Below are 56,897 nucleotides of genomic sequence, written 5' to 3'. Positions count from 1 at the left end.
GAGCGCGGAGAGGTATTCCCGCATCCGCTCCATCTGGTCGTGATCTGCGCCCCCGGCAAGGAACACGAACTGTGCGTACGCAGTGCGCAGTACAGCGCGGCGGTTGATCAGTCCGCCTTGGTAGAAGGACTTGCTGAAGGTCAGCGTCGAAGACTTCGCAATGACCGTCTTGTCCAGGTCAAAGAAGGCTGCTGTGCGCGGCAAGAAGCGGTTTTCCACAAGGCAGAGCATAGGGGGCCACCATTCGGCGTAAACTCTGGCGCGTGGGTTTGCCTGAGAAGGCTCTCGGGTACACCATGGAAGTCACGGATCGTTCGCGACCGTGCTAACCCGGTCCGGCTCCTCCCCCCCCGAGTCGGCCGTGGGGACGACCCCCGCTCTCCCCCCCGGCGGGGGTCGTCGCATGTCCGGACACGTTTCTGCTGTTCGGAATCAAGCATTCTGCCTCCATTTCGGCCGTGACGGCCCGCTTCTCGGTCCGCTCTCGCCATCGTGGACCGTCACGGTGCGTAGCGGAAGGGGTGCTCTCCGGAAGTCGCCGGTATGGGTGACGGAGATATTCACAACGACGGAGTTGTCCACAGTTTCCGAGCAAGATCCACACGATTTCCCGAAGCGCTGCACGGTGATTCCAGCCGCGAAGTCCGCGGGTCGTGGAATCGCTGATCTCGGAACGCTCCGAGATCAGCGCGAACCGCGATGAAGGTGCAGTGAGAAGGGGGCGGAGATCGTGGCTGATTCCATCGCACGGGACCGTCTGTCGATCGCCGAAGTGCGACGGGGCGGACCGCTGATCGTGACCGAGGACGTGGAACTCCTCGACGATCTGCTGAGGCTGTGTGCGGCCGCCGGAGCTGAACCGGAAGTTCATCACTCGCTGCCCGAACGCAGGGGCGGCTGGGAGCAGGCGCCGATCGTTCTCGTGGGGGACGATGCCGCCCAACGGTGCCGCGGAGCGGTACGCAGGCGCGGCGTGATGCTCGTCGGCCGGGACCAGGACGTCCCGGATGTCTGGCGTCGCGCCGTGGAGATCGGGGCCGAGTATGTGCTGAGGCTGCCCGATTCGGAAGGCTGGCTCGTCGACCAGATCGCCAACGCGGCGGAAGGCGTAGGTCGGCCGGCGCTCACCGTCGGGGTGATCGGCGGCCGGGGCGGCTCCGGCGCGTCCACACTGGCCTGCGCCCTCGCGGTGACCGCAGCCAGGGCGGGGCGGCGGACCATGCTGATCGACGGTGACCCGCTCGGCGGGGGCATCGATGTGCTGCTGGGCGGGGAACGGGCCGAGGGGATGAGGTGGCCGGATTTCGCCCATTCCAAAGGGCGAGTCGGCGGACGCGCGCTGGAGGAGTCGCTGCCCTCACTGCACGGGTTGCGGGTGCTCAGCTGGGGCCGCGACGACTGGGTGGTCATCCCGCCCCGGGCCATGCAGGCCGTGCTGGCCGCCGCGCGCAGGCTCGGCGGAGTGGTGGTCGTCGACCTGCCGCGCCGGGTGGACGAGTCAGTGGCCGAGGCTCTCTCGCAGCTGGACCTCGGGCTGTTGGTGGTCCCCGGGGAGCTTCGTGCGGTCGCGGCGGCGAAACGGGTGGCGTCGATGGCCGGGATGGTCCTGAACGACCTTCGGGTGGTTGTCCGCGGTCCGTACGCGGCGGGCCTCGACGAGCGATGGGTGGCGCAGGCGCTCGGCTTGCCGCTCGCCGGTGAACTCCCGGTCGACGGCGGGCTGCTGGCGGCCCAGGACGGCGGCGCGCCGCCCGGCGGCCGTGGGCGCGACCCGCTGGCCAGATTCTGTACCGCGTTCTGGGAGCAGGCCCTCGTCCCGGAGGGTGCGGGGGGACGTGCCGGAGGCGGTGCGTCATGACCGAGACGCTGCTCGACGCCGTACGGCAGCGGCTGGCGCAGAGCGGCGCCGCCGCGACCCCGGCCGGGGTCGCGGCCGCTTTGCGGGCCCAGGGGCGACTGCTCGGCGATGCCGAAGTGCTCGGTGCGGCTGATGAGTTGCGCGGCGAACTGGTCGGCACCGGGGCGTTGGAGCCGCTGCTCGCCGATCCGGCGGTGACGGATGTGCTGGTTTCCGCACCGGACCGGGTATGGGTGGACCGGGGCGGCGGGCTCGAACTCACCGGGGTGACCTTCCCGGACGCCGCAGCGGTGCGCAGATTGGCGCAACGGCTGGCGGCCGTGGCGGGCCGGCGGTTGGACGACGCCCGGCCCTGGGTGGACGCACGGCTGCCGGACGGCACCCGTATGCATGCCGTGCTGCCACCGGTGTCCGTCGGCGCGACGTGCCTGTCGCTGCGGGTGGTGCGGCCCAGGGCCTTCTCGCTGACGGAGCTGGTCGCGGCGGGGACCGTGCCGCCGGGTGGTGACCGCGTGCTCAGGGCGCTGGTGGAGGCCCGGGTCTCGTATCTGATCAGTGGGGGAACGGGGGCCGGGAAGACGACCCTCCTGTCGAGTCTGCTGGGTGCCGTCGGGGAGCGCGAGCGAATCGTGCTCGCCGAGGACTCCGCGGAGCTGCGGCCGGATCATCCGCACGTGGTACGCCTGGAGTCGCGCCCCGCCAACCAGGAGGGGGCGGGGCGGGTGACCCTTCGCGACCTGGTGCGGCAGGCGTTGCGCATGCGGCCCGACCGGCTGGTGGTCGGAGAGGTCAGGGGCGCGGAGGTCACCGAGCTGCTGGCCGCCCTGAACACGGGCCATGAGGGCGGCTGCGGGACGGTTCACGCGAATGCCGCCGAGCACGTCCCGGCCCGCCTTGAGGCATTGGGCACCGCGGCGGGGCTGGACCGGACGGCGCTTCACAGCCAGCTGGCGGCGGCCCTGTCGGTGGTGGTCCACCTCGCAAGGGACCGGACCGGACAGCGGCGGATCGCCGAGGTGCAGGTCCTGGAGCGTGATGCGGCCGGGCTGGTGGTGACCGTACCCGCGCTGCGCTGGGGAGCCGACGGATTCGTGCCGGAGCGGGGTTGGGACCGGCTGCGGTCGCTGATCGGGGGTGCGCTGTGAGCGGTGGTACGACGACGGTGCTGTCGCAGAGCGCGAGTTGCGCGGCGGCGGTGTCCCTCGTGGTGGCGGGCTGGCTGGTGGTGGCCCAGGGCCAGGGGCGACGGAGGGCCCGGGTGCTGTTCGTCGACGGGGTGGTCGAGTCTCCGTTGCGTGCGCGCTGGGAGCGGATTCGGGCAGAGCTCCGGCGACGGTTGCGCCGACGACGGGAGTGGTTCTGCCTGCCGGTGGCGCTGGCCATCGCCGTACTGGGGAAGTCCGTGCTGCCGGTGCTGGCGGGGGTGGTGGCCGTGCCATTGATGGGGCGGTGGCTGCGGAGACGGGCCCTGACACAGGAGCGGGAACGCAGGGCCGCTGGGCTGGTGTCGCTGTGCGGGGCGGTCGTGGGTGAGCTGCGGGCCGGGCACGAGCCGGGGCAGGCGTTGCTCGTAGCAGTCCGCGGGACCGGGGTGATGGGGGCGGCGGAGGCCGGTGTGACGGCTGCGGCGCGGTTCGGCGGCGATGTGCCTGCGGCGCTCGGACAGGCAGCGCGGGAGCCGGGCCTGGACGGGCTCGCCGGGGTGGCGGCCTGCTGGCGGGTGGCGGTCGACGGCGGGGCCGGGCTCGCTGCGGGCTTGGACCGACTGGAGGGCGCACTGCGCGCCGAGCGGCGCAGACGGGAGGAGTTGCGGGCCCAACTGGCGGGCGCCTGGTCGACGGTGGCCGTGCTGGCGCTGCTGCCGGTGCTGGGCCTGGGGCTGGGAGCGGCACTCGGGGCCGATCCGTTGATGGTGCTGCTGCACACACCGGCCGGGCTCGTCTGTCTGGTGGTGGGCGGGGCGCTGGAGACGGCTGGACTCTGCTGGGCCGGCCGGATCGTACGGGCGGGGGAGACGGCGTGAACGCGGCCACCGGAGATGTCACCCACCGGGCGGCGGCGCTGTGGGCGGCCCTGGGCGGGGTCGCGTACGTGGCCCTTGCCCTCGCAGGACGGCGGCGGGGGCGAATGGTACGGCGTCGGGGCGGGGCGCTGCTGTCGACCGGTCCGGAGCAGCGCCGACGTGTGTGGACGGTGCCCGGGGCACGGGTGAAGGAATGGATCACGTCCCTGGGCGCCGCGGCGGTGGGCGTGGTCCTGATCGGCGGCCTGCCGGGGTGCGTGATCGGGTTGGCAGGGGCGTTCGGTGCCTGGCGGTGGCAGCGGACCAGGCGTAGGCGTGAACCGGAGGCCGGGGCAGCGGAGGCGGCGGAGTTCGTACGCCAACTTCCGCTGGCCGCTGATCTTTTGGCGGCCTGTATCTCGGCCGGGGCCGGACCCCGGGAGGCGGCGGAGGCGGTGGGGGAGTCGCTGGGCGGGCCGGTCGGCGTGCGCCTGGCGCGCACGGCGGCGGAGATCCGACTCGGTGGTGAACCTGCGGTGGCCTGGGGGAGGTTCGGGAACATACCGGGCGCCGACGCGCTGTCCCGTTGCCTGGACCGGGCGGGATCGACCGGGGCCCCGGCGGCGGAACCGGTTGCGCGTCTGGCCGAGGCGATGCGGGCCGAGCGGGCGAGTGCGGCCGTGGCGCGTGCCCAGCGGGCCGGCGTGCTGATCACCGCACCGGTCGGACTCTGCTTTCTGCCCGCGTTCCTGGCGGTCGGGGTGGCGCCGGTGGTGATCGGTCTGGCGACCGGTCTGCTTCGCGCCGGCTGAAAGAAAAATATCAGTAAATATCCATTCCATACGAATTATGGATTTTCGCGGGGGTCGAAATGGTGCAGCGAATCAGGGGCTGGGTGCGGAGCCTGGTCGGCCGATTCCGGTCGGACAGCGGAATGACGACATCTGAATATGCGGTGGGGACGATCGCGGCCTGTGCGTTCGCGGCGGTGCTCTACAAGGTGGTCACCAGCCAGCCGGTCATGTCCGCGCTGCAGTCGTTGCTCAAGGACGCGCTCGATGCGAAGTTCTAGGAAGGGTTCCGGGGTGTGCGACGGGGGCCGCAGCTGTGTCGCCGGCGAGGCCGGCGACCGGGGTGCGGTGACGGCGGAGGCGGCCATCGCGGTTCCGGTGCTGGCGGTGTTCGCTCTTGCGCTGGTCTGGGCTCTGATGGCCGCCTCCGCCCAGATCCGGTGCGTGGACGCGGCCAGAGCCGGGGCGAGGGCGGCGGCCCGCTCGGAACCGGAGGCGCAGGCGCTGGCAGTCACCCGTTCGGCGGCACCCGACGGGGCTGAAGTCGCGATGGAACGAGCCGGGGAACTGTGGCGGGTACGGGTATCGGCGCCGATGCCCGGACTCGGCCCACTGGCGCTGACACTGCATGCGGACGCGGCTGCGCTCGCTGAGGACACGGTGGGGGCGACGACACCGTGACGCGGAAGGGGGAGGGCATTCGGAAGACCGTCAGCGGGTGGCCGTACAGGCAAGGGGGGCGCTGTCGCGACCGGGGGCGGGCCCCGGACCGGGACAGAGGTCTGGCGACGGTGTGGGTGGCGATGACCACGGCGACGTTGTGCGCGGTGTTCGCCGTCGTGCTGGCGCTCGGGCAGGTGGTGGTCGCCCGGCACCGGGCCGGTGGTGCGGCGGACCTGGCAGCCCTGGCAGCGGCCGACCGGGCCCTGCAAGGGCCTGAGGCGGCATGCGGGGCGGCGAAGGAGGTGGCCGAGGCGCAGGGTGCGGCGGTGGTGCTGTGCACGGTGCGCGGTGAGATCGCCGATGTGACGGCCGGCGTTCGCCTCGGGCCGTACGAGCCGACGGTCAGATCCCGGGCCGGCCCTCCGGTGGCCACTCACGACTCTCCGGAGCCGCCGCCTCCGGTGGTTCCGGAGGGCGCGGTTCCCCAGAGACGGGCCGAGCTGACTCCTTAAGACGGTTCCGGAGGGTTCGGCGGCTCCCCGGGGTCCGGCGGAGCGGATCGGAGGAGTTCGCCGAGCAGGCGCACGGCGCCGCGTTTGTGCAGTGGATCGTTGCCGTTGCCGCACTTGGGGGACTGGATGCAGGACGGGCAGCCCGCCTCGCATTCGCAGGACGCGATGGCCTGGCGGGTGGCGGTCAGCCACGTACGGGCGGTATGGAAGGCCCGCTCGGCGAAGCCGGCGCCGCCCGGATGGCCGTCGTACACGAAGACCGTGGGCAGCAGGGTGTCCGGGTGCAGTGGTACGGAGACACCACCGATGTCCCATCGGTCGCAGGTGGCGAAGAGCGGCAGCATCCCGATCGACGCGTGCTCCGCGGCATGCAGGGCGCCGCCCAGGATCTCCGGGTTGACACGGGCGGCGTCGAGCTGGTCCTGGGTGACCGTCCACCACACGGCGCGCGTGCGCAGAGTGCGAGGCGGCAGATGCAGTTTGGTCTCGCCGAGAACCTCGCCGGTGATCAGTTTACGACGTAGGAAGGAGACGACCTGGTTGGTGACCTCCACGGAGCCGTAACAGAGCCGCCCGTCGCCCCACGGGATCTCGGTGTCGGTCTCCAGCACGGCGATGGCGGTGGTGTCGCGGGCGGTCGTCGAGTACGGCGGGTCGGCTGCCTCGACCAGGGCCACGGAGTCCTCCAGATCCAGCTTCCGGACCAGATAGGTGCGGCCCTGGTGGAGATGGACGGCGCCTTCGTGAACGGCGGTGTGCGCGGCCGATTCGTCCACGGTGCCCAGCAGCCGACCGGTGCCCTCCTCGACGATCTGGACAGGGCGGCCGCCCTCGCCCCGGATGTCGGTGAGATCGGCGGCGCGCTCGCGGCGGGTCCAGTGCCAGCCCGATGCCCGTTTGCGCAGCAGCTTCGCGGCCTCCAGCTGTGGCAGCAGTTCGGCCGTGGCCGGGCCGAAGAGTTCCAGATCGGGGTCGGTGAGCGGGAGCTCCGCAGCGGCGGCGCAAAGGTGCGGGGCGAGGACGTACGGGTTGTCCGGGTCGAGCACCGTCGACTCCACGGGCTGCTGGAACAGAGCCTCGGGGTGGTGGACGAGGAAGGTGTCCAGCGGGTCGTCGCGAGCCACCAGGACAGCCAGGGCGCCCTGGCCGGAGCGACCGGCTCGGCCCGCCTGCTGCCACAGCGACGCCCTGGTGCCGGGATAACCCGCGATGACGACGGCGTCCAGGCCGGAGACGTCGACGCCGAGTTCGAGGGCGGTGGTGGCGGCCAGACCGAGCAGTCGGCCGGAGTGCAGGGCGCGCTCCAGGGCGCGGCGTTCCTCGGGGAGATAGCCCCCGCGGTAGGCCGCGACCCGGGCGGGGAGGGAGCGGTCCACCTCCGCGAGGCGCTCCTTGGCGATGACGGAGATCAGCTCGGCGCCACGCCGGGAGCGTACGAAGGCGACCGAGCGGACGCCTTGGACGGTCAGGTCGGTGAGGAGGTCGGCGGTCTCGGCGGTGGCGGTACGGCGGACAGGCGCGCCCTTTTCGCCGTGCAGTTCGGTCAGAGGCGGCTCCCACAGGGCGAAGACCATCTCGCCGCGGGGCGAGGCGTCGTCGGCGACCTCCTGGACCGGGAGACCGGTGAGGCGGCCCGCCGCGACGGAGGGCTCCGCCGCGGTGGCCGAGGCGAGGAGGAAGACCGGATTCGATCCGTAGCGAGCGCACAGGCGGCGAAGGCGGCGCACCACCTGGGCGACGTGGGAGCCGAAGACACCCCGGTAGGTGTGGCACTCGTCGATGACGACGAAGCGCAGGGCGCGCAGGAAGGAGGACCAGCGCGGGTGGGACGGGAGTATTCCGCGGTGCAGCATGTCGGGGTTGGTCAGGACGTAATTGGCGTACTGGCGCACCCACTCGCGTTCCTCGACGGGGGTGTCGCCGTCGTAGACCGCGGGCCTGACGGCGTTGCCGAGGGGGACGGCGAGCTCCTTCACCGCCCGCCTCTGATCGGCGGCCAGGGCCTTGGTGGGGGCGAGGTACAGGGCGGTCGAGCCCCGGCCGTTCGGGGCCTCGGAGCCGTCGAGCAGGGTGGTGAGGACCGGGGCGAGGTAGGCGAGCGACTTGCCGGACGCCGTGCCAGTGGCGATGATCACGGATTCGCCGTCCAGGGCGTGCTCGGCAGCGGCGGCCTGATGCGCCCAGGGGTGGTCGATTCCCGCCTTTCGGATCGCGGCGATCACTTCTGGCCGGATGCGATCGGGCCAGATGGCATGGGTTCCCGTGCGCGGGGGCAAGTGCTCCGTATGAGTGATGCGCGCGGACCGGCCCGCCGCTGCGGCGAGCCGGTCGAGGACCATGGCGGGAGAGGGGCGGGAGTCCCTGTTCTCGGCTGGTCGACTGGGGCGGTGATTCTTGGCCATCGGCACCGAGTGTGTCACTGGCGTGACGGACAATGGTCCCAAGGCGTCGTGCATGGCTGCTGGTAAGTGATTGAATGCCATCGCGGCTGGCGATCCGTCCCCCGGCTCCGCCGGGGAGACCGAGGGGCGACCGCTCGATAGCAAGGTGCTGGAGGATCCGTGGACCTGTCCTTGTCGACTCGCAATGTGTCCGGCCCTGGTGGCGACCGTACGGTCGTCGAGGTCGGTGGCGAGATTGATGTGTATACCGCGCCCAAGCTGCGCGAGCAGTTGGTCGAGTTGGTGAATGACGGCAGCTACCACTTGGTTGTCGACATGGAAGGCGTCGACTTCCTCGACTCCACCGGCCTCGGCGTGCTCGTGGGCGGCCTGAAGCGTGTCCGGGCCCATGAGGGCTCGCTGCGCCTGGTCTGCAACCAGGAGCGCATTCTCAAGATCTTCCGGATCACCGGTCTGACCAAGGTGTTCCCGATTCACACCACGGTCGACGAGGCGGTCGCGGCCACCGACTGACGTCCGGTTCGTGGCCGGTCCGCTCGTCGGATCGGCTGAATGCCGGTCCGACGGCCGGCCGGAGTTCCGGCAGCTGTCGCAGGCGATCGGTGCAACGTGGGCGGGCCTGGCAGCCGATCGGATCGCCAGGCAGCCGGGCAGCCAGGCGGTCGGGCAGTCGGCCAGATGGCGGGCCAGAGGGTCAGCCGGACGGTCAGTGGCCGGGGAGCCGAAGAGTCGGCACCCCGGGCCGGTCGAACGATCGTCCGGACAGCCGTAACCGGTCGGCGTTCGGTCGTTCGGCGGTCTGTGCGCCGTTGGGCAGCCGAGGTCCGTCGGGAAGGTCGTCGGTCGCTGGTGGTGCGAGGCCGCTGGGAGTGGGCTGACCGCCGGACGGGATTCTCCCGGCCGGGTCGGCAGCTGTACGTGGGCGGGCAGTCTGCGCAGTGGTCGACGGCCGGCTCGGTCGGCCGACGGGCTCGTCGGTTCCGAAGGCGACCGGAGCGAGACCGGAAGAAGGCCGGAAGACCGAATGAAGAGCGGGAAAAGACCGGAAGAAGAGCCGGGGGGCCGGGCAGCGTGCCCGGGTCCCTGAGGTGCACGCCCGTACGTCTGAAGGGGATCGCATGGCCACCGTTGAACTCCGCTTCAGTGCCCAGCCCGAGCATGTCAGGACGGCCCGCCTCGTGGCAGCCGCCGTGGCGCGCCGGGCGGGTGTCGATGAAGCCGTGCTCGACGAGGTCAGACTCGCCGTCGGTGAAGCCTGCAGCCGCGCAGTCGGGCTGCACCGCAGTCATGGCATCACCGCTCCCGTCTCCGTCGTTCTGACCGAGGAGGAGAAGTCCTTCTCCATCGAGGTCGGCGACGAGGTGCCCGGACCAGGCGCCGAGCCTGCGTCCGGTGGGCCTGCCGGAGCCTCCGCGGCACGCGGCGCCACGCCCGGCGTGGGGCTCGATGAGCCAGAACCTGAGGCCGACGCCCATGGCGAGGACGAGATGGGTCTCGCGGTCATCAGCGGCCTCGTCGATGATGTGGAAGTCAGATCGGGAGTCAAGGGCGGAGTGATCCGCATGAGCTGGCCGAAGACACCCGTGACCGTGCTTCCCTGAGGCGCGGTGGGTAGGCGCCACAGGCAGGCACGTCTGTGGCGATCCCGCCGAATGCCTTCTCGGATCAATTCCTTGATCCGCCTTTCGAGGCCCTGCTGAGCAGGGCCTCTTTTCATTTCCGTCCGATCAATGATCTACGGAAAATGTGCCTGCCCCATTACTGTATTCGGGTCGATCCGCAGCCGCGATCATTTGTCGATCCACCCGCGAAGGTCAATTACATTTACCGCACACTGTTTTGATCAGCTTCCGCTCCCTACAATCCGTCCACGTCTTGAGCGCTGAGCGTCAAGGAGGACGTATGGCGGAGTTCTTCAACACCCCACTGGCAGGACTGACGCAAGATTCCGCATTTTCCGCACCTTCCGGTTCCGTACCTTCCGGTGTCACACCCTTCGACCGACCCGTGTCGCTCGCGGACGCGGTGCTCACCGATCACAACCGCGTCATCGTGATCGTCATCGCGGTCGTCGCCGTGGTCGCGCTGGTCGTAGCCCGGCTGCTGGTGCGGCAGGTGCTGGCGGCCGGTGAGGGAACCGACCGCATGAAGGAGATCGCGGCCGCCGTCCAGGAAGGCGCGAATGCCTATCTGGCCCGGCAGTTGCGCACCGTCGGCATCTTCGCGGTCGTGGTCTTCTGTCTGCTTCTGCTGCTTCCGGCCGACAACTGGTCGCAGCGCGCCGGCCGTTCGTTGTTCTTCCTGGTGGGTGCGCTTTTCTCGGCGGCCACCGGATACATCGGCATGCGACTCGCCGTACGGAGTAATGTCCGTGTGGCCGCTGCTGCGCGTGAGGCGACTCCGGCGGAAGGTGAACCCGAAAAGGATCTCACCGCTGTTTCGCACAAAGCGATGAAGATCGCCTTTCGTACCGGTGGCGTGGTCGGCATGATCACCGTGGGCCTCGGCCTGTTCGGTGCCTCCTGTGTCGTCCTCGTCTATGCCGCCGACGCGCCCAAGGTGCTGGAGGGCTTCGGTCTCGGTGCCGCGCTGATCGCCATGTTCATGAGGGTCGGCGGCGGCATCTTCACCAAGGCCGCGGACGTCGGTGCCGACCTGGTCGGCAAGGTGGAGCAGGGCATCCCGGAGGACGACCCGCGCAACGCCGCCACCATCGCCGACAATGTGGGCGACAACGTCGGTGACTGCGCGGGCATGGCGGCCGACCTCTTCGAGTCGTACGCCGTGACGCTCGTCGCCGCGCTCATCCTCGGCAAGGCCGCCTTCGGCGACTCCGGACTGGCCTTCCCGTTGATCGTCCCGGCGATCGGCGTGCTCACCGCGATGATCGGGATCTTCGCCGTCGCCCCGCGGCGCGCCGACCGCAGCGGAATGACCGCCATCAACCGAGGATTCTTCATTTCCGCGGTGATCTCGCTCGTTCTGGTGGCCGTGGCGGTCTTCGTCTATCTGCCGTCCTCGTACGCGGATCTGGACGGTGTCACCGACAGCGCCATCACCTCGCACGGCGGCGATCCGCGGGTCTTCGCCCTGGTCGCCGTCGCCATCGGCATCGTGCTGGCCGCGCTGATCCAGCAGCTGACGGGCTATTTCACCGAGACCAACCGCCGTCCTGTCAGGGACATCGGCAAGTCCTCGCTGACCGGCCCGGCCACCGTCGTACTCGCCGGCATCTCCCTCGGTCTGGAGTCCGCCGTCTACACGGCGCTGCTGATCGGCCTGGGCGTCTACGGGGCGTTCCTGCTCGGCGGTACGTCGATCATGCTGGCGCTCTTCGCGGTGGCCCTGGCGGGGACCGGGCTGCTCACCACCGTGGGTGTCATCGTGGCGATGGACACCTTCGGCCCGGTTTCCGACAACGCCCAGGGCATCGCGGAGATGTCCGGTGACGTCACTGGTGCCGGCGCTCAGGTCCTCACCGACCTGGACGCCGTCGGCAACACCACCAAGGCCATCACCAAGGGCATTGCCATCGCCACCGCCGTCCTGGCGGCCTCGGCGCTGTTCGGCTCGTACCGCGACGCGATCGCCACCGCGGTCGGCGACGTGGGGGCCAAGGCCGGGGAGATGACACTCAGCCTCGACATCTCGCAGCCGAACAATCTGGTGGGCCTGATCCTCGGCGCCGCGGTCGTCTTCCTCTTCTCCGGGCTGGCGATCAACGCGGTGTCCCGGTCCGCCGGGGCCGTGGTCTACGAGGTGCGGCGGCAGTTCCGCGAGCATCCCGGGATCATGGACCACAGCGAGAAGCCGGAGTACGGGCGGGTCGTCGACATCTGCACCAAGGACGCCCTGCGCGAGCTCGCCACGCCGGGCCTGCTCGCGGTCATGGCGCCGATCGCCGTCGGGTTCACTCTCGGTGTCGGGGCGCTCGGCTCGTATCTCGCGGGCGCCATCGGTACCGGCACGCTGATGGCGGTCTTCCTCGCCAACTCCGGCGGCGCGTGGGACAACGCCAAGAAACTCGTCGAGGACGGCCATCACGGCGGCAAGGGCAGCGAGGCCCACGCCGCGACCGTCATCGGTGACACGATCGGCGACCCGTTCAAGGACACGGCGGGGCCGGCGATCAACCCCTTGCTCAAGGTGATGAACCTGGTCGCGCTGCTCATCGCCCCGGCGGTGGTGCAGTTCAGCTACGGGCAGGACGCGAGCGCCGGGGTACGGGCGCTGGTGGCGGTACTCGCCGTCGTCGTCATCGTCGGAGCGGTCTATGTCTCCAAACGGCGCGGGATCGCTGTGGGGGACGAAGAGGGCCCGAGCGGTGGGGACGGGGGAGGAGGCAGGCCCGCCGAGTCGCCCGATCAGGCAACCGTTTCGTGAAGCGGCGACGCGGGGACGGCCGCGGTACGTGATCTTCCGCGATCCAACGTCCGGGCGGGCGACCCATCCTGACGCGTCGTCCGCCCGGCGGTCTGTCCAGCAGCCCTGTCCGGCGGCCCGACCTGTGATCCCGACCTGTGATCCCGACCTGTGTTCTGTCCGGCGGCCGGCCCGGCGGTCGGCCCTGTGGTCCGTTCGGTCGTCCGTCCGGTGGCTCACCCGGTGGCCCACCCGGTCAGTCCACCCGTCCGCGCGCTTGCTCGTGCGCGTGTTCCCATGCGCCGAGGGCTGTGCGGGTGAGTTGTATCTCCCTCACTTCCCTTGGTGCAAATGGCTGCAAAAGCCTACTGATCGGACGTCCGGCACCCGGACGGAGTGCGCCCGACGTGTAAGTTCCGGGGCCGAGAGTCTTGGAAGGGACCGATCCGGTGAACAAGAAGCTTGCGGCCGCGCTGTCCGGCGGTGCGGTACTGGTACTTACGCTGTCGGGCTGCAGCAGCGACGACAAGAGCGAAAAGGTGAACGACTGGGCCAAGACGGTCTGCGACCAGGTCCAGCCCCAACTGCAGAAGATCGCGAACGCCAACGCCGCCATCCAGCAGCAGACCGCCGACAACAGCAAGCCCGCCGACGTCCAGAGGACCGACTCGGCAGCCTTCCAGCAGATCTCGCAGGCGTACAAGGCACTCGGCTCGGCTGTCGACTCGGCGGGTGCGCCGCCGGTCGACGGCGGCGAGACCACGCAGAAGGAGGCCGTGAAGGAGCTCAACGCCTCCTCCGCGGCGTATGCGAACCTGCAGAAGAAGGTCGATGCCCTCGACACGAAGGACCAGGCGAAGTTCGCCGACGGCCTCAAGGGCATCGCGGACGAGCTGAACAAGATCAGCACCAGTGGTGACGAGGCGCTGAAGAAGCTTCAGTCCGGCGAGGTCGGCGCCGCGATGGCGAAGCAGAAGGGCTGCCAGAAGCCGAAGGCCTCGGTGCCGCCGAACGCCGCCTCCCAGGAGTCGGAGTCCCCGTCGCCGTCCGCCTCGTCCGGCAAGAAGTCGTGATCGACCGGTTGCGGCGGTTGTAGTCGACGCAGCCGTTGTGCGCACGGCCCGGCGCCCTTGGCGGGCGCCGGGCCGCTGCCGTTGTCAGTGGGAACGGCCACAATGGGTGGGTGAGTACGACCAGTCTCCCCGCGCCCGACCGTTCGCCCCGGCTCCGCGAAGCCCTGCTCGCCGCCGCCTTCACCGCCGACGGGCTCCTCGACCTGCTCGGTGCACCCGCCTACGCCGCGCTCGCCCGCAGCGAGACGGTTCCGGCGCTGCGTGCGACCCGGGGCGACTCCCCGGTCGACACCCTGGTGCGGCTCTTCCTGCTCCAGCACCCCGTCCCGTACGAGCGGGCCCGTGCCGCGCTCCCACTGGCCGAGTGCCTCGAGGACGGCTGGGTGACCCACACCGACGGCGAGGTGCGGGCCACGGTCGACGTACGGCCGTACGGCGGGCCCGAGGGGCAGGACTGGTACATCGTCTCCGACCTGGGCTGCGCGGTCGGTGGCGCGGGCGGCATCGGTTCGCGGGAGGAGGGCGTGGTGCTCGGCGTCGGCGGGGCGTCCACCACACTCGCCGGGATCACCGTCCGTACGCCTGTCGCCTCCGCGCTCGATGTCGGTACGGGCTCCGGCATCCAGGCGCTGCACGCCTCACAGCACGCCACTCGGGTCACGGCCACCGACCTCAACCCGCGCGCGCTGGATTTCACCCGACTGACGCTCGCCCTGTCCGGCGCCCCCGCGGCCGAGTTGCGCCTGGGATCCCTGTACGAGCCGGTCGGCACGGAGACGTACGACCTGATCGTCTCCAACCCGCCGTTCGTCATCTCGCCCGGAGCCCGTCTCACCTACCGCGACGGCGGCATGGGCGGCGACGATCTGTGCCGGATCCTGGTGCAGCAGTCGGGCGACCGGCTGAACGAGGGCGGCTACGCCCACTTCCTCGCCAACTGGCAGCACGTCGAGGGCGAGGAGTGGCAGAGCCGGCTGAGTTCCTGGGTGCCGCACGGCTGCGACGCCTGGATCGTTCAGCGCGAGGTCCAGGACATCACGCAGTACGCGGAGTTGTGGCTGCGCGACAGCGGTGACCACCGCACGGATCCCGCCGAGTACGCCGCGCGGTACGACGCCTGGCTGGACGAGTTCGAGGCCCGCAAGACCAAGGGCGTCGGCTTCGGCTGGATCACCCTGCGGAAGTCCGCCGCGGCAGCGGCCGGGAATCCCTCGATCGTGATCGAGGAATGGCCGCACGCCGTGGAGCAGCCGCTGGGACCGGCGGTCCAGGCCCACTTCGCCCGTCAGGACTACCTCCGCGAACAGGACGACGCGGCGCTCCTGGCCGGGCATTTCACTCTCGCCGCCGAGGTCGTGCAGGAACAGGTCGGGCTGCCGGGCGCGGAGGATCCCGAGCACGTGGTGCTCCGTCAGAACCGCGGCATGCGGCGTGCGACGAAGGTCGATGCCGTTGGCGCGGGCTTCGCGGGAGTGTGCGACGGGACGCTGCCCGCGGGCCGGATCCTGGACGCGATCGCCCAGTTGATGAACGAGGATCCGGTGCTGCTGCGCGACCGTACTCCGCAGGCGATCCGGCTGCTGGTCGAGGAGGGCTTCCTGGAGCCGGTGGCACCGGTGCCACCGGTGAGCTGACGACATCGGTGAGCGGCAGCAGCCGGTGAGCTGACGGCGAGGCCGTGCGCTTGGTACCCCTGTGCTCCCGGGAGCACAGGGGGGCGAGCGGCTGTTGCGTTCGCCTTCGTTCCGGGACCCGGACACCGGGCACGGTCTCCGGGCTCGGGCCTCCGGGCTCGGGCCTTCGGGACCATTGCCGGGGCCGATCAGGAAGGTTCTTTCTCCGGTTCCGGTTCCGGTTCCGGTTCCGGCTCCGGCTTCGGTCTCCGGGTCCCGCCGGCCGTTCCGTCGGCCGTCCCCGGCGCCGGGCTCCGGCATCGGGCTCCGTTCCGGTTCGGGTGTGTGCCGCCGTACGTACGGAACGGCCTCGCCATCAGTGCCTTTGTGCTCGCTGCCGCGGTCCGCCGCGAGGGGCCGCTGATTCCGGTTGGTTCACGGCCCGGAGCTGCCCTCGGGCGTCGGTTCCGCGCTTCCTCGCGGCCGGGCCGGTGGTTCCGGGATACGCGAATCCGGCCATTCACCCGGGGTTCGCGTCCACGACGCCCCGGGGTGGCAGCCTCCCCCCTGACCGGACGGCACAGGCCCCGGCCGGACAGGAACAGGAAGGCGTACGGGCATGGAGAGCGGACCTGCGGTCTTCGCCGGAACGGCGTTCGCGCTGTTCGGCGCCGCGCTGCTGCTGTGGACGGGGTCGCGCGTGCTGCACCGCGCGCCGGTGGCCCAGGGTGTGAGCCCCATCGCTTCCGCCACCCTCGCCACTGTGTTCGGCGTACTTTTTCTCGTCCTCGGTGTGTGGTGCTTCACCCGCATCTGATCCACTTCCTCACCGGACCCGGCCGGGAGCCGGGGGCTCGGTGGGCCGCGCCGGGGAACACGCCCGGACCGACCGCACTTCACCACCTGCGTCCGCGCCGCCGCCACAGCGACCAGAAACCCGCAGGCAGCGGCCGTGCGCGCGGTGGGCCGGGCAGTCCGGGCGGCAGGAATGGCGGAAGTCGGGTTACCGTTCGAGTGGCCGTTGCGGGCTTTTGCCGTTTGACACGGGGGCGGGTTGTACCGTCACACTCCGCAGCGACAGCACCGTCGGCAGCGTCATCGCGCTGCCCGGATGCCCACAGAGTGTCGACCGGAGAGAAGAGCGAAGTTGTCCCCGACCAGCGAGACCGCACAGGGCGGCCGCCGACTCGTCATCGTCGAGTCGCCTGCCAAGGCGAAGACGATCAAGGGCTACCTCGGCCCCGGATACGTCGTCGAGGCGAGCGTCGGGCACATCCGCGACCTGCCGAACGGCGCCGCCGAGGTCCCCGACGAGTACACCGGCGAGGTCCGTAGGCTCGGCGTCGACGTCGAGCATGACTTCCAGCCCGTCTACGTCGTCAACGCGGACAAGAAGGCGCAGGTCAGGAAGCTCAAGCAGCTGCTTGCCGAGTCCGATGAACTCTTCCTCGCCACCGATGAGGACCGCGAGGGCGAAGCCATCGCGTGGCACCTGCAGGAAGTTCTGAAGCCCAAGGTCCCGGTCCACCGGATGGTCTTCCACGAGATCACCAAGGACGCGATCCGGGAGGCCGTCGCCAATCCGCGCGAGCTCAACCAGCGCATGGTCGACGCCCAGGAGACCCGTCGTATCCTCGACCGCCTCTACGGCTACGAGGTCTCGCCGGTCCTGTGGAAGAAGGTCATGCCGCGTCTGTCGGCCGGCCGTGTCCAGTCCGTGGCGACCCGTCTCGTCGTCGAGCGGGAGCGCGAGCGCATCGCCTTCCGTTCCGCCGAGTACTGGGACCTGACCGGCACGTTCGGCACCGGACGCGCCGGTGACGCCTCCGATCCGTCGGCACTGGCCGCCCGCCTCAGCGCGGTCGACGGCCGCCGCGTCGCCCAGGGCCGTGACTTCGGTCCGGACGGGCAGCTGAAGTCCGGCGCCGGCCAGGTGCTGCACCTGGACGAGACGAACGCCCGCGCCCTGGCCGCCGCGCTCGCCGACGCCACGTTCGCCGTACGGTCCGTCGAGTCGAAGCCGTACCGCCGCTCCCCGTACGCCCCGTTCCGTACGACGACCCTCCAGCAGGAGGCGAGCCGGAAGCTGGGCTTCGGTGCCAAGGCCACCATGCAGGTCGCGCAGAAGCTGTACGAGAACGGCTTCATCACCTATATGCGTACCGACTCCACGACCCTCTCGGACACCGCGGTCTCCGCGGCGCGGGCACAGGTCACGCAGCTGTACGGCGCCGACTACCTGCCGGACAAGCCGCGCACGTACGCCGGGAAGGTCAAGAACGCGCAGGAGGCGCACGAGGCGATCCGCCCCTCCGGCGACCGCTTCCGTACCCCTGCCGAGACCGGCCTCACCGGCGACCAGTTCCGGCTCTACGAGCTGATCTGGAAGCGGACCGTCGCCTCCCAGATGAAGGACGCGGTCGGTAACTCCGTCACCGTCAAGATCGGCGGCCGGGCGAGTGACGGCCGCGACGCCGAGTTCTCCGCGTCCGGCAAGACGATCACCTTCCACGGCTTCATGAAGGCGTACGTGGAAGGCGCCGACGACCCGAACGCCGAGCTCGACGACCGCGAACGGCGCCTTCCGCAGGTCGCCGAGGGCGACGCGCTGTCCGCCGAGGAGATCTCCGTCGACGGGCACGCCACCAAGCCGCCGGCCCGTTACACCGAGGCCTCGCTGGTCAAGGAGCTCGAAGAGCGCGAGATCGGCCGCCCGTCGACGTACGCCTCGATCATCGGCACGATCCTGGACCGCGGCTACGTCTTCAAGAAGGGCACGGCGCTCGTCCCGTCCTTCCTCTCCTTCGCCGTCGTCAACCTGCTGGAGAAGCACTTCGGTCGGCTCGTCGACTACGACTTCACCGCGAAGATGGAGGACGACCTCGACCGCATCGCGCGCGGCGAGGCCCAGGCCGTGCCGTGGCTGAAGCGCTTCTACTTCGGCGCGGGCGACGACGACACGGCGGGAGCGGGCGCGGCCTCCGACGCGGGCAACGGCGACGGCGACCACCTCGGCGGACTGAAGGAGCTCGTCACCGACCTCGGCGCGATCGACGCGCGTGAGATCTCCTCCTTCCCCGTCGGCAACGAGATCAAGCTCCGGGTCGGCCGTTACGGTCCGTACATCGAGCGCGGCGAGAAGGACTCCGAGGGACACCAGCGCGCGGACGTGCCGGAGGACCTGGCACCCGACGAGCTGTCCGTCGAGTACGCGGAGGAGCTGCTGGCCAGGCCGAGCGGCGATTTCGAACTCGGCGCGGACCCGGTCACCGGACATCAGATCATCGCGAAGGACGGGCGTTATGGCCCGTACGTCACCGAGGTGCTCCCCGAGGGCACTCCGAAGACCGGCAAGAACGCGGTGAAGCCGCGGACCGCCTCGCTCTTCAAGTCCATGTCGCTGGACACGGTGACACTGGCCGACGCGCTCAAGCTGATGTCGCTGCCGCGTGTCGTCGGCGAGGACGCCGACGGCGTGGAGATCACCGCGCAGAACGGCCGCTACGGTCCGTATCTGAAGAAGGGCACGGACTCGCGTTCGCTGACCGCCGAGGAGCAGCTCTTCGACATCACCCTCGACGAGGCCCTCGCGATCTACGCCCAGCCCAAGCAGCGCGGCCGCGCCGCGGCCAAGCCGCCGCTGAAGGAGCTGGGCACCGACCCGGTGAGCGGGGCTCCGGTCGTGGTCAAGGACGGGCGCTTCGGCGCGTACGTCACCGACGGGGAGACCAACGCGACGCTCCGGACCGCCGACAGCGTCGAGACCATCACGCCGGAGCGCGGCTACGAGCTGCTCGCCGAGAAGCGCGCCAAGGGGCCCGCCAAGAAGACGGCGAAGAAGGCTCCGGCCAAGAAGACGGCCGCGAAGAAGACGGTGGCCAAGAAGACCACGACGGCGGCCAAGAAGACGGCGGCGAAGAAGACCGCGGCGAAGAAGACGACCACCGCGAAGAAGACGACGACCGCCAAGAAGGCGACCGCGACGAAGAAGGCAGCCACGGCTTCCGCGGAGGACTGACCGCACGATCGGTCCGATCGCCGGAGGGGCTGGGTCTTCCAGCCCCTCCGGCGTTCGCGTACCGGGGGTGTGCGCGAGGGGCTGGGTCTGTGCGGCGGGGCCCGTTCCGGCCCGGGAGAGGGAGGGGGCCGAGCCCGGCACTCCGTCCTTCAGGAGCCGAAGGGGCCCAGAGCGGCGCGGTAGGCCCCCCGGTCGTCGGAGGGTCGGAACGCCCTCGGGCGCCCATATGTTCGGGCGGGGCCTCCGGGGACCCCGTCGCTCCGGATAGGCTGGGCGGATGACGCGAGCCGAGCAGCCAACGGTCGTGAGCCCCACCTCCGACACACTTGCCGCAGACTCACGCGAGCGCGCCGTACGAGCCCTGTTGCGCGTTCCCCCGCTGAAGCGGTTGTGGAGCGCCCAGCTCGTCGGTGGAATCGGCGATGCACTCGCCCTTCTCGTGCTGGTGCTGATGTCGCTGCAAGCGGCGGTCCTGGAGGGCTCATTCGGAGCTGGATACCGAGGGGTGGCGTTCGCCGTCGCCGCGGTGTTCGGTGCCCGGATCCTTGCCACCCTGCTCTTCGGAGCCGTACTCCTGGGGCCGCTGACGACGCTCACCGCGCCAGGAGGACCGCTGGACCGGCGGTGGCTGATGATCGGCACCGACGGGCTGCGGCTCGCGCTGCTGGTCGTCGCGCCGCTGTGGATCGACTGGATGCCCGACAAGGCACTCATGATGATCCTGATCACCGTCTTCGTCGTCGGTGCGAGCGAACGCCTGTGGACGGTCGCCAAGGACGGCGCAGCCCCCGCGCTGCTGCCCGCACCGCCCCCCGAGGGTGCCGCGGTACGTCCCCTGCCCGACCGCCTCGACGCACTGCGCCGGCTCTCCCTCCGTACCGACTTCGCCGCCGTCCCGGCCGCCGCGGCCGTCCTGCTGATCGCCACGCTCATCGGCAACCTGCTGGGCTCGGGCCTGGAGTGGTTCTCGTTCCATCAGGCGGCCCTCGGCTCGTACGTCGCGGCCGGGCTCTTCTCGGCCTCCATCTCGACCCTGTACTTCCTGGAGCTGCCCGGTTCGCAGACGCCCCGCCCGCGCTCGCCGCTGGAGGGCCTGCGCCGGCCGTCGACCGGCAGTGGTCCCGACAAGGGCCGCACCGGAGCCGTACCGCTGATCGTCGGCGCGTCGGCCGCGGTCGCCGGAGCGATCGCCGCCGCCGCTGCCGTCGCCGTGCTGCACGCCGCCGAGCTGGGCGGCGGGCCCGCCGCCTTCGCCCTGCTGGTCCTCGGACTGACCGGCGCCACCGGGGTCGGCATCCGTACCGCCGGGAAGGTGCTGCCCGCGCTGTCGCGACGCAGGCTGCTCGCTCTGGCCATCGCCGTCACCGGTGTCGCGCTCCTCGCCATGGGCCTCGTGCCGGACACGGCGACCGTGCTCATGATCGCGGTGCTCGCCGGTTACGCGGCGGGGGTCGCCGCCCACACCGGTCATGTCCTGGTCGACCAGGAGACCGAGGAGTTCCGCCGGGCCAGGACCACGGAACACCTCCAGGCCGTCGTACGGGTCCTCATCGCACTCGGCGCGCTCGCGGGGCCGCTGCTGGCCGCGGCGATCGGTGCCCATCGGCTGACCTCCGGGGGCTTCGTCTTCGCCCACGGTGGAGCGGCCTTCGCCCTGATGCTGATCGGTGCCCTGCTGCTGCCCGTCGCCGTGATCGTCCTTGCCAGGACGGACGACCGTTCCGGGGTGCCGCTGCGCCGCGACCTGCGTGAGGCGCTGCGCGGCGGCGACCCGGCCGTCGCCCCCGCCGCGACCGGTTTCTTCCTCGCCCTGGAGGGTGGCGACGGCGCCGGCAAGTCCACCCAGGTCGAGGCGCTCGCCGATTGGATCCGTGCCAAGGGCCACGAAGTCGTCGTCACCCGTGAGCCGGGTGCGACCCCGGTCGGCAAGCGGCTGCGCTCGATCCTGCTCGACGTGTCGTCGGCCGGGCTCTCCAACCGGGCCGAGGCACTGCTGTACGCCGCCGACCGCGCCGAGCACGTCGACTCGCTCGTCCGTCCGGCGCTGGAGCGCGGCGCGATCGTCATCTCCGACCGCTACATCGACTCGTCCGTCGCCTACCAGGGCGCGGGCCGTGATCTCTCCCCGACCGAGATCGCCCGGATCTCGCGCTGGGCGACGAGCGGACTCGTACCGCATCTGACGGTGCTGCTGGACGTCGACCCGGAGACCGCGCGGGAACGGTTCACCGAGGCCCCCGATCGGCTGGAGTCCGAGCCGCCCGAGTTCCACGCCCGGGTGCGGGCCGGTTTCCTGACGCTGGCCGCGGCCGACCCGACCCGCTACCTGGTGGTGGACGCGGGCCAGGATCCGGAAGCGATCACCACGGTCGTACGTCACCGGCTCGACCAGCTCCTTCCGCTCTCCGAGGCCGAGATCAAGGCCCAGGAGGAGGCGCGCAGGGCGGCCGAGGAGGAGGCCCGGCGCAAGGCCGAGGAGGAAGCGGCCCGCAAGGCCGAGGAGGAGCGGCTGGAGCGCGAGCGGCAGGAACAGCTCGCCAAGCTTCGCGCCGAGGAGGAGGAGCGCAAGCGCCGCGAGCTGGAGGAGGCGCGTCGGCGCGAGGAGGAACGCCAGGCCGAGGAAGCCAGGCAGCGGGCCGAGGAGGCCCGGCGCCTGGCCGAGGAGGAGCGGGTCAGGCTGGAGGCCGAGGAAGCGGCCCGCGAGGCCGAGCAGGCCCGGCTGCGCAGGCAGGCCGAGGAGGAAGCCCGGCTGCGCAAGGAGGCCGAGGCACGACGGCTGGAGAAGCAGCGCAAGGCCGAGGAGGCACTGCTGCGGGCCGAGGCGGCCCGTCGGCAGGCCGAGGCCGACGCGGCTGCCGCTGCGGAGGCGGCGCGCGCCGAGGCTGCCGCGGCGGCGTCCGTACCCGACAACGAGATCACGGTGCCGACGCCGATCGTCAGCCCGAACGAAGTGACACAGCCGGTGCCTTCGCCGGTCGCCCCGACCACGCCGTCCGACGAGGCCGAAACGGCGATGATCCCGAAGATCCACGACCGGTCGGAGCGGTCCGAGCGGTCGGATCAGGCCGACTCCTCCGACCACCGGTCCGACCGGCCCGGTGCCGCCGGTGCCGCGGACGAGACGGCGGTGCTTCCTCCGGTACGGGACGCACGGGATGCACGAAGCGCTCGGGACACCCAGGACCCCCGGGACAGCCGTGGCGCCTGGGACGCTCGGGACGTGAATCCGTCGGACCGGGTTCCGCGGGGCATCTTCCGTGATGAGCGCCCGGCGGACGCCGCGTCGGAGCGCGAGAACGAGCGCACGCGCGAGCTTCCGCAGATCAGCGACCCGGGCGCGGGTACCCCGCAGCCGGTTCAGGATCACTGGGACGGCCAGGAGCACCAGGAGGGCCAGGGGCGCCGAGGCCGGCGTCCTCGTCCCGACTGGGCCGAGGAGACCCCGCTGGACGATCTCCCCACGCTGGCGGACGAGCTGCTCGGCGACCACCGCGACGACGAGGGCTCGGGCTCCTCGGGCCGGGGACGCCGACCGCGCCGCTGAACCGCGACGGCTGCCGGGCGGGTCTGACAATCCCGGCAGCCGGACCGCCGTGCTGCCGGGATTGTCAGACCCGTCCCCCACAATGGGAGGACGGATCGGGAGTTCGGATCAGGGTGCCGGGGCAGTAGGCCGGATCCGGCACGCGGACCCGGAAGCCGGATCCGCATGAGGGAAGCGGGTCGCGGGCCGGGCAAGCGGAGCCGGGGCCGGGGAAGCGAGAGCCGATCGGGTACGCGGGAGCGAGGCCGGGGAAGCGAGAGCCGGTCGGGTACGCGGGATCCGGGCCGGGAACGCCGGATCGACAAGCAGCGACATCACAGCCGCGCGGCCGCGTCGCACGACAGCCGTGCGGCCGCACATCACCGGAAGGGCGATGACCCATGACCGTATGGGACGACCTGGTCGGCCAGGATCGGGTGCAGGAGCAGCTCGGTGCCGCCGCTCGGGACGCCGATGCGCTGGTCACCGCCGACTCCGCGGGGGAGCCGGTGTCTCCGGGGTCGAAGATGACCCATGCCTGGCTGTTCACCGGGCCACCGGGTTCCGGCCGGTCCACGGCCGCCCGAGCCTTCGCCGCCGCACTCCAGTGCACCAGCCCCGACCGCGCTCTGGGCGGCGCACCGGGCTGCGGCTTCTGCGACGGCTGTCACACCAGCCTCATCGGTACGCACGCCGATGTCGAGGTGGTCCGTACGGATCTGCTCTCCATCGGTGTGAAGGAGACCCGCGAGCTGGTCCGCCGCGCCCAGCTCTCCCCGGCCGTCGGCCGCTGGCAGGTCATCGTCCTGGAGGACGCCGACCGGCTCACCGAGGGCGCGGGGAACGTCCTGCTGAAGGCGGTCGAGGAGCCCGCGCCGCGCACGGTGTGGCTGCTCTGCGCACCCTCTCTCGAAGACGTGCTGCCCACGATTCGTTCCCGCTGCCGTCACCTCACGCTGCGCACGCCGCCGGTCGACGCGGTCGCCGATGTGCTGATCCGGCGTGACGGCATCGATCCGGAGCGGGCCGCGTCGGCCGCCCGTGCCACCCAGGGCCATATCGGCAGGGCCCGGCGCCTCGCCACCGACGAGAGGGCCCGTTCCCGTCGGGCCGCCGTACTCAAGCTCCCGCTGCGGGTCGAGGACATCGGAGGCTGTCTCAAGGCCGCCCAGGAGCTGATCGACACCGCCACCGATGACGCCAAGCAGGTCTCGGAGGAGGTCGACGCCAAGGAGACGGAGGAGATGAAGGCCGCGCTCGGCGCAACCGCCGGGGGACGGATGCCGCGCGGCACGGCGGGGGTGATGAAGGAGCTGGAGGACAGACAGAAGCGCCGCAAGACCCGTACGCAGCGTGACAGTCTCGATCTCGCGCTCACCGATCTGACCGGTTTCTACCGCGATGTGCTGGCCATCCAGCTGGGTTCGCGGATCGCCATCGCCAATGCGGACGCACAGGACGCCCTCGACCGTGTCGCCCGCTCGTCCACGCCCGAGCGCACGCTGCGCCGGATAGAGGCGGTGATCGCCTGCCGTCGGGCGCTGGACCGCAATGTGGCGCCACTGCTCGCGGTGGAGGCGATGACGATGGCGTTGCGCGCGGGCTGACGCCACTCGGCACCGCCGCTTATCAACTGCGGCTCGGCACTGCCTGTCGTCAGCTCCTCTTATCGCCGCTTTCACCTGTATGGGCGAAGAATCGGGCGAGCCGCCACGCGGCGACTACGCTCCGGGGATGGACACCAGGCGCCCGTTCCGCACCTTCGCCATCGCGCTCGGCACTGCCGGCCTCCTCATCTCCGGCTGCAGCAGCGGAAGTTCGACGAACGCCGTGCCGTCCTTGTCCTCGCCGCCCGTCCCTGCCGCGCTCAAGGCGTATTACGCGCAACAACTGAACTGGCGGGACTGCGGCGTCGAGGCATTCCAGTGCGCGACGATGAGGGCGCCGCTGGACTACGCCAAACCGGACGGCGGCGACATCGAACTCGCCGTCTCCCGCGCGAAGGCCACCGGACCCGGCGAGCGGATCGGCTCCCTCCTGGTGAATCCGGGTGGCCCCGGCGGCTCGGCCATCGGCTATCTGCAGGGTTACGCGGCCATCGGCTACCCCGCCCAGGTCCGGGCCCGCTACGACATGGTCGCCATCGATCCACGCGGCGTGGCCCGCAGCGAGCCCGTCGAATGCCTCACCGGTCCGCAGATGGATGCCTACATCCAGGTCGACCAGACCCCGGACGACGCCGCCGAGGTCGACAGGCTGAGCGCCGCCTATCAACAGTTCGCAAGCGGCTGCGAGCGGCACTCCGGCAAGATCCTCCCGCACGTCTCCACTGTCGAGGCGGCCCGCGACATGGATATGCTGCGGTCTCTGCTCGGCGACGAGAAGCTGCACTACGTCGGGGCTTCGTACGGTACATATCTGGGCGCGACGTACGCCGAGCTGTTCCCCGCCCGGGTCGGCCGGCTGGTCCTGGACGGCGCGATGGACCCGTCTCTCCCGGCTCTCGACGTCAACCGTGACCAGACCGCGGGCTTCGAGACCGCGTTCCAGTCCTTCGCCGCCGACTGCGTGAAGAAGGCGGGCTGCCCGCTCGGCACCACCTCCACCGCCGACGCGGCCACCCGCCTCAAGCGGCTCTTCGCCGACCTCGACGCCAAGCCGGTCCCCACCGGCGACTCCCGCGAGCTCACCGAGTCCCTCGCCACCACGGGGGTCATCGCCGCCATGTACGACGAGTCGGCCTGGCCCCAGCTCCGCGACGCCCTCACCGGCGCCGGGAAGGGCGACGGCTCCGGCCTGCTCTCCCTGGCGGACGGCTACTACGAACGCGAACCGAACGGCACGTACGCGAACCTGATGTTCGCCAACACCGCCGTGAACTGCCTGGACCTGCCGCCCGCCTTCGCTGATGCCGATGCCGCCGCTCGGGCACTTCCGAGCTTCGAGAAGGCGTCCCCGGTCTTCGGCAGGACCTTCACCTGGGCAGCGCTGAACTGCGCCCACTGGCCGGTCCGGCCCACCGGCACCCCCCACCGCATCGAGGCGAAGGGCGCGGCCCCGATCGTCGTGGTCGGCACCACCCGCGACCCGGCCACCCCCTACAAGTGGGCCGAGTCCCTGGCCGGCCAGCTCTCCTCCGGCACCCTTCTCACCTACCGCGGTGACGGCCACACGGCGTACGGCCGAGGCAGCGACTGCATCGACACGGCGATCAACACCTATCTCCTGGACGGCACCCCGCCGGCCGACGTCAAGCAGTGCTCCTGATCCCGCCCGGTCCGACGCCCGACCTCCCGCCGATCCTCACAGACTCGCTGCTGACCTGCGAGAACGGTCCACAGCCGGGCTGGTGCGGAGCACCCCGGAAACTGTGTAGACTTGGCGACGCTGCTGATCGCACCATGGTGCGACAGGGCGTGCCGCCTTAGCTCAGTTGGCCAGAGCAACGCACTCGTAATGCGTAGGTCTCGGGTTCGAATCCCGAAGGCGGCTCTGTGGAAGCCCCAGAACTCACTCGCCGTGATCTGGGGCTTTTGCTTTTTCCGCCCCCCGCGTCGGCCGACACAGCCTCCCCCATTCGTGCCACCAAATCCAAGGGGTGCGCGAGGGGAGCGCATGAGCGCAGAGCCTGTGCAGAGGGGTGCGCGCGGGAGGGCGCGCCATCGCCGTAGAACGGTCCGGTCACATCACTTGGCGATTACGCCAGTTTTGTGGAAAGGCTCCAACGTCCGCTTCTAGGCTGGGGACTGTGGCAGAGCTGATGGACCTGGTTCCGTTCAAGACCCTCGTGACCCAGACGAGTGCTGTACTGCTGACCCGCGGCGTCGAGGTGGAGTCGACATCGGTTCAGGGTGTCGCGGCCTATCTCGTCGAGACTATGGCGCGGCAGACAAGAATGGATCTTGAGGAAGCAGTCCACCTGGTGACCCCGGAAGCCGCTGCCGAGATCATCATGAAGGCGGCGGCAGAAGACGATCAGGGAGCCGCCGGTCCTCATGCGGTACGGCCGGTACGGATCGACGACCGCACGGTCAGCGCGCCCGTCGAGTCGCTGGGGCATCTGGTCACGGCAGCCGCGCAGGCCGGGAAGTACGCGAGCCTCAACGATGACGGTGCGGCAGCAGCGCATCTCCTGGACCTCGCGACTGAGATCGGCGCCGCCCTCGTGAAGCGTCATGCCGATGGGGCCGCGGCGATTCCGGTGGGGGTGCTCGACGAGCTGGCGGCGTTGGTGGACAGCGTGGCCGACCGCGTGGAGCAGGAAGGCTGGAGCATCTGTCCCTGCGGGGAGGAGCACGGCCAGGACGAGGTGGATTTGGGCACCGTAGCGGTCATGCGTCGCCATGCCGCGCTCGCCCGCGGCCTGCGCGAGCAGGCCGCCGGATGATCTCGAAGCCCAAGGTGACTGTTGGCCCGGAGCAAGGCGACGTGGAGCAGGTGTGTCAGTGTGGCCGCGAGGCATCGGCCGACTCTCGGTTCTGCCGATTCTGTGGCCGTGACCTGCGCGGAAAGTCGCTCTGCCGCACCTTGAGCTTGTGCTCCGAGTACACCTTCGGGCGGTTGTCCCACGGCCATCGGAAAGGCCAGGCACCCGGCGAGGTGGGGCTCACCGAACATCATCTGACGACTATCAGAATGGAGCACGCGGACCGCGTGGCAGTCCACTGGTTCACGGGCACTGAGGAGGCCGTGAACGGTGCGGACTGGGAATGGTGGTTCTATGCCGGTGACATCGGCTTCGGCATGCGGATCCAAGCTAAGCGCGAGGAGTGGAACGGTAGTTACAAGCTTCGGTACCGGCCCAGCAACGGGAGCCTGCAAAGCGACCTCCTGATCGAGGACGCTGTCGCCTCGGGGTGCTTTCCCGCCTACGTGTTCTACAACCGTCGGAGCTGGCAGTCAGACCTCCTGCCGGGGGCGCTGGCGGGCTGCGGCCACGGCCCCGTTGGCGAACGACAGTTTGGGTGCACCATCGCCTCTGCCCTCGTCGTGCAGCGGACCTTGCTCCTCAGCCGGGCCAGCACTTCGTACGTGAAGGACCGGAGCCTGCCGTGGCACCGTCTTCTGTGCGATGAGAATGAGTCCGAGGGCCGGAGGGCGGAGGCGCCGTATCGGCGAGTGAGGGACCTTCACCGGGCAGCGGTCAAGGAACTCCAAGTCGCCTTGAACGAGGAGTACGGTCCCCTCACGGTGAGGCCTGACGTGCCGTCGCGGCCCGCTAGGCCCAGGGCCAGTGGGCGAGTTCAGCCCACTGAGACCGAGGATGTTCGGCGAATGGAACGGGACGTCCTCGACCAGGAACTCGGCTTGGCGGGGGCCGCCGGCGAGCAGCCTCGCGACTTGAGGCAATGGCCGCTGTACCGGCGCATGGAGGAGATCGCGGAGCGCCCGCCATCCGAGCTGCCGAACCGCGTGCGAGGCATGATCCTTGGAGATGACGCCATCGCTCCGGATGAGCGAGCCGCTGGTGCTGTTCTCGTGAACCTCGCAGAGGATGACTGAGGGGCTCTCCGTGGAGGAGAACCCCTCAGTGAGTCCAGACGCACCCGAGCTACGCGGTGTGTGCTTCCTTCTGAGCAGCACCGCAGGTGCACTCGCACGTGCAGAGGGGCGAGGCGCCGATGGCGGGGGCGCGTCGAGCCGCACGCTGCTCGATCAGTGAACGGATCGCGCGGGGAGCGCGGGGCACGAGTTTGACCACGGCCTCCGCCGCCGCGCGTGCCAGGTCGTCGAGGACGGACTGGTAGATGTCGCGCGTGATGCGGGTGTCGCTGTGGCCCAGCGTCTCCGAGACGACCTTGATGTCGACGTCGGCGGCCAGCATCAGCGTCGCGGCACCATGGCGCAGGTCGTGCAGGCGGATCGGCGGCAGACCGGCCTCGTCCACGAGCCGCTCGAACAGGTCGGAGATCTTGCCAGGGTGGAGCCAGGAGCCGTCCTCCTCGGTGAAGATGCGACCGGTGTCCTTCCAGGCGTCACCCCACTTGCGCTTCTGCTCCGCCTGCGCCGCCTTGTGCAGGTCCAGGAGTTCGACCGTCTCGTCGTCGAGTGCGATGGACCGGATGCCGCTGTTGGTCTTCGGGAGACCTTCGAGGACGTCCCAGCCGTCCTGGATGAGCTGGGTGGCTATCTTCAAGGACCGCGACTTCTTCGAGAAGTCGATCCACCGCGGACCACAGCCCTCGCCTCGGCGCAGTCCACGGAAGGCGATCAGGCGCCACATGACCTCAAGCCGGTGCCCGACGATGTGGTCCAGGAACCTGCCGGTCTGTTCCGGAGTCCAGACCATCACCGGGCTGGGCTTCTCGCCGGTGGCTAGCCAGTGAGCGACCCGCTCGTCGGTCCAGACAAGTGCCTTGGGCTTGGTGCCGGGCTCCAGCTCGACGTGCTCGGCCGGGTTGTAGTTCGGGATGATCCGCTGCGCTATGGCGGTGTTGAGCGCTGCGCGCAGGGTGGCCTTGATGTGGTGCTGCGTGTTGACACTCGTGACTCGGCGGAAGGGCGGCATCTGGTCGATGGCGGCCTTCAACCACTTGCGGCGGGCCCGGTTCTCTGGGCCCTTCCAGGGGATGGTGTCCAGTTCCTCAAGGGCTGCGCGCCGCTGGGCGTTCTGCTCCTGGATCTCGATATTCGCCTCGTTGATGGCGTCGAACATCCGGTCCAGGTGCGGGACGTTGAGCTTGTCGAGGCGCACCTCGCCGAGGTGGGGCTTGAGATGGACGCGGACATCAAGTTCGTACCGCTTGTAGCCGCTCAGGCGCAGGCGCTTCTTGCCGCCCAGCCAGAGGTCCAGCCACTCGGCCACCGCCATCTTGGAGTTGAGAGCCTGCCCGGCGGCCAGGCGACGACGAGTCTCGTCGTAGTCCGGCAGGGGCTCCTTGCTCTTGGTGCAGGCCTCCAGCATGTCGCTGATCGCCAGCTGGCCCGAAGGATCGTCCTCGTCGGGTATGGCGAGCAACGCGCGGACCTTGTTGAGCTCCTTGGTCGCCTCGGCCGAGGACTCGAAGCCGCTGCGGCGGAACTCCCGGCGGGTGCCGTCGGGCCGGTTGGGTAGCTCGTGTCGTATCGCCCAGGTGCCGTGGCGCCGATTGGCGAGCTTGGGGCACGACCTGCCGTAGTTCTTGCCGGTCTCTGGGTTACGGCACGAGCAGCGGCGCGTGACGGTGCCGCCAGACGTGGTGGTGCTTGGCAACGTTAGTCCTTGGGGTTGTCGACGAACGTGAGGTCGGTGGGGAGATCGGAGGGAACCAGTCCGCGCTCCCGCATCGCGTCGCGGAACTCGCGCAGTTCTCTGCAGTCGTCGAAGGCGAGCTGTTCGTACGAGGCTGCGGTTTCCAGGAGGGCGTCGCGACGGGTGGCGTCGAGCGTGATGCTGGCTTTCCGGCGCCGTTCCTTCGCGAGCCGGGTGGATGCCAGGGCGGTGGTCACGGAGTCGCTGTGGGCGCGGTAGGTGTCGAGCACGTCCCGGGCGGACCCTTCGGGGGCGGGCTTGTCGAGAGGGGTCTCGCCGGTGAACCAGGAGACCGCTTCCCACGTCGGGACCTCCCTGCCGGGGAGCACGGCCACCGAGGCATCGGTGCCCAGAGGAAACAGCAGACTGACCGGGGGCACCTGGTAGGCCTCGGCCAGGACGAGGAACTCCGCCAGGTCGATCGAGCTGCGGCGTCCGGTCTCCAGGTTCGTGATCGTCGTCTTTGGGACCGCGAGGCCCAGGGAGGCGCACGCCTCGGCAGCCTCCGCCACGGTGAGGCCAGCGGCCTTACGGGCCCGGCGCATCTGCTCGGCGACGCGGGCTGTGAAGCTCGGGGACCAATCGTAATTCGTCATAGATGCAACTTACGTCGTTAAAATATGTGGCCGCAATATTCGTGATATTCGTTCTGCGGTCAGAACAACTTTTGCCGATGGGATGCGTCATGGCTGCGTGCAAGGCTGTCAGGGGAATGGCTCGCGAGGAACTGCTCGCTCTGCCTGTCGCTGTCGACCTCGACACGGCGAACAAGGCACTGACGATCGGCCGCAGTACGGGTTACGCGCTGGCGAAGCGGGGCGAGTACCCGGTCACGGTCCTCAAGCTCGGCAACGCGTACCGTGTGGTCACTGCGGAGCTGCACCGGCTCCTCGGGATCGACCTGGCACAGGCTGCCGAGAGTGCTGAGGTCTGCTCGTAGCTGAGACGCTTCGGGTACCCGCCTCTTCCGGGGATGCCGGGATCCCTTTCCAGGGTTACCAGTGCGCTGACGAAGAAACCCAGTGCGCGGTACGCCCAAGGTGCAGATAGTTACTGCATGGATGCGATTGGCGCCGCGCGCGCTGTTGTCGAGGAACACCACCCTGACGCTCGGGCGGCGTTCCTGGGAGGCAGCGTCTTGACGGGGCGCCGTGCGGCGACGTCGGACCTCGACATCGTGGTGCTCCTGCATGGGGCCCCAGCCCCGTACCGTGCAAGCTTCCGGCACGGCGACTGGCCGGTGGAGCTGTTCGTGCACACCGAGGCGAGTTGGTACGCGTACGTCGAGCGAGAAGTACGCAGGCGCCGGTCACCGCTGCTCTCGATGTGCGCAGACGGGCTGCTGCTCTTCGACACCGATGGAGTCGGTGCCTGCCTCGCTGCTGAAGCCCAGAGGCTGGCCGCCGCGGGACCGCCGACCGTTTCGGCCGAAGAGATCGATGACCGCCGCTACGCGATCACCGACCTCCTCGACGATCTCTCGGGGAGCACGGACGGAGGCGAGCGGCTGTTCATTGCCACCGAACTGGCGCGGCGAACCGGCGAGTTGGCACTGGCCATTGGTGGGTCTTGGGTCGGAGGCGGGAAGTGGCTGGCACGTCGTCTCGAGACCACGGCACCAGGGCTCAGCATGCGCCTGCACCACGCCGTTCGTGAGGTGCTGGGGGGTGAGGTCCAGCCCCTCGTCGGTGTGGTGGACGAGGTACTGGAGCAGACCGGCGGCCGGTTGTGGGAGGGCTACAAGCGCGGCGGCGGAACGCCATGAGCGGCTCGGCTACCAGTGCCTGCTCGTATTCGTGACCGTGAGCGGACTCGGATCAGGCCGGGTACCCTGCAGCCTCGCTCGGTACTCGGCGGAGGCGGGCGGGGCGCAAAACGGGTCGAGAGAGGTGCTGAGGCGCTGGCACCCTGGGGCGATGTTGTTCAAGCTCACCGGGTCCAGCTGCTCGGGCAAGACGACGCTCGCCTACGCCGCAGCCAGCAGGATCAGGCAGATCGTCGTGCACGACTTCGATGAACTCGGCGTGCCGGAGGACGCCGACCTGCACTGGCGCCATCGCATGACCGAGATGTGGGTGCGACGCGCGCTGGAGTACCAGGACTGCGGAATTGACTGCTCACCGGGCAGTCGCCCTTGGGCGAAGTCCTCGCAGTGCCCTCCGCTCCACTGCTGGGATGGCATCGCCGTGTGCCTGGTCGACGTCGCCGACGAGGTCCGGCGCGTTCGGCTTGCCGAGCGCGACCCCGGTCGGTGGGACGCCCCGGCGGTCGATGCCTTCCTCGGCTGGGCAGCGTGGCATCGGAAGCACGCTCTCGACCCCCGTCACCGGCCCGACGTCGTCATCGACAAGAGCTGGCCTGAGATGGCTTGGCACCGCTGGATCGGGTGGCACGCCGGTGATCCCCGATGGCGCACTCAACTGCTCGACACCACGGATCAGCTCGTCACGAAGTCCGTAGACCAGGTCGAGCGGTGGATCACTGAGCAGCGCGACGCGCATCAGGCCGGCCAACTCGCCCTGAGGCGAGGCTGGGCTTCTTGATCCGTTCGAGCTGTCCGGACGGGCTATTGACGATCCAGCTCCGGGCCGACGCCGAGCGAGGGTGCTGTCCCGTCCCATGACCACCGAGTGCGGCCATGGCAACGCGCCTACCAGCCGTGTCGAGGGCAAACAGAACGGCGCCGACCCGGACGGGGGCGCCGCCGGCCATCCCAAGCTGAGCGTGCCTCAGGCATTCCGGTGGTCATGCCGGCCACGGTTCGTGTGTCACTTCGTGTTGCCGATGACACTGCGGGCTGCGAGGCGGAAGTCCTTGACTGCTTGGTAGAGGATTCGTTCTCGTTCGGCAGCCAGGGTGGTGTCCTCGGCTTTTTGGGTGGTGTCTCCCGCGTGAGCGTTCTCGGCCATCCGCCGCATGACGTGGGAGAGGTCGCTGGAGGCGTGGGCGACTCGTTCGGTGACTTCCTCGAGGGAAACCGGTCCCTCGAGGATCACGACTTCGGCAGCGCGGTGGACCTCGCGGGCCAGGGCGATGAAGCGGCGTATCCTCTCGTCGACATCGGGTAGGTCAGGGTTGTCCGGACGCAGCGCGTCGAGGATGGCGTCCATGGCGATGTCGCGGTCATGGAGCGCGCTGAGGTGGTCGGCGTATGCGTCGCGGCGGCGCTGACGACGCCACTGATCATGTTGTGCCCGTGCCTGTGCCCGGCCGCTGACGATCGCGGTGCCAAGCGTGGCGACAGAGCCGACACCGGCGCCCAGCAGCGCGGCGAGCCCTGCGTCCATGGGCCCATCCTGCCGTTGTGGTCGTTCGTCCAGTGCGCCGGGGCTGCGGCGGTGTTCCGGTTCCGGCGCCAGGTCGACCGCGTCCGCACGGGCCCGTCCGTGATCGAACAGTGCGTCGCCCCGCGCGGTCAGACACGCGCACAACTCCGAGCGGAGGCATGACACTTCCACGAATGCATCCGGCAGGACACCCTGGTGCCCAATCTCGCGACCACGGCCTTCGTGCTGATTCTCTGCCTCTATGACGGAGTGCAGGATCAGACGAAGGCCGCGTTCACGTCTGCCGAATTGCGAAGACACAGGTCAAGCTCGAGCTGCGCTCGACGCCGAACCCCAAACGGTTAGCCAATCTCAGACGTCGATGCGGGCGACCTTGCGACCCACCTTGAGGTAGAGCTCGACACCGTCGAGTGCTCCGACCTCGTTCACGACCGCGCTCAGCGCCTGCTGGACGGAAGCCTCCGTGAGCTGCGTGGTCTGCTGCTCTCCGTCCGACTCGCGGATGAAGCGGAGGCCGTTCTGCTGGGCCACACGGCGCACGGCGGAGATGCTGGGAGCGAAGTCCAGCGTGCGGCTGATCAGCGCCCCGAGCGTGTCCTCGGCGTGGTCCTTCAGGGAGACGACAGGGAGGTTCTGGGTGTCCCCGAAAGAGCGCTTGGAGAAGCGCGCCGTGAACTCCGCGCGGGTGGCGGCAGCGGCGTCCAGGCCGTGGAGAGCGGCCACCACTTCGCCTGCAAGGATCCGCTTGATCGCCATCGGGTGCGCGGTTCCCTCCTCCAGGCGCTTGGTGACCAGGCGGATCTCGTCGTCCGTCCACTCGGTGAGCAGCTGGAGGTACGGCTCGGTGAGGTGGTCGGGGATGGACATCAGCCGGCCGTAGACGTCATCAGGCGACGCCGTCAGGCCCACGTAGTTGCCCTTGCTCTTGCTCATCTTGGCGCCCGTGCCGTCGGTACCCTCGATGAGCGAGGTGGTGATGACGACCTCGGGGGTCTGGTCCGAGATCTCCATGACCTTGCGGCACATCTGGAGGTTCAGCAGCTGGTCCATGCCGCCGAGTTCGACATCGGCGTCGATGGCCACCGAGTCCCAGGCCATGACGACGGAGTAGACGAGCTCGGCGATGGATAGCCCGTGGCCCTCGGCGAGCCGGGTGCGGAAGTCCTCGCGCTGGAGCGACATGGAGACCGGGACCCGGGCGAGAACCCCGACGAGCTCCGGCAGGGTGACCTTGTTCAGCCACTCGCCGTTGAAGCGCAGGTCGGCCCGCTCGAAGTCGATGAACGGTGTGACCTGCTGCTGGTAGCCACTCAGGTTGCGAGCGATGTCCTCGTCGGTGAGGGGCGGTCGCTCCGAGGAGCGTCCCGACGGATCGCCGATCTTGGCCGTGACATCGCCGATGATGAAGACGACGTGGTGGCCCATCCGCTGGAACCGGCTGGCGATGATGATCGGCACCGCGTGGCCGAGGTGGACATCGGGCGAGGTCGGGTCGATGCCGTACTTGACGACGAACGGACGTCCCGCCGCCTGCGCGGCCTCGATCTTCTCGGCGAGTGCCGCGGCCGAGGGGATCAGGTGGTTCGCGCGCCCCTCGACCAGGGCAGCCTGCTCCTGGGGGGAGAGGTCGGAGAGGTCGAGGGAGCGCCGTGCTTTTGTCTCGCCGAGCAGCTGCGCGGCCGTATAGTCCGCGCCCAGGTCCGCTCCATCGAGGATGTGCATGACACGGGTGACGGACTCACTCAAACGGCTCATGGCGCCTATACGCTCCTGCGTCGGACAACTGGCCTGACCAGTAGTGGGATTGGAAGCGGCGATTTTATCATCGCCACCTTCGGTACATCGTCGGATTGATCATGAATGACCCGGTTGTTCCGGGCCCGCCGTCAGCGGCACCAGCGGCCGTCCCGCGACCGTACTGGAGAGCGACCGGAGCCATGGCTTTATTGGGTCACGGGAACGGAGCGTGCCCATGAGCATTCCTGGAATGAGGAGCATCGCGGACAGGCGCTTCTCCCGCTGCATGGCGGATTCCACCCTGTGGCCGAAGGCGAGCGTGCGGAAATGGCAGGAGATCCTTCGTAGCCGGCGACGGTTCGCCCACGCGGGAGGATTCCCGTACATCGCACGGAGACGGTCCGAGAGCGCGACGCAGACCTCGGCCCGGTAGTCCTGTGAGACGCCGGGCGTACCGCGGTCGGTCATGCTGCGGGGGTGGACCCGATAGAAGGTCAACGGATCCCGGAGGGCGATGCCTCGGCCGGCCTCGCGCAACGCGTGGAAGAAGATCTCGTTGCTCACCGGAAGGAGGCTCAGGGCAGCATCGCGGTGGACCACCAGCGTGCTCGTGTTCCCGCCCGGGTGCGGCTCCTTCAACATCCGGTTCCCGTCGGAGTCGACCACGTGCTCCCAGTGCTCGATGAACAGCGTCCCACCCGTCATCGCCTCGGCGCATGTACGCAGCTTCGACGGGTGGAACCAGTCGTCGGCGTCGAGCGGAGCCACCCAGTCACCGGTGCTGGCGAGAAAGGCGTCGGTCAGGGTCTGTCCGAAACCCCGTTGGTTCCTCCGAATGACCTTGACCTTGTCGTTTCCCCCGTGGCGCAGGCACACCTCTTCGGTCTCGTCGACGGAACCGTCATCGATGACGATCACCTCGTGCAGGACGAAGTCTCCGGGTTCTTGTTCCAGACAACTCGTTATGGCCCGATCGAGATACCGACCGTAGTTGTGGCACAGGATCACGCACGAAATACGAGGCGGGCCGTTCATCGGTCACCTCCGTACACGCGGGCGTATTGCCGCAGAATCACCTGATGCTCCTGAGTCCTGTAGTCGAGGAACTCACGATCCAGACGGCGTGGCCTGGAGTCGAGCCGAGCCGCCGCGTTCTCCAGCGCGGTCAGGAACTTCTCTCCGAAGAGATTGGGGTGCCCCTGCGACCAGTCGAACCACTCAGGCTCCTCGACCAGCCCCTTGTGCTGCTCGTACTGATCGGTCAGGTGTCCCGTGAGGGAGCAGACCGGGAGCAGGTTCAGGTCGAAGGCCAGCTCCAACTGGCCGGAGTGGCTGCCCCAGAGGTAGGGGAGCAGCAGTGCGTTTGATGCCAGGCCGGCTTCGACCACTTCCTCGTCCGTGGGATACGGGCGCATGGTCAGGCGGATACGGGCATCGCGCCGGGCCGTCTCCAGTAGCAGCGGAGCGCGGCCTCCATCGGCGAAGTCGGCAGGGCTGAACGCGCGCAGAAGGACGTGGAGGGTGCTATCGGGGTCCGTGATCCCCAGACTCCAGTTGACCAGGGTGGATAACTGGTCCCGGCTGGCCCGTGAGGCCCCGAACATGAGGTACCGGGACGAGCCGCTGGACTCGCGCTCCAGGCCGGCCAGTTCCTCCGGGGCCGCGACGTACCCGTGGGGGACGACGGCCGCGTCGGGACGCTCGCCAAGAACCTCGGTCAGCTTGGTGACAGAGCCTTCGGTGAGGCAGACCCAGCCCACCTCGGCCGAGTGGAGCATCCGCAGCCGTGTGGTGAAGTCCTCGGCGCTGCCGACCATGGGCCGCGTGTCGTGGGCGGTGAAGACCACCTTCACTCCGTCGCCCAGGCATGCGTCGAGCAGACGCTCCAGAGTGGCGGGGTCCTCGAAGTCGATGTGGTGCAGGTGCAGGACATCGAGCCATGTGAGAGGGGCATGTTCGAGGAGCCAGGTGGCGTTGACCGCCGCCGGCACCGTGTCGCCGCCGGGGATCTCCGTTCCGTTCAGGATGTGGAAGTCATGGCTCCGCAGCTTCCACGCGTATGGGGTACGAGCCGGGAGGTGAACGACACGCATGCTCTCGGACCGGGGAACCGCTGTCACCGTTGTTCCCCCTCCGTCTCTTCCGCGCCGACGAGGAGCAGCTGGGTGGAGAGGCCGTTGGAGGCGTCGTCGCTTCGCGTGAGCTCGGCGTGGTGGATCTCGAAGTCCGACGCCTTCAGCAGCGCCTGGAACTCGTCGCTCGCCCACTCCCGGACATGGCTGGGGTTGCGGGGTGGTCCGGGAGTGCCGTAACCGCTGCGGCACTCGCGGGCAGGCGTGGACAGCACGGCGGCGGCACTGCCCTCCAGGAGGAGGCCACGGATCAGGGACAGGGCCGGAACCGGATTCACCAGGTGCTCGATCACGTCGGAGCAGACCACGATGGACCGGCGTACGAGGGCGGGGTCGACGGGCAGACGCTCGGCCGATTCGAGATCGACCTCGATCCACTCGCCGAAGGGGTGGTTGTCGCGGCACCACACGAGGTTGTCCCCGAAGTCCACGCCGATGAAGGACCAGGCCGGGTACTCGTAGGCCAGCGACGCCAGCTTGCCCGCCCGTCCGCAGCCGATGTCGATCACGACATCGCGGCCGAGTTCCTTGGCCCGGGCGGCGGCGTAGGGGTAGACATCGGGCTGCCAGGTCACGGTGTCGTCAGTTTCGTCGAGGAAGTACTCCACTTGGTTTTGGCTGCGGTAGCCGCTCCTGATGAAGTAGGACTCGGCGTCGCCGAGGGGCGGGCGGGCGGTCGTGGTGTCTGCGTGCACGGGAGACTCCTTGCTTACTTCGGCCAGTGGGAGAACAGCGAGAGCATCCGCTCGACCAACTGCTCGCGTACGGTGTGCCATTCGGTGCTGCCGTCGCGGCGCGCGGCCGAGGCCCGGGCGTACTCCCGGCCGTCGACCTCGGGCAGACACGCGTACATCTGGAGGAGCGCCGAGCCGTCGTCGGTGGGAGACGTGTCAGTGTCCGCCCTGAGCAGGGGCCGGATGTCCTCGGCGCACATGGAGGCATCGATGCCGGAGCCGGGGATGCTCTTGCTCATCTTCGGGAGGCCGCCGAGGCCCGGGATCATCTTGGTGTAGATGCCGGACAGCCGTTCCGCGGGCAAGCCCCAGCGTTCCGCTCCGCGCCGGGCGAGGGCGACGTACTTGTGCTCGTCGACTCCGAGGGAGACCAGAACGTGACGACCTTCGCGGAGGAGATGTACGAAGTCCGCGGCCATGAGCAGGGTGGCCTGCTTCATGCCGTAGTTGAGGTGGTCGAAGACGCCGTGGTTGCGGTAGAGACCGGCGAGGTCCTCCTCCGCCCACTGGAAGTCGTCGTCGTCCAGGTGGCGTGACAGCAGGAACGCGGTGGCCAGGACGTCGGTTTCGCCCTCCTGCCTGCGCAGCACACCTCGCTCGGCGTCGAACCCGAGACGCAGGACGAACTCCTCGTACTTGTCGGCGAGTCTCCGTACCGAGTCCAGGGGCGTACGGCGGGCGTTGTAGGAGTCGAGATCGCCCAGCACGATCTGCACGTCGAGCCCGCACTGCTGCAGCTTGACGGCGCGCAGCAGTTGGAAGAGGGTGCCGGCGTGGGGTGGCCCCCCGAGTCCGACCCCCGTGGTGACGATCGTGGGCTGGCTGTCCGCGACCGCCTCCGCGAACTGGCGCGCTCCGGTGTGGCACACCCATTTCGTGTGCAGGTCGTCGGGGCTCATCCCCGCGAGGCCGAAGTCGATGGCGCCGAGCCCCAGGCGTTCGTAACTGTGCTGGTCGATGACGCTCTCGTAGTACGCGGTGTCGAACTTCATGCGATTCCTTCCAGCTGAGTCTGCTCACGGAGGGCGAAGGCCCGACGGACCAGCGGCTCGAACCCCTCGACCAGGAGGTCCCCGAGCACGGCGTTGCGAGGTGCCGCGACGCTGCCGAGGTCCGCCGTGACCGTTCCGTCGGCGAGGACCCACACGCGGAACGGGTACGGGTCCTCGGGGGCACGCGTCGGCTGGGCGTAGATCGTCACTCCGTTGACGTCTCCGCGAACGTCGTCCACGGCATGTACGAAGTCGTCCCGCTCGAAGCCGTAGATCTCCGCCTTGCGCGTGTTGGCGCGGCCGATGGGGCGGTACTGGGAGATCAGCCAGTACTCGACGTCCGTCCGCTGGGTCACTCCGGAGATGAGCCGCGCGAGGCTCGGCAGCTGCTTCACGGAGCCAGCCGTGGTGAACGTGTTGAAGGCGAGCCGCCGCTGGTCGGAGGCAAGGAACTCGACGTTGGAGAGGAAGCGTGCGAAGTACCCCTGCCCGCGGAACCAGTCAGCCGTCTCGGAGTTCGGGCCGTCGACCGCCAAGGAGTACACGGTCACGTGATCGCGGACGCCGGCATAGCGTTCGCTGAGGAGCAGCCCGTTGGTGTGGAGGTTCGTCTCGAAGCCGACCTCGGTGGCGTGCTGGAGGGCGACCCACAGATGGTTGTCGTACGGCATCACGGGATCGCCACCCGTGAAGACGCACCGATGGGCCTCGGACTCGGAGCGGACTCGGTCGATGACGCGACGGACCGTATCCGCGTCGGTCTGGACCCGGTTGCGCTCGCGATAGCAGAAGCGGCACACGCCTGGTGAGGCACTGGTCGGAGCCAGATCCCAGGCATTGCAGTCGGTGTTGAGGACGAGGTGGATGATCGGGAGTTCGTCGTGCGTCAGCATGGCGTCGCCTCCTTGATGTCCGGGCTCACCAGGACGGCCGTCGGGGAGATGCCCCGCAGGAGTGAGCGGAGCTGGTGCGGGGCACCACCGGTGAGCCGTACGAACCGCTGGAGTGTGTCCAGTCCCGCGCCCGCGTCAATGATGGTGAAGGCCTTGTCGATGCCGGACTGGATGGTTGGGACCACCTCGGACATCGCCATGAGCAGGGCCGCGTTGAGGGCGACCGCGTTCCGCGCCTCACTGGTGTCCCGGCCGGCGAGCACGCGGATCGCGGCGGCGACGTTTTCCCGGGGGTCCTCGTGCTGGGCGACGGACATCAGGTCCTGCGGCATCGAGGCCGCGCCCCTGCGGACCTCGTCGTCGAAGGCCAAGTCCTCGTCGCCGGCGCTGATGCGGCAGGCCCGCACGGTGCTCCCGGGGATCAGCTCGTCGACCTGGACCGCGTGGCCGACGCTGGAGTTGACGACCGTCACGTCCGGCAGGCCGAGCCGGGACAGCAGCCGGGCGGAAGCACCGACCGCGGGGTGGGAGAGGCCGTACACGTAGGCCGGGCAGGTGACCGGGCTGAGGAGGGCGGGGAACGCCAGGCTGAGGGCGTGTACGGCCTGGAACCTGCCTCCGTAGCGCCGGTCGAACTCGGGTACGCGATTCTCGATGGAGAAGAACCCGAAGCCGACCTCCGCCGTGATGTCGACCATCTTCTGGTGCGGCACCGTGTCGCTCGTCGCCCCCACGAGGTCGATGAAGTCGCGCGATCCGGTCTTCGACGACGCACTGCGCGAACCGAGTTTCGCGACGTGTGCTCCCCCGGTGGCCGCCACCAGTGCGGCGGCGCTGCTGAGGTTGATCGTCTTGAAAGTCTTTTTCCCGCTGCCGGTGTAGCCGACGAACCGCATGCCCGCCGGCGGCTGGTGGAAGTCCCAGCCACTCCGGTCCAGAGCCGTCGCGGCCCGGACCGCGGACTCGACCTCCTCCAGCCTCGGCCCCCGCAGGAGCAGCCCGGTGAGGACGCTTCCGAGCATCACGTCCCGGGTGTGGCCCTCCGGTAACGCGAGAATGCTCGCGATGCCGTCGTGGACGTCCTCGGGTGCGATGTCGGCCGGCGAGTTGATCTTCTGGGCCAGCAATGGCGTTGTCACTGCCACGGCGTCGGCTCCTTTCCTTCAGATATCGGACGTGAGCAGGACCTTGAACGGGCGATGGCGGGCCCCGCTCTTCAGGGCCGCCAGCCCCTGCGGCAGGTCGCTCAGAGGGAATCGGTCCCGGGTCATCAGGGCCGCCCAGGCGCCGCTTTTCGCGAGGACGTCGATGGCGTCACGGAAGTCGTCGTGGCCGTCCGCGCGGCAGTACGAGAAGGAGCCGCGCAGAGTGATCGAGCGCCGGAAGACGTCCCGCAGCGGGACTGAGAGAAGCACCCGGGGTGCGTAGGCGTTCTGTACGAGAACCGTTCCGCCATCACGAACGGCGCCCAGCGCCTGGCGTATGGGGGAGTCGCTGTCGCCGGACGCGGCGTCCACGACGACGTCGCACGGCGGCAGGTCGGCGGAGTGGAGGTTGATGTGCGAATCGAGGACATAGCTCAGCTGGTGCGACCGCGAGGGCTCTCTGACCAGCATGTGGACCTCCCACCCGGCTTCCGCCGCGCAGACCGCCGTGCACACCCCGAGGACGCCGCCCCCGATGACGCCGAGCCGCCCCAGAGGCGTCCGGAGACCGCAACGAACTCCGTGCAGTGCTACTGCCATCGGATCGGCAAGAACGCCGTGCGCGGGATCGTGCAGATGGGGCAGCGGAACGACGTTGTCGCGGGGCACCTTCACGGCGTCGGCTAGACCCCCGGGAAGGTCCCATCCGACGCGTCGCAGCTTCGGGCAGAGGTGAACGTGGCCGCGGTCGCAGTAGGGGCACGAGCGGCAGGGCACCAGCGGGTCGACCGCGACCCAGTCACCCGTTTCCGTGCCGACCCCGACGATCTCGTGCCCGGGGTACCAGGGCTCCGGAAGCCGCCCCTGCCAAGGGTGATTGAGCTTCGCGACATCGCTTCCGCATAAGCCCGTGTACCGGATCTCGACGATCGTCGTGTTGCCCATCGGGTGCATGTCCACCGGCGCGGGGAGCTGGCGGAGGGCACCGCTTTCAACTGCCCATGTGTACGGGAGGTTCATCGGTCCCTCCACGTACTCAGTAAGGAGGGGAGGGCCTCCACCTCGGGTATCGCCCTGCCGGACCAGGCGGTCTCACCGAACGCGAGGCCATGCGGCCCGCCCCGGCGTTCCACACGCACTGCACGCATTCCCGCGCGCTCCGCGCCGGCCAGCTCGTCACCGCCGCCGTCGCCGCAGTAGAGGGCCTGGTGCGGGGCGATGCCGAGTGTTCCGAGCACCGCGGCGAAGAGCTGAGGAGCGGGCTTCACCGCGCCCACCCGGCAGCTGAACACGGCGGCGTCGAAGTACGACGCGAGATCGCTGCGGCTCCATGACTCGGCGATGTCGGGGGATGCATCGCTGAGGACGGCCAGCATGACTCCGCTGTGCCGAAGCTCCTTCAGGGCCCGCAGGAGAGTGGCGTCGGCCTGGAGTCGCTCGTGGGCGAGTTGCGCCAGGAGCCGTTCCAACTCATCCACACGGGAAGCGGGAGCGCTGCAGCGCGCGACGAGATGTGCCGCAACCTCGGCAGTGGTCCGCAGCCGCCCGTCGTGCCTTGCCTGCCAGCTGTCGGACAGTGCCGAATCGGCGGCCGCTGAGGATACGCCCAAGACCTCGGCGAACTGATGGGCGGCGGTACTCCGTTCAACTGCGCTCGGGGCTTCGACGAGTGTGCCGAAGAGATCGAGAATCACCGCGGTCAGCCTTGGAGTCTGAACTGCGGAACTCCGCATCAGCGAGGTGCCAAGCAGTACGTCGCTCACGGGGTGTGTGCTGATCGCGGACAGGCTCGTCGACAAGGTGGTGCTCGTCGGCGGATATCGCATGGCGAGGCTCCATCAGTAGAACGGCGATCTTGTGCGGAACCCAGTCCTTCGTCCGGCTGGGTATCTGCGAACCCGTCGACGAGCTGGTCGTCGAGCGAGGGGAGTGCGGGTGCCCTCCGGGGAACTGGCCTACGGGCGACGTGCGTTGTGTACAGAACAATCCCACCGGGAAGGACGCGCGAGCGGACAGACTGTCCGTGCTTTCTTGGTGCACAGGTCTTGACACACGCACTGGATCTCGGTAATGCGCGCGGCGCTGGTGAGAGGGTGGTAGGCGAGGGGATTTGCGTGATTGATATCGAATTCCACGCTCTTGCGTGCAGGGGCCGCCGGATGTCCGAGCGTGCACCGGCCCGACGACGTTGCTGTTAACACTTGGCGAGCAGCTCTGTGGGACTGGACATTGTCCGTACGCTGAGCGCAGTGCTCCGTCGCGAAGGGATCGATCCACCGATGAGTGAAAACCTGACGCTGGGAGACCGTCTCCGTATAGCCCGCCGGACACGGAAGCTGTCTGCCGCTCAACTGGCACAGAAGGTCGCGATATCGCCCAGCTACGTCCAGAAGCTGGAGTCCGGCGCGCGAAAGGCTTCGCCTTCACTGGTCCTGGCGCTCGCCAAGGCACTCCACTTCGGCCCCGAGGTCCTCACCGGCCAGCCGTACTACGGCGAGCCGGAGGCCGAGGACGGGGTGCACGCGGTGATCCCGGATCTCCGCAGGATCATGCTGTGCTACGACACCCCGGACGAACTCGAGATCGCCCCCAGGCCGCTGGTGGTCCTGGCGTCCGAGGTCGACCAGGTGGCCGCTCTCCGATGGGACGCGCGCTACGCCCCCATGGGGCCGCTCCTGCCGGCCGTCATCACGGAGCTGACGCATCTCGCCCTCACCAGCCGCAACGGCGACCAGGCCAAGGCGTTCTGGCACCTTGCCCGCGCCTACCGGGCGGTGAACTCCCTGGCCCACAAGATGGGGCATCACGACCTGTCCAACACGGCGCTGGAGAGGGTGCGGTGGGCGGCGGACCGGTCCGGTGATCCGCTGATGAAGTTCACCGCCGGATATCTGGTCGCCGGTGCGATGCTCCGCCAGGGGGCCTACTCATCCGCTCGCCGCAAGCTCCAGGCGCTGCGCCAGGAGCTCGAACGGCTCCAGCCGGAACGCTCCTTCACCGACGACGCGCTCGCGGTCGACGGCGCGCTGCTGCTGAAGCTGGCCGTACTGGAGGCCAGGGAGAACAACCCGGACCGAGCGGACGACTACCTGCGCGAGGCCGAGGCCGTGGCCAGAATGGCCGGCAACCGCGACTCCCTCGCCTACGAGATGTCCTTCGGGCCGACGAACATCCGCATCCACGAAGTGCACGCCATGATCGACATGGGGGACACGGAGCAGGCTCTCGCCCGCCTCACGGAGTGGTCCGACGTGACAGGCGAGGAGTGGGCACCTCCGGCTTCGACGGTGGGCGAGCGATCGAGCCACCACTTCATCGATGTGGCCTCGGCGAAGCTGGCCATGGGGGACAGGGCGGGTGCGTTCGGGGACCTGCGTCGTGCGCGTAAGGTCGCCCCCAATCACACGCGATTCCACCCCTCAGCTCGCGAGACGGTCGCGGCGCTCCTGAGGATGGACGCGCATCCCTCCAACGAGCTGTCTGCATTCGGAAGTTGGGCGGGAGTTATCACAACCTGACGGTAAGGCAAGGCACTTCGCGAAGAATCCCACGGACAGACTGTCCGCGCACGGAGCCGGCAGAGTGGAAAGGTCTCCTCACAGATGGTTCTGAGGAGGCCGTTTCCATGTCCGACGTCACCCCGCGCGTTTCCGCACTGCCGCCTCGGTGGATGCCGATAGGCGACGATCCCGAGCTGTGCTCGGCGGGCCAGTGGTGGGATGCCATACGCGCTGTGGAGATCACCGGTCGGCGCGCGATCGAGCTTCTCCGCGAGGACGGCGCGACGATCGGTCCGGTCATCCTTGATCCCGGAGGGCCGGAGCCCCGCCTGTACTTCCTTGTGCCGCCCGGCACGGCCGCCGACTGGGAGGAGCCGGGAACGGTTCCTCTCGGGCAGAAGTGCCACGTTGTGGTGCCGCCCGCCGGCGCCACGGAGCCGCCCGGGCTGCACTGGCACGTCGTCCCCCGAGCCCCCAGGTCGCTCACACAGCCCGGTCCGCTGTGTAAGGCCCTCAGCCAGGCACGCAGAGAGCGCAGCGGTCCGGCGGAGACCACGGATTCCTGATGTCCCTGAACATCTCCCTCGTCCTGCTGCTCGGAATCGTCCTGGTCGTACTGATCCGAGGCGGCTCCCTGAAGGCTGGGCCCGTGGTCGTGAGCGTGCTCTTCGGGTTCTTCCTGGCGGGCACGTCGATGGCGCCGGAGATCAATCGGCTGGTCTCCAGCGTTGCGGACATGGTCGGCCAGATTCGGTTCTAAGGCACCGCCCGTGCCAGCGGCATGCACCGTCTCATTCAGGTGCGACGGCAAACCAGCCGTGTGGTCGGACCGTGGCAGCGCTCCGAAGAAGTGGTGGAGGTCAGCGCAGCCCTGCGAAAACCACAGCCGCCGCCGTGCCGCCCAGGATGGCCCCCGCGATGACCTGGGCTGTGGTGTGGTCGCGGAGTGAGACACGGGACCAGCCGACGGCGGCGACGCCGAGGAAGAGGAGGGCGGCCCACCAGCCGTAGGCGATGGTGATGACGACGGCGACGCCGGAGGCGACGGCGGTGTGGACACTGACCTTCCACCAGACGGTGACTGCCATGGTCAGCAGCAGGCCGGCGATCATGGCGGCGACCAGGGCGACGACCTCGCGGGGCGCGTCGAGAGCCAGGAGCAGGCCCGTCCCGACGAGGACGGAACTGAGGGTGACGAAGAGCGGTGTCCACCGCTGGGAACGAACCTTGAGGTGCTTGTCCGTCCAGCGGCCACGGCGGACTCCGGCGACGATGTAGGCGATCGGCAGGCCGCCGCAGAAGGCGCCGGCCAGCAGGCCCCAGCCTGCACCCGCAAGGGAGTTGGTGGAGTGCGAGCCGATGACCAGCAGGACGCCGATGACCAGGTTGGCGGGCGCCAGGACCTCGGTGACGAGGCGGGCGGATCGCCTCTCGGCAGCAACGGCGGCAGTGGGTGGAAGCTGGGTGGCGGTGGTCATGCCGGTGTCTCCTCAAGGTGGGCGCGGAGGAAGTCCTGCGTGGCGCGAGAGCGGTAGGCGGTGCTGAGCGTGGTGAGGGCGCGGATCTCGGTGGCGAGGTCGCGGCCTCCGCTGGCGGGGGGCATGGGTTCGCCGGAGCCAGTGGTCGCGCCGCGGAGCCGTTCCTCGCGGGCGACGGCGAGCCAGCAGGCCTCGGCGGTGATGTCGGCGTGGGCGCCGATGAAGCCGAGGGAGGTGGCGTGGTCGTAGGAGCGTCCACGCAGTTCCGCCGGTGCGTAGTCGGCGAGAGTGAGGATCGAGTCGCGGATCTCGATGGTGCGTCGGTACAGCCGGTCATGTGTACGCAGTGGGTTGGTGGCGTCGGCGGCGCGGCTTGGCGGGGTGTCGAGCCGCGTCTCCGGGACGGCGTCGGTGAGGGTGCGCCACAGGGGGTAGAGGCTGACGAGCTGCCAGTGGGACCGGACGCGGGCGAGGACGCGTGGGGCGGCAGGGAGGGTGCTGCCCAGCACGATCAGCAGTAGGGCCAGGAAGAGCAGGCCCGTGCTGAGCACGTGGTTGACGTGTTCGCCGAGCAGATTGCTACCGACGTAGTCGATGAACAGCACGGCGACGCGGTGGAGGGCGTATATGAGGCCGACGGCGGTGCCGGTGCCGATGAGGATCAGCCCTCTGCCGACGAGTCCGCTGTCGGGGCGGCGCCCCCAGCGGAAGCAGAGCAGCGTGGCGCTGAGCAGGGCGGCGCCGAGGTGGGAGGTCCATATGACGCCGTACGCGAGGATCGTGGCGTGGTCGGCGTAGTCGGCCAGGAGATCCTCCGCCTCGCGAGGCTGGGGCGTGGCGAAGAAGCAGGCAGCCAGCAGGACGACCGTGACGGCAGGCACGGCCCTGTGCAGCCCGGATACGCGCATCCCGGTCTTCGACTCGGCCATGTCGGCGACGAAGGTGAGGACCGATGCCGCCGCCACGGTCCCGCAGATGTGCTTGATCAGGAACGACAGGTTGGTGACGTGCAGGTGCTCGTCGACCGCCGACGCGATGGCGACCGGTCGAACTGTCATGGCCGCAGCGAGTGCTGCGAAGGCCAGCCAGAGACTGAGTCGCTCGGGTCTCCGGAAGGCGGAGGGGGCACGCCAGAGGGTGACGGCCCAGAGCAAGACGGCGGGTATCGCATCAATCATTTATCAATCATTTGTGGGGGAGTCTCAGGAGTCGCTGAGCGCGGCATTGAGCCGACGCAAGGTGCTGGGGGTGGTCCGGTCGCCGTTTCCACGCAGAGCGGCACGGGTCGCGATGAGGCCGGCGAGCGTTTCCGCGCTCCGCTCCTCCTCGGTCTCGTAGCTCGTGCGACCAAGGACACCCGTCACGAGGTCGGCGTCGAGGTGATGGAAGGCGCGGCCGAGGGTTTGGTGAGGGGTGTGGCCGAGGAGCATGTGACTGACCTCGTGCAGCACGATGTGGTCCCGGTGGAGAGGGCTGGTGGCGTCCTCCACGAGGATGTGGTCCGCCTTCTCCGTGGCGAGCCAGGCTCCGCAGGGCAGTTCGTCACCGGTGATCGTCGGGAACGCGTGCAGGTGGATAGGACGGCCGCGCTTCTTGGATACGCGGGCGAGCAGTTCCTCGATCTTGAAGGGGTCCGGAAGGTCGAGATCGTCCAGGATGGATTCGAGCCGGATTCCCTGATCTTGGGCAGGCGTCGAACGACCGGACTTCATCTGCCCTCCGACTCCCACACTTCTCGAACGCGCGACTCACTGCCGCGATGCCGTGGCGAGTATATGGATCATTTCCGGTCGCACATCTGGAGGGTTGCTGATTGCGCCGGTCAAATACGGACAATTACTCGCAAATGGGGTGAGGGTTCCATCGCTAATGGGCATCAGTTCATGTCATCGTGATGTTTGCCACTGGAATTCATGTCAGTGATCGAATTCTCGTCGGGGGCCCCGAGGCCTTCGAGTTCACGGGCGCGTTCGATGAATTCGGAAATGATCTTGAGGCTCTTGTCGGAGAGCCCGGATGCGCGCAGGGCAACTGATCTCACGCCTGCATCGCGCAGGGCGGCGAGCGCGTCGAGTTCGGCGGCGATCTTCTCTGATTCGTCGTCGTTGAAGAAGTAGGCGGGCTTTACGCCGAAGAAGGTGGAGAGGGCCTCGAGGTGTCGCTTCGTCGGGTTGTCCTTGGCGCCGGTTCGCAGCTGCCAGATATAGCTTGCGGAGATCGTCGGGCCGCCCTGCCGACGGATGCCTGACGCGACCTCTTCGTAGGCGTACGGGCCGCGCCCCTTTGGGTGCACGGTCGTGAACAGGCGGTCCAAGCGCTCGGCGAGCGTGCTTCGGGCGCCGTCCTGCTGGGTGCTTAGCTCGTTCTCGTGGTCCATCGGGGCGGTCCTTCGGTCGCGTTGCGCCTTTACTGAGGTGGATGGCGATCCCGTTCTCATTTTCTTGGGTTGACAGCGGCGCCCCATCTGAGTCTAGGGTGACCATCGTGCCATCCACTCACGAAAACGGTCCACCTTGCAGCCGCACGCGGGTGCCTGGGAGCGGCAACTCCCGGGCATCGGACGCACGCCCTCGATCGAACGTCGTCGAGGATCCGCGACTGTGTGTCCAGCTTGCAGCCGACACGGCGCAGCTCCGTCCATGAGGGCGACATATCTGATGCACCCACCGGCCCTCACTGGTGCCGTTTCCGGTCGCGCTGTGAGCCCTGAACGTCCGCCGGCCTGAAGTACGTGTCGAGTTGGCGTCGAATCGGCCCTGTGCCCGCTGTGCGCTGGAGTGTTGACCGCCGTCTGCATATGTTGCTGGTCCCTCGGCGGTACGCGCCGGCACCGGGCTCAACACATGGGAGGAAAGAGGACAACCCAAGCGTGCCACGGACGCGCTTCCTCCAGCGGAAATGAAACCGGCGCCCAGAAGTTAGCCGCTTCCGGACGCCGAGCCCGCCACCTCAAGGGGGCGGAACCATAACTGGAGCGGGTCGGCTGACCTTTTCGACGAGAACGGCCGCCCCACTTCACCTACGAGTGAGGAATTCTCGCATGCCCGAGTCCCGGAACGGAAGGGCGCACACCGCCCGGCCCGTCCAGGTCACCGACCCTGCCACCGGATCCCGCCAGCGTCGCCTGGCCACCCTCCTCGCGGACATGGTGCCCAGTGCTCGCACCATCCGCGTCTCGCAGCGTGAACCCGAGCGGACCTGGCCCAGCCCCCACGCCCGCGCCTACGACGAGCAGGGCAGCCTTGTCGCCCTCAACCGGGCCCAGGGCCTGACGGCCGCACGCTGGGTGATGCGCACCCACCCCGAGGTGAACTGGAACGAGGCACACGATCTCGACCTCGCCACCGGTGTCCTGCGCCCCGCCACCCAGGCGTACACGATCGCGGACGGGAGGCGCTGACCGTGGCACGGATCCGAACCTTCAAGCCCGAAGCCTTCACGTCCGAGTCCCTGGCGCAGGTGAGCGTCTACGCAGAACGGACCTTCTTCGGCCTGATCAGCCGGGCCGACGACCACGGCCGCCTCCGTGACCAGCCCGCCGCGCTCTGCGGAGAGCTCTGGGCCGTTCGTGGCGGGCGCACGCCGGTCGATGTCGAGGACGACCTGATCCAACTCGCCGCCGCCAACCTGATCTGCCGCTACGAGGATGACGAAGGCAAGCGGTACCTGCACATCGTCACCTGGCACCGGCACCAGAAGATCAACCGCGCGAGCCGCAGCCGACTCCCCGAGTGCCCGAAGCACGGCGCCGGGAAGCCGAAGTCGGATGCGTCGCAGGCTCACGGAGACGTCCCGGAGTCCGCAGTGAAGGCTCACGGAGAACTCACTGAGAACGCACGAATCCCCGCCGAATCCTCCGGAACGCGCGAAACCGCAGGTCGCGAGGCGTTCAGTGAGTCCTCACTGAACACTCACGGAGGGAGCGCTGAAGCCGCGGTGAACCCTCACCCCCTGGATCTAGGACCTAGGAACCTGGATCTAGGAACTTCTTCCCCTTCGGGGGGCGCGAGCGCCCACGCACCGGAGACCACCTCGGCCCAGCAGCTCATCGCTGAGTACGCCGCGGCCTGTGCACATCGCCCGCCCAGCGGCGTCCTCGGTCACCTCGGCCGCGAGACGACCAAGCTCCTCGCGGAGGGCATCGAACCCGGCCACATCCGCGCCGGGCTGGCCCTCCACCGCGCCAAGGGCCTGCACCCCAGCACCCTGCCGAGCCTCGTCCACGAGGCCATGAACGCCACCCGCGCCGGTTTGGTCCGGCCGGAATCCCGGCCTAGCGTGCCCGGTCACCGGGCCTGGGCCAATCCCGCCGACCCTGCCGCCGCCTACGCCGAGGAGCTGTGATGCGCGACTACGACGCCCAGCCCGTCGGCGGCATCGCCCGCCGCTTGGCCCACATCCTGACCTCGCGTGGCCTCGACCCGAACGCCAAGCTCACCGACCTGGCGGAACCCCTCCCCGCGCTCCAGGCGGCCCAGGCCCGTATCCCGGCCCGCTACCGTGCCGCCGTCGCCGACCACCCGGCCGTCGCTGCCTGGGTCCGCGAAGTCGCCGAGGGCGGACGTCCGGGGCCCGAAGGCGCACCGGGGCTCGCCGAGGGCCGCTCGCTGCTGATCGTCGGCACGACGGGAACGGGCAAGACGTACCAGGCGTACGGGGCGGTCCGCTCGCTCCTGATCGCCGGGGTCCGGCTGCGCTGGAAGGCGATCACCGCTGCCGACCTGTACGCGGAGCTGCGGCCCCGCCCCGGCCACGACGGCGAGCGGGAGCTGATGGACCTGGCCCGCTGCCCGCTGCTGATCATCGACGACCTCGGTGCCGCGAAGACCAGTGAGTGGACCGAGGAGATCACGATGCGGCTGATCAACCGCCGGTACAACGCGATGCTCCCGACCTTGATCACCACCAACCTCGGCATGGCCGATCTGCGGGCCCACATCGGTGACCGCGTCGCCTCCCGTCTCACTGAGATGACCGACCGGGTCATCCTCGACGGCCCCGACCGCAGACGTGCCCTCGCGGCCGAGCGGCGCCGTATCGCCGCCGCCAGCGCCTGACCCTGCCCCGCGACGGCCGGCACCGGCCCGCCTTCATCACCTGCACCAACCCCCAGGCCGCCCCTGCCCAAACGCGACCCGGGGGGATACGGAGACATCCCCATGCACCGCACTGACACCCCGCAGCCCCGAGCTCTCGGCGACCACACCTGGCGCGACCGGGCCGCCTGCCGCTCGACCACGCACCACCAGGTCGACCCCGAGCTCTTCTTCCCCGAGCCCGACGAGCTCGACCGCATAGCCGCCGCCAAGGCCCTGTGCGCGCAGTGCCCGGTCCGCAGCACCTGCCTCGACGCCGCCCTCGAGAACGGCGACCGCGACGGCATCCGGGGCGGCATGACCGAAGAGGAGCGAGAGGCCCTGCACAGCAAGTTGGGGGGCCGCCTCAGCTACTCCCGCGTCAACGAAGCCCTGGCCGGCCGCGACATCCACCTCACCAAAGCCGAGCGGAAGGCAGTCGTCCGCGCCGCCTACCAGGCCGACATCCCCGCCGAGCAGCTAGCCCGGATGCTCAAGGTCACCGAGGCGCACGCCGGGAAGCTCTACCGCCGCACCCGCCGCGAGATCCGCAACCGCGCCGTCGACCAGCAGAAGAAGGCGAACGAGGCAGCGAAGACGCCCGGCAACGCCCCCCAGGTCCTGAAGAATCCCGCCGCCAAACTCCCGGCCCGCGACGACCTCGGGACGGCGGCGTGAGCCACATCGCGCCGGTACCGGCGCGGATCAACGGCTGGGACCGGGCCGCCGTCGTCGCCCTCGGCGGCGCGGGGTGCGCGCTCTCGTACGACGCCCTGCAGCAGATGGCCACCGCGATCCATGTCCGAGGATTCTTGACCTTCCTCTTCCCTCTGGTCATCGACGGATTCATCGCCTACGGAGTGCGAGCCCTCCTGGTCCTGCGCACCGCCCCGCTCGCCGCCCGCTGCTACGTGTGGACGCTGTTCGGTACCGCGACCGCCGCAAGCATCTGGGCCAACGCCCTGCACGCCGTACGCCTCAACCAGCTGCGGCCCGGCAGCGCAGGGCTCCGGCTCGGCGACGTCACCGTCGGCGTCCTGTCCACCCTGGCGCCGCTCGCCCTGGCCGGAGCCGTCCACCTGTACATCCTCATCGCCCGGCGGGCAGCTGAGGGCGAGCTGTCCGGACACCCGGAGACGCCCGGTGTCCGGACGGATCGGGTCACCGATGACCGTCCGGACACCTATCCGGTCCGGCGCGGACGAGGGCCAGCACCGGTCGCCTCCGGACACCCCGCCGAGTTGCCCGGCCCGGACACTGGCCGCGCGGCGGTCACCACGGGGCCGGACACCCTGGAGGCGCATGCCCCGGACATCCTGTCCGGACAGCGGGGGAAGCCGGTCGAGCCGGAACCCGAGCACGACGGCCGCGACGCTGACCAGGGCGGACACCCCGTCCCCAGACCTCGCCAGGTCCCCCGCCTGCACTTGGCCAAGCCTCCGGTCACTACACCGGACGCCGCCCAGGAGACCGGCCCTGCCAACCGCTCGGACACCGGTGACCGCAAGTCGGCCCCGGTCACCGACGAGCAGCTTCTCGCGATCGCCCGCCAGGCGGTCACAGAGGCAGGCGACCTGACCCGGAAGGTCGTCGCGGACGCCATCCGCGGTCACGGACACGGCCTCGGGAACGACCGGCTGACCGTCCTGATGCAGCACCTCCGCAAGGAAGCGGAGCAGGCTGCGGACACCCGGACCGCCTGACCGGACCGCCCGCTCGGCGGGTGCGCCGGCCCGTCCACCGGACCGGCGCACCCGCCGAGCACACGACTCCCTCCCGCCCCACACATGCACTGGAGCCGCCACCATGCGCACCATCTCGGCCACCCGAGCCGAAGCCGACGCCTGGATCACCGTGCTCAGCCGGTACGGACACCTCCACCACGCCGAACCCGGCCCCGACGAAGCCTGGACCGTCCAGCGCACACCCACGAGCACACCCCGCACCCTCCACCACCCCGTCCTCGCGCTCGACTTCGTCGCCGAGGTCCTGCGCGACGTACGCCGCGACCCCTCCGGACTGCCCCGATGACGCCCACCGATCCGACCTCCGCCCCCGCTGACCTGGGGGAAGGTCACTGCCCGGCACGAGGCCGAGCAAGCTGTACCTTCCGAAACTCCTCCGCAGCCACGGGCCGCGGAGGAGTTTCGGAAGGGCTTGCCCCCACCCCCCAGGGGGCGGGGGAGGCCCGGCACCAGGGGGAGCCAGGCCGTGGGGCCGCGACCGAGGGCGGATCGCAGCCGGAGGGGGAAGAAGCCGCGCGTTCCGCGCCGCGTACGCGCCCCCGCCTGCGCCAGAGCGTGCACCGCGACCAAGTCCGCAGCGTCCGCCTGACCCGCGACGAACTCGACATCGTCAAGCGCGCCGCCGAATCCGTCGGCCTGAAGACCGCCGGGTTCCTCGCCGACGCCGCGGTTGCGGTCGCCCAGGCCCAAGGCGACTCCAGGGCATGGCTGTTGGACCAGCGCGGACGCGTCGAGGAGCTGATGTCCGCCAGCGCCCAGCTCGGCCGCGCCGGTAACAACCTCAACCAGGTGGCCCGCGTCCTCAACTCCGGCGGCCGGCCGGAGTACGCCGACGACGCGGTCGCCCGCGTTCTGCGCGCCGCCGCACGGGTCGAGGCCGCCGCCATCGAGATGGCGAGGCGCTGACACCGTGGTCCCGGACATCTCCACCGGCAGCCGCACGTACGGACTCCTCGCCTACCTCTACGGACCCGGCCGCCGGGACGAACACACCGACCCGCACCTCGTCGCCGCCTGGATGCCGGAACTCGCGCCCGACCCCGGACGTGACCCGGCTGCCACCCTCAAGCAGCTCACCGACCGGCTCGACCTCCCCGTCCTTGCCCTCCCCAAGGACCGCCGCCCCGCCCAGCACGTCTGGCACTGCCCCGTCCGCACCGCCCCAGGCGACCGGCACCTCACCGACGCCGAATGGGCCGAGGTCGCTCGCCGCATCGTCCACGCCACCGGCATCGCCGAGGAAGGCGACGACAAGGCGTGCCGCTGGATCGCCGTACGCCACGCTGAGGACCACATCCACATCGTCGCCACGCTCAAACGCGAAGACGGACGAAGCCCCCGCCGGCACCAGGACGGCATCCGCGCCCAGGCCGAATGCCGCAAGATCGAAAAGGAGTGGGGCCTGCAGATCCTCAACGAAGGCGACCGCACCGCCGCCCAACACCCCACCAGCGCGGAACGCGCCAAGGCGGAGCGCACCGGCCGCACCGAACCGCCCCGTGAAACGCTGCGTGAGCACGTCCGCCAGGCGCTGGCCGGCGCCGCCGACGAGGACGAGTTCTTCCGCCGTCTCACCGAAGCCGGACTTCGCCTCGAAAAGCGTGTCGCCCCCTCCGGAGACATCCTCGGTTACAAGGTCGCCCTGCCCGGCGACCGCAACCGTGACGGCGCGCCCATCTGGTTCCCCGGCTCCCGACTCGCCCCCGACCTCTCCCTCCCCAGGATCCGCCAACGCCTCGCGGACGGACCGCCCGAGGACGAGCCGACGACCGCCACGGGCCACCAAGGGTCCGCTCGCCCAGCCGGTGCTCGCCGAGACGCCACTCACGTCGCCGAGCAGGCCGTCACCGTACTTGCCGGGGACGACGACGCGGCAGGCGCCGCTCAGCTCATCGGCGTCGGCGAACTCCTCGACGCCGTCGCCCAGACCTCCCCGGCCTCCACCCGCAAGGAGCTCGCCGAGGCCGCCCGCGCGTTCGAACGCGCCACCCGTTCCCACACCCGCGCCGAGCACGCCGACCACCGCGCCCTCCGCTCCGCCGCGCGCGGCATCGTCCGAGCCGGCAACGCCCTCGGCAAAGGCGAGGACGGCGGCACCACAGCGATGCTCCTGTCCACGATGGTCCTCGTCACGATCGCCGCCATCCGCTGGCACTCCGCCCGCGGCCACGCCCAGCAGGCCGCTGCCGCCCGACAAGCCGCGCAGCACCTGCGTGCCGCCTACCAGACCGCGTCCGCCACGCCCATGAAGGCGATGCGAGAACAGGGACGCCGACTCCCCGCCCCCGTACGCGATCGGTACGCCGACACCGTGGAAGCCGCCCTGCCCGGGCAGTCCGACCACGTCCTGCGCGAGCCTGGCTGGGACGCGCTCGCCGCCACCCTCGCCCAAGCCGAACGAGTGGGACACGACCCCGACGCACTGCTCCAGCAGGCGATCGAATGGCGCGAGTTGGAGACCGCCGACAACGTCACCGACGTACTCGTCTGGCGCCTGCGCCGCATGGGGAAACTGCCCGCCACCGTGGACCTGCCCGGCACACGCGCGCACCCGCGGACACCCCCGCCGCAGCCCCGATCCCCGAAGCAGCCTGCGGCCGAGCCCACAGCCCGCCACGACACGAACAGCACCCGCAGGCCGGGCCCACGGCGCTGACCAGCACCTCAAAGCGCTGGACACCCACAGCCAACGCTGTTAGGGCTGGTCAACAAGAGGACGAGGAGACGATGCCAATGCTCAGCGAAGACCTCCGGACCCGGAGAGCCGTGTTGCCGGAGACGGCAGCCGACGACCCCTTGCTGAGGCTCCAGCAGGAGACGCGGCTCGGCGACGGCATCATCCGCCTCCGCGCCACCACCCACCCGGAGGAAATCCGCATCGGCGGCATCCTGGTTAGGTGCCCGAACTGCGGAGCCCGACGCGACTGGATGGTCATCTGCGACCGCAACAAGATCAGCATCCGCTGCCGATGCGCGCACCAGTGGGTCGAGCCCGAACTGACGCGCGCGGACTACGACGCGATGATCGACGTCGGCGGCCAGGACTATCCGAGCCTGGAGGCCGCCGCCCAGGCCGTGGGGTACGACGGCACGCTCGTCGGCACGTATCTGTCGGAGCGGCGGCCCGAATAGAAGCCTGCCCGTGGCATCAATGCCCCTGGCCGGACGAGAGCTCTACACGGGCGAGCCTTTCAGGCGGTGCAGGGACGCTCTAGGAACGAGCCTGATGCGCGGGTGATGTGCATCGAGGCTCGTGGAACGAAACGCGCCGAGGGCTGCCCCAATTGGGACAGCCCTCGGCGTTCGAGATGCATCGTGGAGTCAGGCGTCAGCAAGGTGGTTGGCGAGGTGCAGCGCGTCGATGGCCACGGACAGCGCTGTGTGCAGACCGATTACCTCCAGCAGCGTGGGATGGACGACCGGGGTCCAGTCCCCGCGAAGGTTCGGCCACGTGGCGAGGGTGACGTTCGCTGAGGTCAGGCCGAGGTAGGCGGTGACGTCCATCCCGCCGGAAGGGGCGAGTTCCCAGGACAGCCGAACGGAGCCCGGACGAAGAGGAGCGCGGTCTTGCGCGGACACCCAGGTCGTGCGAGCCGGCTCGGTGGCGCATCGGGGCACGGAGCGGACGAGAGCACCACGTACGCCTGGAGGCATAGGGCGTTGGGCGACATTGCCGAGGAGCAAGGGCGGGCCCGGAGGGTTCTTCGCGCCCGCCGCGAACTGCGAGCGTGACCAGCGGTTCACACGTCGGCCCAGACGAGCTGAGTGCGGACTTCAGTTGGCAGCACGCCCTCTTGGCCGTTCTCGGCAAGGTAGACAGCGCCGTTCGGGCCGCTGATCTCGATGACGTGACCGATGCGGTGAGTCTGGGGCCAGTCCGGGTTGATGGCCAAGTACGCGGGGAGATCCGGGTCGACTGCCCGGAGCTGGTGGATCAGTTGGCGAACGGTGATCTCGCGAGGCAAGAGAGACTCCTGAGTTGGTGAAGGGGGCGGCGTAGGTCAGACGCAGGCGCAGTGGCGGTTGGGGAAGGCGATGACTGGCTGTTGCTCATTCGGCCGTGATGCTTGACGGTCGAACGGGGGTGCCAGCCGGGTCCACCTTCGAATGATCATTTAGCGGTCCGCGCAT

54 protein-coding genes and 1 tRNA gene (1 of these 55 running past the window's edge) are annotated in these 56,897 nt (G+C 69.5%); 35 read left to right on the top strand and 20 right to left on the bottom strand.

What is annotated here, in order from left to right; translation table 11 throughout:
* Positions 1-231: the 5' end (the start) of an HAD-IB family hydrolase gene (locus tag ABZ826_RS28290; RefSeq protein WP_361454149.1), read on the bottom strand. The gene continues 609 nt to the left of window position 1, outside the view; the window shows 231 of its 840 coding nt (coding positions 1-231); it begins with the start codon at positions 229-231; its stop codon lies off the left edge, out of view.
* Positions 232-730: 499 nt separating this feature from the next.
* Between ABZ826_RS28290 and ssd the strand changes: the two genes are divergently transcribed.
* From ssd to ABZ826_RS28255, 7 genes are read left to right on the top strand one after another with little or no spacing between them, the layout of a single operon-like run.
* The gene (gene ssd / locus ABZ826_RS28285; protein ID WP_361454146.1) at positions 731-1,858 is read left to right on the top strand and encodes a septum site-determining protein Ssd; all 1,128 of its coding nucleotides are present in this window, start codon (positions 731-733) and stop codon (positions 1,856-1,858) included.
* On the top strand, positions 1,855-3,003 hold the full coding sequence (locus tag ABZ826_RS28280; RefSeq protein WP_361454143.1) for a TadA family conjugal transfer-associated ATPase: 1,149 nt from the start codon (positions 1,855-1,857) through the stop codon (positions 3,001-3,003). Before ssd ends, ABZ826_RS28280 begins: the two co-directional genes overlap by 4 nt.
* Before the next feature lie 50 nt (positions 3,004-3,053).
* On the top strand, positions 3,054-3,881 hold the full coding sequence (locus ABZ826_RS28275) for a type II secretion system F family protein (RefSeq protein ID WP_361454188.1): 828 nt from the start codon (positions 3,054-3,056) through the stop codon (positions 3,879-3,881).
* Between the two features lie 38 nt (positions 3,882-3,919).
* A complete protein-coding gene (locus ABZ826_RS28270; RefSeq protein WP_361454185.1) occupies positions 3,920-4,672 on the top strand; it encodes a type II secretion system F family protein in 753 nt (250 codons plus the stop codon).
* A gap of 59 nt (positions 4,673-4,731) precedes the next feature.
* Complete coding sequence (locus ABZ826_RS28265) at positions 4,732-4,932, top strand: DUF4244 domain-containing protein (protein ID WP_361454140.1); 201 nt, start codon at positions 4,732-4,734, stop codon at positions 4,930-4,932.
* Positions 4,919-5,332 (top strand): TadE family type IV pilus minor pilin, encoded by a 414-nt coding sequence (locus ABZ826_RS28260; RefSeq protein WP_361454137.1) that lies wholly within the window; start codon positions 4,919-4,921, stop codon positions 5,330-5,332. The genes ABZ826_RS28265 and ABZ826_RS28260 overlap by 14 nt, the downstream gene beginning before the upstream one ends.
* A 17-nt stretch (positions 5,333-5,349) precedes the next feature.
* A complete protein-coding gene (locus tag ABZ826_RS28255) occupies positions 5,350-5,826 on the top strand; it encodes an Rv3654c family TadE-like protein (RefSeq protein WP_361454182.1) in 477 nt (158 codons plus the stop codon).
* Here ABZ826_RS28255 and ABZ826_RS28250 read toward each other — a convergent pair.
* Complete coding sequence (locus tag ABZ826_RS28250; protein WP_361454134.1) at positions 5,823-8,309, bottom strand: DEAD/DEAH box helicase; 2,487 nt, start codon at positions 8,307-8,309, stop codon at positions 5,823-5,825. The two genes, ABZ826_RS28255 and ABZ826_RS28250, sit on opposite strands and share 4 nt — an antisense overlap.
* Before the next feature lie 78 nt (positions 8,310-8,387).
* Between ABZ826_RS28250 and ABZ826_RS28245 the strand changes: the two genes are divergently transcribed.
* The 13 genes from ABZ826_RS28245 to ABZ826_RS28185 all read left to right on the top strand — a co-directional run bounded on the left by ABZ826_RS28245 (position 8,388) and on the right by ABZ826_RS28185 (position 28,319).
* Positions 8,388-8,741 (top strand): STAS domain-containing protein, encoded by a 354-nt coding sequence (locus ABZ826_RS28245; protein ID WP_003967428.1) that lies wholly within the window; start codon positions 8,388-8,390, stop codon positions 8,739-8,741.
* 605 nt (positions 8,742-9,346) lie between these two features.
* Complete coding sequence (locus ABZ826_RS28240) at positions 9,347-9,829, top strand: ATP-binding protein (protein WP_361454131.1); 483 nt, start codon at positions 9,347-9,349, stop codon at positions 9,827-9,829.
* A gap of 301 nt (positions 9,830-10,130) precedes the next feature.
* The gene (locus tag ABZ826_RS28235) at positions 10,131-12,611 is read left to right on the top strand and encodes a sodium-translocating pyrophosphatase (protein ID WP_361454128.1); all 2,481 of its coding nucleotides are present in this window, start codon (positions 10,131-10,133) and stop codon (positions 12,609-12,611) included.
* Positions 12,612-13,039: 428 nt separating this feature from the next.
* Complete coding sequence (locus tag ABZ826_RS28230) at positions 13,040-13,663, top strand: small secreted protein (protein ID WP_361454125.1); 624 nt, start codon at positions 13,040-13,042, stop codon at positions 13,661-13,663.
* A 110-nt stretch (positions 13,664-13,773) separates the two neighbouring features.
* Complete coding sequence (locus ABZ826_RS28225; protein ID WP_361454122.1) at positions 13,774-15,297, top strand: class I SAM-dependent methyltransferase; 1,524 nt, start codon at positions 13,774-13,776, stop codon at positions 15,295-15,297.
* A 598-nt stretch (positions 15,298-15,895) separates the two neighbouring features.
* Positions 15,896-16,093 (top strand): hypothetical protein, encoded by a 198-nt coding sequence (locus ABZ826_RS28220; protein WP_351076972.1) that lies wholly within the window; start codon positions 15,896-15,898, stop codon positions 16,091-16,093.
* Between the two features lie 330 nt (positions 16,094-16,423).
* Positions 16,424-19,294, top strand: a complete 2,871-nt coding sequence (topA, locus tag ABZ826_RS28215; protein ID WP_361454119.1) for a type I DNA topoisomerase — start codon at positions 16,424-16,426, stop codon at positions 19,292-19,294.
* A gap of 277 nt (positions 19,295-19,571) precedes the next feature.
* On the top strand, positions 19,572-22,838 hold the full coding sequence (gene tmk, locus ABZ826_RS28210; protein ID WP_361454116.1) for a dTMP kinase: 3,267 nt from the start codon (positions 19,572-19,574) through the stop codon (positions 22,836-22,838).
* Between the two features lie 380 nt (positions 22,839-23,218).
* Positions 23,219-24,424, top strand: a complete 1,206-nt coding sequence (locus ABZ826_RS28205; RefSeq protein ID WP_361454113.1) for a DNA polymerase III subunit delta' — start codon at positions 23,219-23,221, stop codon at positions 24,422-24,424.
* A gap of 127 nt (positions 24,425-24,551) precedes the next feature.
* Positions 24,552-26,084: an alpha/beta hydrolase gene (locus ABZ826_RS28200; protein WP_361454110.1), complete on the top strand. Its 1,533-nt coding sequence runs from the start codon at positions 24,552-24,554 to the stop codon at positions 26,082-26,084.
* A gap of 151 nt (positions 26,085-26,235) precedes the next feature.
* Positions 26,236-26,309: transfer RNA gene (locus ABZ826_RS28195), tRNA-Thr, on the top strand.
* A gap of 256 nt (positions 26,310-26,565) precedes the next feature.
* Positions 26,566-27,204 (top strand): hypothetical protein, encoded by a 639-nt coding sequence (locus ABZ826_RS28190; protein ID WP_361454107.1) that lies wholly within the window; start codon positions 26,566-26,568, stop codon positions 27,202-27,204.
* Positions 27,201-28,319 carry a DUF6615 family protein gene (locus ABZ826_RS28185; protein ID WP_361454104.1) on the top strand — a complete coding sequence of 373 codons (1,119 nt, stop codon included), beginning with the start codon at positions 27,201-27,203 and terminating at the stop codon, positions 28,317-28,319. Before ABZ826_RS28190 ends, ABZ826_RS28185 begins: the two co-directional genes overlap by 4 nt.
* A gap of 49 nt (positions 28,320-28,368) precedes the next feature.
* On the opposite strand, the gene ABZ826_RS28180 is transcribed toward ABZ826_RS28185, so the two are convergent.
* Both ABZ826_RS28180 and ABZ826_RS28175 read right to left on the bottom strand, forming a co-directional pair.
* Positions 28,369-30,009, bottom strand: a complete 1,641-nt coding sequence (locus ABZ826_RS28180) for a tyrosine-type recombinase/integrase (protein WP_361454101.1) — start codon at positions 30,007-30,009, stop codon at positions 28,369-28,371.
* A 2-nt stretch (positions 30,010-30,011) separates the two neighbouring features.
* Complete coding sequence (locus ABZ826_RS28175) at positions 30,012-30,644, bottom strand: helix-turn-helix domain-containing protein (protein ID WP_361454098.1); 633 nt, start codon at positions 30,642-30,644, stop codon at positions 30,012-30,014.
* A 116-nt stretch (positions 30,645-30,760) separates the two neighbouring features.
* On the opposite strand from ABZ826_RS28175, the gene ABZ826_RS28170 reads away from it, so the two are divergent.
* From ABZ826_RS28170 to ABZ826_RS28160, 3 genes are all read left to right on the top strand, one after another.
* Entirely contained in the window at positions 30,761-30,988 is a 228-nt protein-coding gene (locus ABZ826_RS28170) for an integrase (RefSeq protein ID WP_361454095.1), read from the top strand.
* A gap of 117 nt (positions 30,989-31,105) precedes the next feature.
* Entirely contained in the window at positions 31,106-31,813 is a 708-nt protein-coding gene (locus tag ABZ826_RS28165; protein WP_361454092.1) for a nucleotidyltransferase domain-containing protein, read from the top strand.
* 151 nt (positions 31,814-31,964) lie between these two features.
* Positions 31,965-32,591, top strand: a complete 627-nt coding sequence (locus tag ABZ826_RS28160) for a hypothetical protein (RefSeq protein ID WP_361454089.1) — start codon at positions 31,965-31,967, stop codon at positions 32,589-32,591.
* 225 nt (positions 32,592-32,816) lie between these two features.
* On the opposite strand, the gene ABZ826_RS28155 is transcribed toward ABZ826_RS28160, so the two are convergent.
* The 10 genes from ABZ826_RS28155 to ABZ826_RS28110 all read right to left on the bottom strand — a co-directional run bounded on the left by ABZ826_RS28155 (position 32,817) and on the right by ABZ826_RS28110 (position 42,701).
* Positions 32,817-33,335, bottom strand: coding sequence for a proline dehydrogenase (locus ABZ826_RS28155; protein WP_361454086.1), 519 nt, complete (start codon positions 33,333-33,335; stop codon positions 32,817-32,819).
* A 351-nt stretch (positions 33,336-33,686) separates the two neighbouring features.
* Positions 33,687-35,090 carry a tyrosine--tRNA ligase gene (tyrS, locus tag ABZ826_RS28150; protein WP_361454083.1) on the bottom strand — a complete coding sequence of 468 codons (1,404 nt, stop codon included), beginning with the start codon at positions 35,088-35,090 and terminating at the stop codon, positions 33,687-33,689.
* Positions 35,091-35,189: 99 nt separating this feature from the next.
* Positions 35,190-36,107 carry a glycosyltransferase family 2 protein gene (locus tag ABZ826_RS28145; protein ID WP_361454080.1) on the bottom strand — a complete coding sequence of 306 codons (918 nt, stop codon included), beginning with the start codon at positions 36,105-36,107 and terminating at the stop codon, positions 35,190-35,192.
* Positions 36,104-37,165, bottom strand: a complete 1,062-nt coding sequence (locus ABZ826_RS28140; RefSeq protein ID WP_361454077.1) for a hypothetical protein — start codon at positions 37,163-37,165, stop codon at positions 36,104-36,106. Before ABZ826_RS28140 ends, ABZ826_RS28145 begins: the two co-directional genes overlap by 4 nt.
* Positions 37,166-37,188: 23 nt before the next feature.
* Positions 37,189-37,899: a methyltransferase domain-containing protein gene (locus ABZ826_RS28135; RefSeq protein WP_361454074.1), complete on the bottom strand. Its 711-nt coding sequence runs from the start codon at positions 37,897-37,899 to the stop codon at positions 37,189-37,191.
* A gap of 14 nt (positions 37,900-37,913) precedes the next feature.
* Positions 37,914-38,930: a hypothetical protein gene (locus ABZ826_RS28130; RefSeq protein ID WP_361454071.1), complete on the bottom strand. Its 1,017-nt coding sequence runs from the start codon at positions 38,928-38,930 to the stop codon at positions 37,914-37,916.
* Entirely contained in the window at positions 38,927-39,823 is an 897-nt protein-coding gene (locus ABZ826_RS28125) for a radical SAM protein (protein WP_361454068.1), read from the bottom strand. The genes ABZ826_RS28130 and ABZ826_RS28125 overlap by 4 nt, the downstream gene beginning before the upstream one ends.
* Positions 39,817-40,968, bottom strand: a complete 1,152-nt coding sequence (locus ABZ826_RS28120; protein WP_361454065.1) for a hypothetical protein — start codon at positions 40,966-40,968, stop codon at positions 39,817-39,819. Before ABZ826_RS28120 ends, ABZ826_RS28125 begins: the two co-directional genes overlap by 7 nt.
* A gap of 18 nt (positions 40,969-40,986) precedes the next feature.
* Positions 40,987-41,988, bottom strand: a complete 1,002-nt coding sequence (locus ABZ826_RS28115; protein WP_361454063.1) for an alcohol dehydrogenase catalytic domain-containing protein — start codon at positions 41,986-41,988, stop codon at positions 40,987-40,989.
* Positions 41,985-42,701, bottom strand: coding sequence for an HAD-IA family hydrolase (locus ABZ826_RS28110; protein ID WP_361454179.1), 717 nt, complete (start codon positions 42,699-42,701; stop codon positions 41,985-41,987). Before ABZ826_RS28110 ends, ABZ826_RS28115 begins: the two co-directional genes overlap by 4 nt.
* 546 nt (positions 42,702-43,247) lie before the next feature.
* Between ABZ826_RS28110 and ABZ826_RS28105 the strand changes: the two genes are divergently transcribed.
* The 3 genes from ABZ826_RS28105 (at position 43,248) to ABZ826_RS28095 (ending at position 45,228) form a co-directional block, all read left to right on the top strand.
* Entirely contained in the window at positions 43,248-44,486 is a 1,239-nt protein-coding gene (locus ABZ826_RS28105) for a helix-turn-helix transcriptional regulator (RefSeq protein ID WP_361454060.1), read from the top strand.
* A 107-nt stretch (positions 44,487-44,593) separates the two neighbouring features.
* Positions 44,594-45,034: a hypothetical protein gene (locus ABZ826_RS28100; RefSeq protein ID WP_361454058.1), complete on the top strand. Its 441-nt coding sequence runs from the start codon at positions 44,594-44,596 to the stop codon at positions 45,032-45,034.
* Positions 45,034-45,228: a hypothetical protein gene (locus ABZ826_RS28095; RefSeq protein ID WP_361454055.1), complete on the top strand. Its 195-nt coding sequence runs from the start codon at positions 45,034-45,036 to the stop codon at positions 45,226-45,228. Before ABZ826_RS28100 ends, ABZ826_RS28095 begins: the two co-directional genes overlap by 1 nt.
* Before the next feature lie 100 nt (positions 45,229-45,328).
* On the opposite strand, the gene ABZ826_RS28090 is transcribed toward ABZ826_RS28095, so the two are convergent.
* The 4 genes from ABZ826_RS28090 to ABZ826_RS28075 all read right to left on the bottom strand — a co-directional run bounded on the left by ABZ826_RS28090 (position 45,329) and on the right by ABZ826_RS28075 (position 48,323).
* Positions 45,329-45,946 (bottom strand): hypothetical protein, encoded by a 618-nt coding sequence (locus ABZ826_RS28090; RefSeq protein WP_361454052.1) that lies wholly within the window; start codon positions 45,944-45,946, stop codon positions 45,329-45,331.
* The gene (locus tag ABZ826_RS28085; RefSeq protein ID WP_361454049.1) at positions 45,943-47,124 is read right to left on the bottom strand and encodes an MAB_1171c family putative transporter; all 1,182 of its coding nucleotides are present in this window, start codon (positions 47,122-47,124) and stop codon (positions 45,943-45,945) included. The genes ABZ826_RS28090 and ABZ826_RS28085 overlap by 4 nt, the downstream gene beginning before the upstream one ends.
* 24 nt (positions 47,125-47,148) lie before the next feature.
* Entirely contained in the window at positions 47,149-47,658 is a 510-nt protein-coding gene (locus ABZ826_RS28080; protein ID WP_361454046.1) for a hypothetical protein, read from the bottom strand.
* Positions 47,659-47,822: 164 nt separating this feature from the next.
* Complete coding sequence (locus tag ABZ826_RS28075; RefSeq protein ID WP_361454043.1) at positions 47,823-48,323, bottom strand: helix-turn-helix domain-containing protein; 501 nt, start codon at positions 48,321-48,323, stop codon at positions 47,823-47,825.
* Between the two features lie 663 nt (positions 48,324-48,986).
* Between ABZ826_RS28075 and ABZ826_RS28070 the strand changes: the two genes are divergently transcribed.
* The 9 genes from ABZ826_RS28070 (at position 48,987) to ABZ826_RS28030 (ending at position 55,898) form a co-directional block, all read left to right on the top strand.
* Positions 48,987-49,346, top strand: a complete 360-nt coding sequence (locus ABZ826_RS28070) for a hypothetical protein (protein ID WP_361454040.1) — start codon at positions 48,987-48,989, stop codon at positions 49,344-49,346.
* A 2-nt stretch (positions 49,347-49,348) separates the two neighbouring features.
* The gene (locus ABZ826_RS28065; protein ID WP_361454038.1) at positions 49,349-50,290 is read left to right on the top strand and encodes a hypothetical protein; all 942 of its coding nucleotides are present in this window, start codon (positions 49,349-49,351) and stop codon (positions 50,288-50,290) included.
* Entirely contained in the window at positions 50,290-51,003 is a 714-nt protein-coding gene (locus ABZ826_RS28060; protein ID WP_355108796.1) for an ATP-binding protein, read from the top strand. The genes ABZ826_RS28065 and ABZ826_RS28060 overlap by 1 nt, the downstream gene beginning before the upstream one ends.
* A gap of 102 nt (positions 51,004-51,105) precedes the next feature.
* Positions 51,106-51,699: a WhiB family transcriptional regulator gene (locus tag ABZ826_RS28055; RefSeq protein ID WP_361454035.1), complete on the top strand. Its 594-nt coding sequence runs from the start codon at positions 51,106-51,108 to the stop codon at positions 51,697-51,699.
* A complete protein-coding gene (locus ABZ826_RS28050) occupies positions 51,696-52,724 on the top strand; it encodes a DUF2637 domain-containing protein (RefSeq protein WP_361454033.1) in 1,029 nt (342 codons plus the stop codon). The genes ABZ826_RS28055 and ABZ826_RS28050 overlap by 4 nt, the downstream gene beginning before the upstream one ends.
* Before the next feature lie 103 nt (positions 52,725-52,827).
* Positions 52,828-53,052, top strand: a complete 225-nt coding sequence (locus ABZ826_RS28045) for a hypothetical protein (protein ID WP_361454030.1) — start codon at positions 52,828-52,830, stop codon at positions 53,050-53,052.
* 269 nt (positions 53,053-53,321) lie between these two features.
* Complete coding sequence (gene mobC, locus ABZ826_RS28040) at positions 53,322-53,672, top strand: plasmid mobilization relaxosome protein MobC (protein WP_361454027.1); 351 nt, start codon at positions 53,322-53,324, stop codon at positions 53,670-53,672.
* A gap of 4 nt (positions 53,673-53,676) precedes the next feature.
* Entirely contained in the window at positions 53,677-55,422 is a 1,746-nt protein-coding gene (locus ABZ826_RS28035) for a mobilization protein (protein ID WP_361454024.1), read from the top strand.
* 77 nt (positions 55,423-55,499) lie between these two features.
* Positions 55,500-55,898 carry a hypothetical protein gene (locus ABZ826_RS28030; RefSeq protein WP_361454021.1) on the top strand — a complete coding sequence of 133 codons (399 nt, stop codon included), beginning with the start codon at positions 55,500-55,502 and terminating at the stop codon, positions 55,896-55,898.
* A 189-nt stretch (positions 55,899-56,087) separates the two neighbouring features.
* Here ABZ826_RS28030 and ABZ826_RS28025 read toward each other — a convergent pair whose 3' ends face one another.
* Complete coding sequence (locus ABZ826_RS28025) at positions 56,088-56,270, bottom strand: hypothetical protein (RefSeq protein WP_361454018.1); 183 nt, start codon at positions 56,268-56,270, stop codon at positions 56,088-56,090.
* Positions 56,271-56,506: 236 nt separating this feature from the next.
* On the bottom strand, positions 56,507-56,731 hold the full coding sequence (locus tag ABZ826_RS28020; protein ID WP_361454015.1) for a hypothetical protein: 225 nt from the start codon (positions 56,729-56,731) through the stop codon (positions 56,507-56,509).
* Positions 56,732-56,897: the final 166 nt, after the last annotated feature.

This window comes from Streptomyces sp. NPDC047515, from assembly GCF_040643055.1.
Classification (GTDB): domain Bacteria; phylum Actinomycetota; class Actinomycetes; order Streptomycetales; family Streptomycetaceae; genus Streptomyces.
The sequence above is the reverse complement of the archived record's forward strand: the minus strand, read 5'-3'. Positions and strand labels throughout refer to the sequence as shown.

Excerpts from the sequence above, each read along its gene's own strand:
- ABZ826_RS28235 (WP_361454128.1), top strand. The coding sequence starts at position 10,131 with ATGGCGGAGTTCTTCAACACCCCACTGGCAGGACTGACGCAAGATTCC.
- ABZ826_RS28250 (WP_361454134.1), bottom strand. The coding sequence starts at position 8,309 with ATGGCATTCAATCACTTACCAGCAGCCATGCACGACGCCTTGGGACCA.
- ABZ826_RS28060 (WP_355108796.1), top strand. The coding sequence starts at position 50,290 with ATGCGCGACTACGACGCCCAGCCCGTCGGCGGCATCGCCCGCCGCTTG.
- ABZ826_RS28260 (WP_361454137.1), top strand. The coding sequence starts at position 4,919 with ATGCGAAGTTCTAGGAAGGGTTCCGGGGTGTGCGACGGGGGCCGCAGC.
- ABZ826_RS28070 (WP_361454040.1), top strand. The coding sequence starts at position 48,987 with ATGCCCGAGTCCCGGAACGGAAGGGCGCACACCGCCCGGCCCGTCCAG.
- ABZ826_RS28155 (WP_361454086.1), bottom strand. The coding sequence starts at position 33,335 with ATGGACGCAGGGCTCGCCGCGCTGCTGGGCGCCGGTGTCGGCTCTGTC.
- ABZ826_RS28090 (WP_361454052.1), bottom strand. The coding sequence starts at position 45,946 with ATGACCACCGCCACCCAGCTTCCACCCACTGCCGCCGTTGCTGCCGAG.
- ABZ826_RS28160 (WP_361454089.1), top strand. The coding sequence starts at position 31,965 with ATGTTGTTCAAGCTCACCGGGTCCAGCTGCTCGGGCAAGACGACGCTC.
- ABZ826_RS28115 (WP_361454063.1), bottom strand. The coding sequence starts at position 41,988 with ATGAACCTCCCGTACACATGGGCAGTTGAAAGCGGTGCCCTCCGCCAG.
- ABZ826_RS28105 (WP_361454060.1), top strand. The coding sequence starts at position 43,248 with ATGAGTGAAAACCTGACGCTGGGAGACCGTCTCCGTATAGCCCGCCGG.
- ABZ826_RS28200 (WP_361454110.1), top strand. The coding sequence starts at position 24,552 with ATGGACACCAGGCGCCCGTTCCGCACCTTCGCCATCGCGCTCGGCACT.
- ABZ826_RS28095 (WP_361454055.1), top strand. The coding sequence starts at position 45,034 with ATGTCCCTGAACATCTCCCTCGTCCTGCTGCTCGGAATCGTCCTGGTC.
- ABZ826_RS28045 (WP_361454030.1), top strand. The coding sequence starts at position 52,828 with ATGCGCACCATCTCGGCCACCCGAGCCGAAGCCGACGCCTGGATCACC.
- ABZ826_RS28220 (WP_351076972.1), top strand. The coding sequence starts at position 15,896 with ATGGAGAGCGGACCTGCGGTCTTCGCCGGAACGGCGTTCGCGCTGTTC.
- ABZ826_RS28205 (WP_361454113.1), top strand. The coding sequence starts at position 23,219 with ATGACCGTATGGGACGACCTGGTCGGCCAGGATCGGGTGCAGGAGCAG.
- ABZ826_RS28165 (WP_361454092.1), top strand. The coding sequence starts at position 31,106 with ATGGATGCGATTGGCGCCGCGCGCGCTGTTGTCGAGGAACACCACCCT.
- ABZ826_RS28085 (WP_361454049.1), bottom strand. The coding sequence starts at position 47,124 with ATGATTGATGCGATACCCGCCGTCTTGCTCTGGGCCGTCACCCTCTGG.
- ABZ826_RS28100 (WP_361454058.1), top strand. The coding sequence starts at position 44,594 with ATGTCCGACGTCACCCCGCGCGTTTCCGCACTGCCGCCTCGGTGGATG.
- ABZ826_RS28130 (WP_361454071.1), bottom strand. The coding sequence starts at position 38,930 with ATGAAGTTCGACACCGCGTACTACGAGAGCGTCATCGACCAGCACAGT.
- ABZ826_RS28145 (WP_361454080.1), bottom strand. The coding sequence starts at position 36,107 with ATGAACGGCCCGCCTCGTATTTCGTGCGTGATCCTGTGCCACAACTAC.
- ABZ826_RS28240 (WP_361454131.1), top strand. The coding sequence starts at position 9,347 with ATGGCCACCGTTGAACTCCGCTTCAGTGCCCAGCCCGAGCATGTCAGG.
- ABZ826_RS28125 (WP_361454068.1), bottom strand. The coding sequence starts at position 39,823 with ATGCTGACGCACGACGAACTCCCGATCATCCACCTCGTCCTCAACACC.
- ABZ826_RS28280 (WP_361454143.1), top strand. The coding sequence starts at position 1,855 with ATGACCGAGACGCTGCTCGACGCCGTACGGCAGCGGCTGGCGCAGAGC.
- ABZ826_RS28140 (WP_361454077.1), bottom strand. The coding sequence starts at position 37,165 with ATGCGTGTCGTTCACCTCCCGGCTCGTACCCCATACGCGTGGAAGCTG.
- ABZ826_RS28030 (WP_361454021.1), top strand. The coding sequence starts at position 55,500 with ATGCTCAGCGAAGACCTCCGGACCCGGAGAGCCGTGTTGCCGGAGACG.
- ABZ826_RS28025 (WP_361454018.1), bottom strand. The coding sequence starts at position 56,270 with ATGGACGTCACCGCCTACCTCGGCCTGACCTCAGCGAACGTCACCCTC.
- ABZ826_RS28055 (WP_361454035.1), top strand. The coding sequence starts at position 51,106 with ATGCACCGCACTGACACCCCGCAGCCCCGAGCTCTCGGCGACCACACC.
- ABZ826_RS28185 (WP_361454104.1), top strand. The coding sequence starts at position 27,201 with ATGATCTCGAAGCCCAAGGTGACTGTTGGCCCGGAGCAAGGCGACGTG.
- ABZ826_RS28170 (WP_361454095.1), top strand. The coding sequence starts at position 30,761 with ATGGCTCGCGAGGAACTGCTCGCTCTGCCTGTCGCTGTCGACCTCGAC.
- ABZ826_RS28110 (WP_361454179.1), bottom strand. The coding sequence starts at position 42,701 with ATGCGGAGTTCCGCAGTTCAGACTCCAAGGCTGACCGCGGTGATTCTC.
- ABZ826_RS28265 (WP_361454140.1), top strand. The coding sequence starts at position 4,732 with ATGGTGCAGCGAATCAGGGGCTGGGTGCGGAGCCTGGTCGGCCGATTC.
- tmk (WP_361454116.1), top strand. The coding sequence starts at position 19,572 with ATGACGCGAGCCGAGCAGCCAACGGTCGTGAGCCCCACCTCCGACACA.
- tyrS (WP_361454083.1), bottom strand. The coding sequence starts at position 35,090 with ATGAGCCGTTTGAGTGAGTCCGTCACCCGTGTCATGCACATCCTCGAT.
- ABZ826_RS28175 (WP_361454098.1), bottom strand. The coding sequence starts at position 30,644 with ATGACGAATTACGATTGGTCCCCGAGCTTCACAGCCCGCGTCGCCGAG.
- ABZ826_RS28075 (WP_361454043.1), bottom strand. The coding sequence starts at position 48,323 with ATGGACCACGAGAACGAGCTAAGCACCCAGCAGGACGGCGCCCGAAGC.
- ABZ826_RS28080 (WP_361454046.1), bottom strand. The coding sequence starts at position 47,658 with ATGAAGTCCGGTCGTTCGACGCCTGCCCAAGATCAGGGAATCCGGCTC.